Origin of the sequence: Verminephrobacter aporrectodeae subsp. tuberculatae (assembly GCF_026127385.1) — a bacterium.
Taxonomy (GTDB): Bacteria; Pseudomonadota; Gammaproteobacteria; order Burkholderiales; family Burkholderiaceae_C; genus Acidovorax; species Acidovorax aporrectodeae.
In genome coordinates, this window is the sequence record NZ_QZCX01000003.1 from 397400 (window position 1) to 455070 (window position 57671).

The 57671-nt window shown below is 63.4% G+C and carries 49 protein-coding genes (2 of these 49 running past the window's edge); 43 read left to right on the forward strand and 6 right to left on the reverse strand.

Going from position 1 to position 57671, the window contains the following annotated elements; genetic code table 11:
• Positions 1-323 carry the 3' portion of a 50S ribosomal protein L19 gene (gene rplS, locus D5041_RS16860; protein WP_010104741.1) on the forward strand. 61 nt of this gene lie to the left of the window's left edge, so 323 of the gene's 384 nt are visible here — the last part of the coding sequence; its start codon lies off the left edge, out of view; the stop codon is at positions 321-323.
• A gap of 65 nt (positions 324-388) precedes the next feature.
• Here the strand turns inward: rplS and D5041_RS16865 are convergent, their stop codons facing one another.
• Complete coding sequence (locus D5041_RS16865; protein WP_010104743.1) at positions 389-865, reverse strand: hypothetical protein; 477 nt, start codon at positions 863-865, stop codon at positions 389-391.
• Positions 866-1015: 150 nt separating this feature from the next.
• Positions 1016-3016, reverse strand: a complete 2001-nt coding sequence (gene acs / locus D5041_RS16870; protein ID WP_265285273.1) for an acetate--CoA ligase — start codon at positions 3014-3016, stop codon at positions 1016-1018.
• Between the two features lie 229 nt (positions 3017-3245).
• Between acs and D5041_RS16875 the strand changes: the two genes are divergently transcribed.
• From D5041_RS16875 to D5041_RS16885, 3 genes are all read left to right on the forward strand, one after another.
• Complete coding sequence (locus D5041_RS16875) at positions 3246-5918, forward strand: TrlF family AAA-like ATPase (protein ID WP_265285274.1); 2673 nt, start codon at positions 3246-3248, stop codon at positions 5916-5918.
• Positions 5919-5931: 13 nt separating this feature from the next.
• Positions 5932-7197 carry an RNA-binding domain-containing protein gene (locus D5041_RS16880; RefSeq protein WP_265256845.1) on the forward strand — a complete coding sequence of 422 codons (1266 nt, stop codon included), beginning with the start codon at positions 5932-5934 and terminating at the stop codon, positions 7195-7197.
• Between the two features lie 103 nt (positions 7198-7300).
• The gene (locus D5041_RS16885; protein WP_029554612.1) at positions 7301-7903 is read left to right on the forward strand and encodes a TIGR00645 family protein; all 603 of its coding nucleotides are present in this window, start codon (positions 7301-7303) and stop codon (positions 7901-7903) included.
• 3 nt (positions 7904-7906) lie between these two features.
• Here D5041_RS16885 and D5041_RS16890 read toward each other — a convergent pair whose 3' ends face one another.
• Complete coding sequence (locus tag D5041_RS16890; protein ID WP_265285275.1) at positions 7907-8914, reverse strand: P1 family peptidase; 1008 nt, start codon at positions 8912-8914, stop codon at positions 7907-7909.
• 78 nt (positions 8915-8992) lie between these two features.
• Positions 8993-9502 carry a cupredoxin domain-containing protein gene (locus D5041_RS16895; RefSeq protein WP_010108089.1) on the reverse strand — a complete coding sequence of 170 codons (510 nt, stop codon included), beginning with the start codon at positions 9500-9502 and terminating at the stop codon, positions 8993-8995.
• Between the two features lie 202 nt (positions 9503-9704).
• Between D5041_RS16895 and D5041_RS16900 the strand changes: the two genes are divergently transcribed.
• From D5041_RS16900 to D5041_RS17090, 39 genes are all read left to right on the forward strand, one after another.
• Positions 9705-10424, forward strand: coding sequence for a FadR/GntR family transcriptional regulator (locus D5041_RS16900; protein WP_010108087.1), 720 nt, complete (start codon positions 9705-9707; stop codon positions 10422-10424).
• 31 nt (positions 10425-10455) lie between these two features.
• Positions 10456-12060: an ABC transporter substrate-binding protein gene (locus tag D5041_RS16905; RefSeq protein WP_265285276.1), complete on the forward strand. Its 1605-nt coding sequence runs from the start codon at positions 10456-10458 to the stop codon at positions 12058-12060.
• Positions 12061-12115: 55 nt separating this feature from the next.
• A complete protein-coding gene (locus tag D5041_RS16910; RefSeq protein ID WP_265285277.1) occupies positions 12116-13105 on the forward strand; it encodes an ABC transporter permease in 990 nt (329 codons plus the stop codon).
• Between the two features lies 1 nt (position 13106).
• Complete coding sequence (locus D5041_RS16915) at positions 13107-13946, forward strand: ABC transporter permease (RefSeq protein ID WP_265285278.1); 840 nt, start codon at positions 13107-13109, stop codon at positions 13944-13946.
• Positions 13947-13951: 5 nt separating this feature from the next.
• Positions 13952-15598, forward strand: coding sequence for an ABC transporter ATP-binding protein (locus D5041_RS16920; protein ID WP_265285279.1), 1647 nt, complete (start codon positions 13952-13954; stop codon positions 15596-15598).
• The gene (locus tag D5041_RS16925) at positions 15595-15747 is read left to right on the forward strand and encodes a hypothetical protein (protein WP_265285280.1); all 153 of its coding nucleotides are present in this window, start codon (positions 15595-15597) and stop codon (positions 15745-15747) included. The genes D5041_RS16920 and D5041_RS16925 overlap by 4 nt, the downstream gene beginning before the upstream one ends.
• 354 nt (positions 15748-16101) lie before the next feature.
• Positions 16102-16374 (forward strand): Flp family type IVb pilin, encoded by a 273-nt coding sequence (locus tag D5041_RS16930; protein WP_010105524.1) that lies wholly within the window; start codon positions 16102-16104, stop codon positions 16372-16374.
• Between the two features lie 11 nt (positions 16375-16385).
• Entirely contained in the window at positions 16386-17831 is a 1446-nt protein-coding gene (locus D5041_RS16935) for a pilus assembly protein TadG-related protein (RefSeq protein WP_265285281.1), read from the forward strand.
• A complete protein-coding gene (locus D5041_RS16940; RefSeq protein ID WP_265285282.1) occupies positions 17828-18652 on the forward strand; it encodes a hypothetical protein in 825 nt (274 codons plus the stop codon). Before D5041_RS16935 ends, D5041_RS16940 begins: the two co-directional genes overlap by 4 nt.
• 27 nt (positions 18653-18679) lie before the next feature.
• A complete protein-coding gene (locus D5041_RS16945; RefSeq protein WP_265285283.1) occupies positions 18680-19498 on the forward strand; it encodes a hypothetical protein in 819 nt (272 codons plus the stop codon).
• Positions 19495-19788 carry a hypothetical protein gene (locus D5041_RS16950; protein ID WP_265285284.1) on the forward strand — a complete coding sequence of 98 codons (294 nt, stop codon included), beginning with the start codon at positions 19495-19497 and terminating at the stop codon, positions 19786-19788. The genes D5041_RS16945 and D5041_RS16950 overlap by 4 nt, the downstream gene beginning before the upstream one ends.
• Positions 19789-19838: 50 nt before the next feature.
• Positions 19839-20834, forward strand: coding sequence for a Flp pilus assembly protein CpaB (gene cpaB / locus D5041_RS16955; protein ID WP_265285285.1), 996 nt, complete (start codon positions 19839-19841; stop codon positions 20832-20834).
• Between the two features lie 29 nt (positions 20835-20863).
• Positions 20864-23017 (forward strand): secretin GspD/PilQ domain-containing protein, encoded by a 2154-nt coding sequence (locus tag D5041_RS16960; RefSeq protein ID WP_265285286.1) that lies wholly within the window; start codon positions 20864-20866, stop codon positions 23015-23017.
• A gap of 156 nt (positions 23018-23173) precedes the next feature.
• Complete coding sequence (locus tag D5041_RS16965; RefSeq protein WP_265285287.1) at positions 23174-24055, forward strand: hypothetical protein; 882 nt, start codon at positions 23174-23176, stop codon at positions 24053-24055.
• Between the two features lie 12 nt (positions 24056-24067).
• Entirely contained in the window at positions 24068-25168 is a 1101-nt protein-coding gene (locus D5041_RS16970; RefSeq protein WP_265285288.1) for a hypothetical protein, read from the forward strand.
• A 139-nt stretch (positions 25169-25307) separates the two neighbouring features.
• Positions 25308-26408, forward strand: a complete 1101-nt coding sequence (locus D5041_RS16975; RefSeq protein ID WP_265256859.1) for a hypothetical protein — start codon at positions 25308-25310, stop codon at positions 26406-26408.
• Between the two features lie 17 nt (positions 26409-26425).
• Positions 26426-26986 (forward strand): hypothetical protein, encoded by a 561-nt coding sequence (locus D5041_RS16980; protein ID WP_265285289.1) that lies wholly within the window; start codon positions 26426-26428, stop codon positions 26984-26986.
• 53 nt (positions 26987-27039) lie between these two features.
• Positions 27040-28779 (forward strand): TadA family conjugal transfer-associated ATPase, encoded by a 1740-nt coding sequence (locus tag D5041_RS16985; protein ID WP_265285290.1) that lies wholly within the window; start codon positions 27040-27042, stop codon positions 28777-28779.
• Positions 28776-29645: a type II secretion system F family protein gene (locus tag D5041_RS16990; RefSeq protein ID WP_010106643.1), complete on the forward strand. Its 870-nt coding sequence runs from the start codon at positions 28776-28778 to the stop codon at positions 29643-29645. The genes D5041_RS16985 and D5041_RS16990 overlap by 4 nt, the downstream gene beginning before the upstream one ends.
• A gap of 10 nt (positions 29646-29655) precedes the next feature.
• The gene (locus tag D5041_RS16995; protein ID WP_265285291.1) at positions 29656-30015 is read left to right on the forward strand and encodes a hypothetical protein; all 360 of its coding nucleotides are present in this window, start codon (positions 29656-29658) and stop codon (positions 30013-30015) included.
• Between the two features lie 4 nt (positions 30016-30019).
• Positions 30020-30958, forward strand: coding sequence for a type II secretion system F family protein (locus D5041_RS17000; RefSeq protein WP_265285292.1), 939 nt, complete (start codon positions 30020-30022; stop codon positions 30956-30958).
• On the forward strand, positions 30958-31500 hold the full coding sequence (locus D5041_RS17005; protein WP_265285293.1) for a DUF192 domain-containing protein: 543 nt from the start codon (positions 30958-30960) through the stop codon (positions 31498-31500). Before D5041_RS17000 ends, D5041_RS17005 begins: the two co-directional genes overlap by 1 nt.
• Positions 31501-31577: 77 nt before the next feature.
• Positions 31578-32690: a hypothetical protein gene (locus D5041_RS17010; protein ID WP_265285294.1), complete on the forward strand. Its 1113-nt coding sequence runs from the start codon at positions 31578-31580 to the stop codon at positions 32688-32690.
• A gap of 954 nt (positions 32691-33644) precedes the next feature.
• On the forward strand, positions 33645-38570 hold the full coding sequence (locus D5041_RS17015) for an RHS repeat-associated core domain-containing protein (protein ID WP_265285295.1): 4926 nt from the start codon (positions 33645-33647) through the stop codon (positions 38568-38570).
• Positions 38571-38665: 95 nt separating this feature from the next.
• Entirely contained in the window at positions 38666-39679 is a 1014-nt protein-coding gene (locus D5041_RS17020) for an IS701 family transposase (protein WP_265257526.1), read from the forward strand.
• A 91-nt stretch (positions 39680-39770) separates the two neighbouring features.
• Positions 39771-40193, forward strand: coding sequence for a hypothetical protein (locus tag D5041_RS17025; RefSeq protein ID WP_265285296.1), 423 nt, complete (start codon positions 39771-39773; stop codon positions 40191-40193).
• Positions 40145-40924, forward strand: coding sequence for a hypothetical protein (locus D5041_RS17030; RefSeq protein ID WP_265285297.1), 780 nt, complete (start codon positions 40145-40147; stop codon positions 40922-40924). Before D5041_RS17025 ends, D5041_RS17030 begins: the two co-directional genes overlap by 49 nt.
• Before the next feature lie 91 nt (positions 40925-41015).
• Positions 41016-45161 carry a phospholipase effector Tle1 domain-containing protein gene (locus D5041_RS17035; protein ID WP_265285298.1) on the forward strand — a complete coding sequence of 1382 codons (4146 nt, stop codon included), beginning with the start codon at positions 41016-41018 and terminating at the stop codon, positions 45159-45161.
• A 2-nt stretch (positions 45162-45163) separates the two neighbouring features.
• Positions 45164-45892 (forward strand): hypothetical protein, encoded by a 729-nt coding sequence (locus tag D5041_RS17040; protein ID WP_265280838.1) that lies wholly within the window; start codon positions 45164-45166, stop codon positions 45890-45892.
• Positions 45893-45895: 3 nt separating this feature from the next.
• A complete protein-coding gene (locus tag D5041_RS17045) occupies positions 45896-46366 on the forward strand; it encodes a hypothetical protein (protein ID WP_265285299.1) in 471 nt (156 codons plus the stop codon).
• Positions 46367-46437: 71 nt separating this feature from the next.
• Positions 46438-47223, forward strand: coding sequence for a DUF2145 domain-containing protein (locus D5041_RS17050; RefSeq protein ID WP_265285300.1), 786 nt, complete (start codon positions 46438-46440; stop codon positions 47221-47223).
• 357 nt (positions 47224-47580) lie between these two features.
• Entirely contained in the window at positions 47581-47886 is a 306-nt protein-coding gene (locus D5041_RS17055; RefSeq protein ID WP_010099652.1) for a DUF2818 family protein, read from the forward strand.
• A 24-nt stretch (positions 47887-47910) separates the two neighbouring features.
• Positions 47911-48378 carry a DUF1178 family protein gene (locus tag D5041_RS17060; RefSeq protein WP_265280842.1) on the forward strand — a complete coding sequence of 156 codons (468 nt, stop codon included), beginning with the start codon at positions 47911-47913 and terminating at the stop codon, positions 48376-48378.
• Positions 48379-48467: 89 nt separating this feature from the next.
• Positions 48468-49274 carry a DUF1444 domain-containing protein gene (locus D5041_RS17065; RefSeq protein ID WP_265285301.1) on the forward strand — a complete coding sequence of 269 codons (807 nt, stop codon included), beginning with the start codon at positions 48468-48470 and terminating at the stop codon, positions 49272-49274.
• 207 nt (positions 49275-49481) lie between these two features.
• Positions 49482-50252 (forward strand): ABC transporter ATP-binding protein, encoded by a 771-nt coding sequence (locus tag D5041_RS17070; protein WP_265280844.1) that lies wholly within the window; start codon positions 49482-49484, stop codon positions 50250-50252.
• Between the two features lie 80 nt (positions 50253-50332).
• Positions 50333-51067, forward strand: a complete 735-nt coding sequence (locus D5041_RS17075; RefSeq protein ID WP_265280845.1) for an ABC transporter ATP-binding protein — start codon at positions 50333-50335, stop codon at positions 51065-51067.
• 55 nt (positions 51068-51122) lie between these two features.
• On the forward strand, positions 51123-52316 hold the full coding sequence (locus D5041_RS17080) for an ABC transporter substrate-binding protein (protein WP_265285302.1): 1194 nt from the start codon (positions 51123-51125) through the stop codon (positions 52314-52316).
• A 41-nt stretch (positions 52317-52357) separates the two neighbouring features.
• Complete coding sequence (locus D5041_RS17085; RefSeq protein WP_010099658.1) at positions 52358-53242, forward strand: branched-chain amino acid ABC transporter permease; 885 nt, start codon at positions 52358-52360, stop codon at positions 53240-53242.
• A gap of 12 nt (positions 53243-53254) precedes the next feature.
• Positions 53255-54256, forward strand: coding sequence for a branched-chain amino acid ABC transporter permease (locus D5041_RS17090; RefSeq protein WP_010099659.1), 1002 nt, complete (start codon positions 53255-53257; stop codon positions 54254-54256).
• 1 nt (position 54257) lies between these two features.
• Here the strand turns inward: D5041_RS17090 and D5041_RS17095 are convergent, their stop codons facing one another.
• Both D5041_RS17095 and D5041_RS17100 read right to left on the reverse strand, forming a co-directional pair.
• Positions 54258-55355, reverse strand: a complete 1098-nt coding sequence (locus D5041_RS17095) for a lipocalin-like domain-containing protein (protein ID WP_265285303.1) — start codon at positions 55353-55355, stop codon at positions 54258-54260.
• A gap of 37 nt (positions 55356-55392) precedes the next feature.
• Positions 55393-57671, reverse strand: the 3' portion of a protein-coding gene (locus D5041_RS17100) for an FtsX-like permease family protein (protein WP_265285304.1). It continues 316 nt past the right edge of the window; the window shows 2279 of its 2595 coding nt (coding positions 317-2595); the start codon falls outside the window, past its right edge — the gene reads right to left on this strand; the stop codon is at positions 55393-55395.

The following is a 57671-nucleotide window of genomic DNA, read 5'->3' on the forward strand; positions in this document are numbered from 1 at the left end:
ACTTCTCCCCGGGCGACACGGTGATCGTAAGCGTGAACGTGGTCGAAGGTACGCGCAAGCGCGTGCAGGCTTACGAGGGGGTGGTCATCGCCAAACGCAACCGCGGCCTGAACAGTGGCTTCACCGTGCGCAAAATCTCCAGCGGCGAAGGCGTGGAGCGCACCTTTCAGACCTATAGCCCGCTGATCGCCGGAATCGAGGTCAAGCGCCGCGGCGACGTGCGCCGCGCCAAGCTGTACTACCTGCGCGCGCGCAGCGGCAAGTCGGCACGCATCAAGGAAAAGCTGCCCGCGCGCACCAAGGCCGTAGCCCCCGCCGCGTAACGGCCACCACGGAATGGCGCATGGGGCGCGCGCGCCGGCCAAGCCACTGCGCCGCCTCAGCCGCATCAACCGATAAAGGCGTCGCCCCCCGGATTGCGGCTGCGCAGCTGCTGCTCCAACTGCCCCACGTACGCGGCCGTGGTGTTGTCCGACTCCTCGGCCCGCGCTGCGAGGCGCGCTTCCAGCTGATCCAGCCGCGCCAGGAACGCTGCATGGGTCTGCTGGCTCTGGGCGTCCAGGAACGCGCGCAGTTCGGTGAAACGCGAGGCCTCGGCCTTGTCGGCCAGGTCGCGCTGGGCCTGCAACTCCTTGGTGTGGCGGCGCGTTTCCAGGAGGACGGAGCCATGCAGCGAAAGCACATAGGCCAGGAAGAAGGTGCCCAGCAGCGCTGTGAGTGCCAGCATCAAGAGCCCCAGCGGAGCTTCCACGGAGACCAGCCCCAGCGATATCTGCGAGGGGGTCGTCAGGGCGGGCCAGTTCAGGACCGCCAGCGCCACGATGCTCAGCACCGTCAAGAGCAGAACGAAGGAACGCAATTGCATGGGGAATCTCCGGTAGACGACGCCCGGCCAGGGCGGCCGATCACATCGATGCGACCGTTGTAATGTATGCGGTGGCGCTCCCCGCCACCCCGCCCGGGCGCAATTTCCGACCGCGTCCTGCTGCGGACCCTGGTCCTGCATGGGTCGGCATCAGTTGGTCTGCGACAACTGCTCCAGGATGGCGGGGTTTTCCAGCGTGCTGATGTCTTGCGTGATGGCCTCCCCCTTGGCAATGCTGCGCAGCAGGCGGCGCATGATCTTGCCGCTGCGCGTCTTGGGCAGGTTGTCGCCAAAGCGGATGTCCCGGGGCTTGGCGATCGGGCCGATTTCCTTGGCCACCCAGTTGCGCAGTTCGTTGGCGATCTGCCCGGCCTCCTCGCCCGTGGGGCGCGCGCGCTTGAGCACCACGAAGGCGCAGATGGCCTCCCCCGTCACGGCGTCGGGGCGGCCCACCACGGCGGCCTCGGCGACCAGGTCGGTCTTGGCGACCAACGCCGATTCGATCTCCATCGTTCCCATGCGGTGGCCCGAGACGTTGAGCACGTCGTCGATGCGGCCCGTGATGCGAAAGTAGCCGCGGTCGACGCTGCGCACCGCGCCGTCGCCGGCCAGGTAATAGCCCCTGAGTTCCTCGGGGAAGTAGCTCTTTCTGAAGCGCTCGGGGTCGTTCCAGATGGTGCGGATCATGCTCGGCCAGGGCCGCTTGATGACCAGGATGCCGCCCGCGCCGTGGGGCATGTCGCGGCCCGTCTCGTCGACGACGGCGGCAGCGATTCCGGGCAGCGGCAGCGTGCAACTGCCCGGAACGAGCGGGGTGGCCCCGGGCAGCGGCGCGATGACGTGGCCGCCGGTTTCGGTCTGCCAGAAGGTGTCCACGACGGGGCAACGCCCGCCCCCCACGTTCTGGTGGTACCACATCCAGGCCTCGGGGTTGATGGGCTCGCCCACGCTGCCCAGGATGCGCAGGCTCGACAGGTCGGAGCGCGCGGGGTGCACGGCCGCGTCGGCTTCGGCCGCCTTGATGAGCGAGCGGATGGCCGTGGGCGCGGTGTAGAAGATCGTGCACCGGTGGCGCTCTATCATCTGCCAGAAGCGGCCCGCGTTCGGGAACGTGGGGACGCCTTCAAAGATGATCTGCGTGGCGCCCGCGGCCAGCGGGCCGTAGGCCACATAGGTGTGGCCCGTGATCCAGCCGATGTCTGCGGTGCACCAGAAGACATCGTCCGCGCGCAGGTCGAAGGTCCAGTCCATGGTCATCTTGGCCCACAGCAGATAGCCGCCCGTGCTGTGCTGCACGCCCTTGGGCTTGCCGGTGGAGCCGCTGGTGTACAGGATGAACAGCGGGTGCTCGGCGCCCACGGCAAGCGCCGCGCAATCCGTGCTCTGGCCCGCGAGCGCCTCGGCAAAGCTCTTGTCGCGGCCGGCCCGCATGGCGCAGGCCGTGGCCGTGCGCTGATAGACGAACACGTTGCGCACGCCGTCGCAGCCGCCCATGGCCAGGGCTTCGTCGATGGTCGCCTTCAGCGGCAGTTCCTTGCCGCCGCGCATCTGGCAGTTGGCGGTAATCACGGCCACGGCGCCCGCATCGACGATGCGCTCGTGCACGGCCTTGGCGCTGAAGCCGCCAAACACCACGCTGTGCGTGGCGCCGATGCGGGCGCAGGCCTGCATCGCGACCACGCCCTCGATGGACATGGGCATGTAGATCAGCACCCGATCCCCCTTGGCGACGCCGTGCGCCTTGAGCGCATTCGCAAACTGACCCACGCGCGCGAACAGTTCCCTGTAGCTGACGCGGGTCAGCGCGCCGTCGTCGGCCTCGAAGACGATCGCGGTCTTGTTCTCGGTGGGCGTGCCGACGTGGCGGTCCAGGCAGTTCGCCGAGGCATTCAGTTCACCGTCGGCAAACCACTGGAAAAACGGCGCGTTGGACGCATCGAGCGTGCGCGTAAAGGGTCGGCTCCACTGCAGGTTGCTGCGCGCCTGGCGCGCCCAGAACCCCTCGAAATCCCCGTCCGCCTCGGCGCACAGCGCCGCGTATGCAGCCATGCCGGACACGCGCGCAGCCTGAACGATGGCGTCCGCCGGAGGGAATACGCGGTTCTCGACCAGCATGGACTCGATGGCGGACGCGGGCGCGGACGCAGTCATGGTTTTGTCTCCTTGATCGCATGATGAAACGGGCCGGTACTGTCGGACCCGGCGCTTACGGGCCACTGACGGGCCACGGACGGGCGTGGATTTGATCACACCACCAGGGGTGCTTACGCACTGGCCAGGGCACCGCAGCCGCCACGCTGCGTGGCCAGCAAGATCGCACCGCGGGGGGGTTGCGCCATCGATCGATTCCACGTGGCCCAAACACTCATAATGAGCGCACATGAACAGAGAACCCACTCCTGAATCCAGCTACACGATCGCGCGTTTCTGGCGCTGTGCCCTGCAGGTAAACCCGTTCGGCTACCAAACCCAATACCGCGGCATCGAACACGGGCTGGATGAAGCTGCTTACAATCAGCAGGTGCTCGACCAGTGCCGGGCACTTGAAATCACGGTAGTTGGCGTTGCGGACCACGGCAGCGTCGATGCAGTCGATGGTTTGCGCCGGTTCCTCGAACCACACGGCATCATCGTCTTTCCCGGTTTCGAGATTGCGTCCAGCGAGAAAGTACACATGGTCTGCCTGTTTCCCGAAGACACGACCACGGATCAATTGAATCGATACCTGGGCAAGCTGTCTCTCACAGATCCCGGGGATACGGTGCAGCCTTCCAACAAAACCTGTCTCGACCTTGCGCGGATAATTTTCGATTGTGGTGGTTTCTGGTATGCCGCGCACATGACCGGCGCCAACGGCCTGCTGCATCTGAACCAAGCTGGCGGGGGACTTTCCCACATATGGAAGGACGAGACGTTGGTCAAAGCTGGCCAGATTCCCGGACCCCTCGAGGATTTGCCACAAAACCACAAGCAAATCGTCCTCAACAAAGACCCGAACTACCGCCGCGCGCACCACATCGCGCTCCTGAATGCCAAGGATGTGGTCACGCCCGATGATTTGGCCAATCCACGCGCGAGCAGCTGGATCAAGATGACACGGCCGGGTTTCGAAAGCTTTCTTGCTGCATTCAAGGATCCTGATTCACGCATTCGACTCGGATTTCCGCCCGAGGCGCACTATTCACGCATGGAGAAGCTGCGCTTTCATGGCGGCTACCTTGACGGCATCGGTATCGAGCTGTCGGCACATCTGAATGCCGTGATCGGCGGGCGTGGGACCGGTAAATCGACGCTGATCGAATGCCTGCGCTACGTACTCGACGTGCCACCGCGTGCGCTCTCCGCCAAACGACAGCATGATGAAATCATCAAGGCAAACCTGGGAGCCGGTGGGCGCATCGCATTGGAGGTGATCTCGCGCACGCAGAACGGCAGACGCTATTCGGTATCTCGTCGCTATGGTGAGCCTTCCGTCGTCAAAGACGATGCGGGGCAGGTATCGACCTTGCAACCGCGCGATCTTCTACCGCGCATCGAGATCTACGGTCAAAATGAAATCCTCGAGCTGGCCCGCGACCCTGCCAGCCAGGCAGCCATCCTGAATCGCTTTCTACCGAGCGGCAGCACGCTGACTGACGAACTCGGCGTCATTGCCAGGCAATTGATCAACAACCGCAACAAGCTGTTGACCGCTGCGCGGCAGAAGGACGATTTGCAGACGCAGGTTGCACGGCTGCCCAAACTGACCGAACAGGTGCAGCAGTTCAAGTCACTGGGTCTTGAAGACAAACTGGCCCTGGTGCCTCAACTGGAGCGCGAGAAGCAACTCGCCGAGCGCGTCAGCGAAGAACTCACCCGCGTGGCCGAGGGATTGGTCATGCTCAACGACAACCTTCCCGATACCGCGTTTCTCAGCGACAAGGCGCTCGACGGGCTGCCACATGCCCAGATCATGGTCCGCATGCGTGCCGCGCTCGATGGGCTCGGCAAGGAGATCACGACCCGACTCGCGGGGCTCCGGGAATTGCATGCTGCAACGACGATGGCGACCGATGCACAGCAGGCCGAATTGAAAAGCAAACTCGACGCCGAATCAGCGGCCCTTGAAAGGGTCTTCACAAACCTGCCCACCTTCGCAGGCAGGCCGGGCCGCGACGTGGGCCGGGCCTATCAGGAACTGCTGCGGGAGATCGAAACCATCCGCCCCAGCGAAGCGCGTGCAGGCAACATGGATCGGTTATTGCACGAACTCCATGGCCAGCGACGCGATCTGCTGGACGCATTTTCGCAACTGCGGGACCAGCGCACCGACGAGTTGCGCCAGGCCACCAGAAAACTCAACCGCAAGCTCGATGGCAAGCTGAGGCTGGATCTGAAGGCCGGGGCACAGCGCAGGGCGCTGAAAGAACTCCTGCTGCGGGTGCCCGGTCTCGGGGAAAAGAAACTTGCCTGGATCGATGAATCCGGAGAGAACCTGACCGTGCCCGCACTGGTCAAGGCAATGCGCGACGGCGAAAGCGCCATCGAGGCGCTGACCTCGGACTGGGGGATTCAGCCCTCGGCGATCGAGGCCCTGGCCCGCCTCGACCGCAGCTTGGTGCTGGAAATCGAAGAAATCGACCTGCAAGATCAGATCCTGATCGAACTGAACATCGCGCACGAGGGTGCGTTGTTCAAGCCGTTGGATCAACTCTCCACGGGGCAGCAGTGCACGGCAATCCTGCACCTGCTGCTGTTGAAGAACGACGACCCGCTCATCATGGACCAGCCCGAGGACAATCTGGACAATGCCTTCATCGCCGAACGGATCGTGACCCAGTTGCGCGGAGCAAAGACCGAGCGGCAGTTCCTGTTCGCCACCCACAACGCAAACATCCCGGTGTTCGGCGATGCCGAGTGGATCGGTATCTTCTCGTCCGATGGATCCCGCGCACAAATGCCCGCCACGGCGCAGGGCTCCATCGACGTGCCGGATATTCGCGACCGCGTCGCCGAAATCCTGGAAGGTGGCCGGGAGGCGTTTTCCCGACGCAAGGAAAAGTACGGTTTTTAGAGAGAGAAGATAGATGCTCAAAACGGAGTTGCTGGAAATCATTGCAAATGGCGAAAACTCGGGCGTCGAGTTCAAACGCGATGACATCCGCGCCGACGCGCTCGCCAGAGAAATCGTCGCAATGGCCAACCTGCGCGGCGGCATGGTTCTGCTCGGCGTCGAGGACGACGGCACAATCTCCGGCATCCAGCGCGGGAACCTCGAGACTTGGGTGATGGATGCCATCCTGGGGCATGTGCATCCCATGCTGCTGCCGTTCTACGAAGTCGTTGCGCTTGATGGCGGTCAACGCGTCGCGGTGGTTTCGGTCACGACGGGAAGCAGCAAGCCGTACGTCCTTCGCCACAACGGCCGCGAAGAGATCTATATCCGCGTCGGAAGTACCGTGCGATTTGCCGACCGCAACCAGCAAGCGCGACTGTTTGCGACGGGAGGCCTGCTGCACAGCGAAACCATGCCCGTCTCCGGAGCGACTATTCATGCCTTGGACCGCGAACGCCTCCAAGACTATCTTCTGAGCTGCGCTGGCGACCGCGAACTGCCAGCGACGGAAGTTGCGTGGATCGATCGCATGCTGGGCTTGGGCTTCATGACCGACGTCCATGCGGCGGCGCCGGTTTGCACCATTGCCGGCCTGGTGTTGTTTGGCCGCACACCGCGCCGCTTCCTGCGTCAAGCGGGCATCCGGTGGATGGCGTTCAGCGGTATCGACAAGAGTTACCAAGCGCTTGACGACACGATTCTTGATGCGCCTCTGGTCGGCCGCTTTGCGCGCCAGGATGGTGGCGCGCGCGAATTGCTCGAACGCGGCCTGATCGAAGACCTGATGGACAGGCTGCAAGGCCAGCCTCTCGTCAGCACGGAGGGTGAAAACCTGGGCGACGGCCTGCGCCGGGAGCGTATCTGGCACTACCCGCCCGAGTCCTTGCGGGAGGCCGTTGTGAATGCGCTGGCGCACCGGGATTGGACCCGCACACCCGAAGTCGAGATCGTCGCCTACTCGAATCGGCTCGAGGTCACCAGCCCGGGAGCGCTACAGAATTCGATGACCGTCGAAAAAATGCTCGCGGGACAACGCTCGCCCCGCAACACAGCCATCGTCGACGTGCTGCGCGACCATGGCTATGTGGACGCGCGTGGCATGGGGGTGCGCCGCAAGATCGTTCCGCTCGTGCGGGCCGCCAGCGGGGCAGAGCCCGACTTCGAAGCGACCGAGGACTACCTGAAGCTGATTTTGCCGCGCTCTGATCCGGGCGGCCCGAACTCGCCCCTGAACTGAAGTCACCTGGCAAAACCGGTTCCGCAGCGCCCGCTGGCCAAGGCCACGCTTCCGCCTAAAATCGCGCCCGCCCGAAACCCTCTCCCTTTAGTTTGCACGCTCCATGTCGCCTCCCCGACCCACTCCCCCCGCACCGTTGCGCCCCCTGCCCACGCTGATCTTTGCCAGCCGGTGGCTGCAACTGCCGCTGTACCTGGGTCTGATCCTGGCGCAGACGGTGTACGTGTTCCATTTCTGGGTTGAACTGCTGCACCTGATCAAGGCCGCGCTGGGCGACACGGCGGCGCTTGGGCAACTGGTGTCGAGCATCGGCTACCGCAGCGACGCCGCGGTCACCGCGCTGAATGAAACCATCATCATGCTGGTGGTGCTCGCGCTGATCGACGTGGTCATGATCTCCAACCTGCTGATCATGGTGATCGTGGGCGGCTACGAAACCTTTGTCTCGCGCCTGCGCCTGGAGGACCACCCCGACCAGCCCGAGTGGCTCAGCCATGTGAACGCCTCGGTGCTCAAGGTCAAGCTCGCGACCGCGATCATCGGCATCAGTTCGATCCATCTGCTCAAGACCTTCATCAACGCGGCCAACTATGACCTGAAGGTGCTGATGTGGCAGACCATCATCCATGTGGTGTTCCTGCTCAGCGCGCTGGCGATTGCGCTGACCGACCGGCTGATGACCCCTTCCGAAGAGCGGCGGCGCTGAGTTTCAACCCAACGCCCCCGCAGCAGGCAAATACAGGCCCTGCGCAGTCGTGATCGACGCTGCCGCGCGCGCGGCCCGTGCGGTGGCGACGGCCGTGGCCTCCGCAGCCATGGTGGCCAGCAGCAGCATCCCCGGGTTTTTTCCCGCGCAGCCGGTGCCCAGGCAAAAGAGGGTGTCGCCGTCGGACATGGTGTGCACGGGGTTGATGCTGCGCGCCAGGCCGTCGTGCGCGGCCACGGCCAGGCGGTGCGCCTGCGCCTTGGTGATGACGGCGTCCGTGGCCACCACGCCGATGCTGGTATTCGTTCCCGCGAGCAGGGACTGGGGGGCGTCTCCGCGCAGCAGGGCGCGGCGCGTGTCGCACAGGCGCAGACCATCCTGCGTGCGGGCGCCGGCGATCACCTGGGCGCTGTCGGGGTCGATCACGTCGCCCAGTGCGTTGCAGGCAATCAGCGCGCCCACGGTCACACCATGGACGGTGACGGACGCCGTGCCAATGCCGCCTTTCATCGCGCGCTGCATGCCAAAGGCCTTGCCCAGCACGGCGCCCGCACCTGCGCCCACATTGCCTTCGGCCGGGTCCCGGGTGCATGCGGCCTGGCACGCGGCATAGCCTGCCGCCGCGTCGGGGCGTATGCGCATGTCGCCCAGCAGCAGGTCGAACAACACCGCCGCGGGCACCAGGGGCAGGCGGCCCACGGCCACGTCAAAGCCTATGCCGTGCTCTTCCAGCCAGCGCACGGCGCCGGTGGCGGCGTCCAGCCCCCAGGCGCTGCCGCCGGCCAGCACGACGGCGTGCACCTGGTCCACCAAGTTGGAAGGGTGGAGCAAATCCGTCTCGCGCGTTCCGGGGGCCGCGCCGCGCACGTCCACGCCGGCCACGGCGCCCTCGCGCGCAATGACCACGCTGCAGCCGGTGGGACGGCGGGTTTCGGTGCAGTGGCCGACCTCGATTCCGGCCACGCGGGTGATGCTGCCAGCGTCGCCGGCCAAGGAAACAGGGGAATGCATGGCCGCCGATTGTCGGGCAATCCGCGCGGGGGGCGGGGCAGGCGGCGCGCTGGAGGCACGCGCCGTAGCCACGGCGTGTCAGCGTTTGCGGGGCAGCACGGTGATGCTGCCGATCATTCCCGCCTGGGCGTGGCCCGGGACCAGGCAGGCGAAGGCAAAGCTGCCGGGGCGGTTGAAGGTCCAGACGATGTCCCCCTTGTGGCCCGCGCTCACATGGGCCATGTGGGGTTCGCCGTGTTCCATGGCGGCGTTTTTCTGCATCATCTCGGCGTGCTGCTCCAGCCCGTGCGCCGTTCCGATCACGATTTCATGCTGCACCTGGCCCTTGTTTTCGGCGCGCAGGCGCAGGGTCTCGCCCTCGCGCACTTCGATCCGGTCGGGGGTAAATCGCATGTCGTCGGTCATGCGGATACGGATGGTGCGCACCACGGCCCTGGCGTCGCCCGCAATGCCCCAGGCTTTCTGCACTTTCTTCAGCGCAGGGGCGTGCGCGCCGTGGTGCGCTGCGTCCCCATGCGCCGGGGCTGCGCTGGCGCTGGCGCCGAGCACCCAGACGGTGGCGGCGGCGATGAAATGCATGGTACGCATACGGTGTGGGCTCCTTTTGGGGGGGCCATTATGCCCACCAGGTACAGCAGCGCCACGGTGCCAGCTACAGCCCGTCCGCGCGTACGGCTGGCACCGAAATTGCACCTGCCAGCATCACAGGTAAACCCGAATGACAAGCCCTCATTTCTGCGTCAAATTGGTCTTGCCACTTGGCAGCCTGACACTGAAAGCCATATCTCTCATGCCGACCCTTGAGCCCATCAACGTCTCCCGCCTGTACCGGATGATTGCCAGCCAGATCAAGGAAAAGATCCGCAGTGGCAGCTACCGCACGGGCGAGCGCTTGCCTGCGGAACGCGAACTCGCCGAGATGCTGGCGGTCAGCCGGCCGTCGGTGCGCGAAGCATTGATCGCGCTCGAAATCGAGGGCTGGGTGGACGTGCGGGTGGGCAGTGGTGTGTACGTCACGGGCCCGCAATCGCGCCTTGCCTCGTCCGCAGGGCCCATGGCAGCACCGGCCTTGCTGGACATGGGCGCCGCCGACCTGCTGCAGGCCCGCCTGCTGGTGGAGCCCCATTGCGCCGAACTGGCTGCGCGCCACGCCACACCCGCCCAGATCGGGCAGATGCAGGAGGCCGCCCTGGCGCTGCCTGGATCCGAACAGCCTTTCAGGCACAACGACCGGCTGCACCTGCTGATTGCCGAGGCCAGCGGCAATGCCGCGCTCGCGTCCACCGTGCAGCACCTGTGGGCCCTGGGCGAGCGCAGTGCCATCTTCAACAAACTGAACCAGCATTTCGTCTATGGCCAGGTGTGGGAGCAGGCGCACAACGAACACCTGCCGCTGCTGCGTGCGCTCCAAAAGCACCAGCCCGCCGCGGCACGGCGCGCCATGCGCGACCATCTGCTGGGAATCAGCCGCCGCCTCGGCCTCGACGCCAGCGAGGACCGGGAAATGTGACCCCCCTGTTTTTACTTCCCAGGAGAGCCGAATGAAACCGCCCCTTCCCCGTTCCAGCCGCCGCCAGGCAAGCATCGCCCTGGCGCTCGCTGCCGCGCTGCTCGGCGCAGCCAGCGTCCGAGGCCAGAGCGTGCAAGGCCAGACGCAGGGGGGAACGCTGAGCGCCATCGTCCAACCCGAGCCCCCCACCCTGATGCTGGGCCTGAACCAGCAAGCGCCCACGATCTACGTGGCCGGCAAGATCTATCAGGGCCTGCTCACCTATGACGCCCAGCTCAGGCCGCAGCCCGCGTTGGCCAGGTCGTGGAAAGCCTCCAGCGACGGCCTGAGCTACACCTTCGAACTGCAGCGCGGCGTGAAGTGGCACGACGGCAAGCCCTTCAGTGCGGCCGACGTGGTGTTCAGCGTCGACAAGTTCCTGCGCACGGCCCACCCGCGCAGCCGCCTGGTGATCAACAGGTACCTCGATTCGATCACAGCCATCGGCGAGCACGGCGTCGAGTTCAAGCTCAAGGAGCCCTTCTCCCCGTTCATGAGCCTGTTCGTCGTCGACAACATGCCCATGATTCCGAAACACATTTACGAAGGCAGCGATTTCTACAGCAACCCGGCGAACCAGACGCCGATCGGCACCGGCCCGTTCAAGTTCAAGGAGTGGAAGAAGGGCTCGCACATCGTGCTCACGCGCAACCCCGATTACTGGAAAAAGGGCCTGCCCTGCCTCGACGAAATCGTGTTCCGTGTGATCCCCGACGCCGCGTCGCGCGCCGTCGCGTTTGAAAAAGGCGACGTGCAGTTGCTGCGTGGCGGCGACGTGGACAACGTCGACATCAAGCGCCTGAAGGCCCTGCCCAACGTCACGATGAGCACCCGGGGCTGGGAAATGTACGCGCCGCTGGCCTTCATCAGCATGAACCAGCGCCGCCCCCCGTTTGACAACCTGAAGGTGCGCCAGGCGGTGATGCACGCGATCAACCGCAAGTTCATCGTCGACAACATCTTCTTCGGCATGGGCAAGATTGCGACCGGTCCGATCGCCTCGACGACGCTGTACTACGACCAGAACGTTCCGCAGTACGCGTTTGACCTGAGGAAGGCGCGCGCGCTGATTCAGGAGTCGGGCGTGAACGTCGGCGCCACGCCGGTGCGGATCCTGTCCTTCCCCTACGGTTCGGCCTGGGATCGTCTGGCCGAGTACACCCGGCAGAGCCTCGAACAGATCGGCTTCAAGGTGCAGATCGAGCCGGCCGACGCCGGCGGCTGGGCCAAGCGCTTGGGGGATTTCGATTTTGATCTGACCTTCAACTTCACCTACCAGTACGGCGACCCGGCGCTCGGCGTGGCGCGCCATTTCCTGTCGACCAACGCCGTCAAGGGGTCGCCCTTCGTGAACAACCAGGGCTACCGGAACCCGAAGGTCGACGCGTTGTTCGCCAACGCAGCGGCGGCGCGCAGCCCGGAATTGCGCCAAAAGCTGTACTCCGAAGTGCAGAACATCCTGATGGCCGAGGTCGCCAACGGTGTGTTGTTCGAGATCGAAAACGCCACCTTCCATCAAAAGCACATCCGCAACCTCGTGCAGACCGGCATCGGCCTGAACGAGAGCTTTGACGACGTCTGCTTCGACAAGAAGTGACGCCGCCCCGGCCCGCCGCAGACCCTGTGGTCCCTGTAGACCGGAACGCCGTCCCGTGAAACTGATCTCCTTCCTCAGCGCCAGACTGGGCAAGGCCCTTTTCGTCATCCTGGGCGTGGTGGTCCTGAACTTTCTGTTGATCCGCCTGGCTCCCGGTGACCCGGCGAGCATCATGGCCGGCGAGGCCGCATCCTCGGACCCGGCCTACCTCGCGCAACTGCGCCAGCGCTTCGGACTGGACCAACCGCTGTGGCTGCAACTTGGGCTGTACGTCAGGGGCATCCTCCAGTTCGACCTGGGCTTTTCCTACCGCAACAACCTGCCGGTGCTTGACCTGATCCTCGAGCGCCTGCCCGCCACGCTGCTGCTCATGGCGCTGGCGTTCGTCTTCTCGCTGCTTGCGGGGGGCCTGCTCGGCGTGATCGCCGCGCGCAGCCGCTACACCGGAGAACACACCTGGCTGGACAGCCTGATCATGTCCGTATCGCTGCTCTTGTACGCCACCCCCTTGTTCTGGCTGTCGCTGCTGCTGATCATTCTGTTCTCCGTCACGCTGGACTGGCTGCCCGCGTTCGGCATGGAGAGCGTGGGCGCAGGATTCGTCGGCTGGGCGCGCGCCAAGGACATCGGCGCGCACCTGGTGCTGCCGGTGGTGTCGCTGGGCTGCTTTTTCATGGCCGTCTACGCGCGCCTGACACGCGCCTCCATGCTCGAGGTGATGGGTCTGGATTTCGTCAGGACGGCGCGCGCCAAGGGCGTCCCGCCGGGCCAGGTGATCCGCCGCCACGTCCTGCGCAACGCCATGTTGCCGGTGCTGACCTTCGCCGGAATCCAGCTCGGCCAGATGGCGGGCGGTGCACTGCTCACGGAAACCGTGTTTGGCTGGCCCGGCATTGGCCGGCTCATGTTCGACGCGCTGATGCAGCGCGACTACCAACTGCTGCTCGGCGTGTTTCTGGTGACCTCCACCATGGTCGTGCTGCTCAACCTGATCACCGACCTGCTGTACCGCTTGGTCGATCCGCGCATCGAATCGGAAAACTGAGATGAAGAAATTCATGCGCCGTTTTGCGACCCACAGGGGCGCGCTCGCGGGCCTGGTGATCCTGGGCCTGGTGGTCCTGATGGCCCTGTTCTGTTCCGTCTGGTACGAGGAATCGCCCTGGGCCATGGTCGCCGAGCCCCTGCTCGCGCCGCTGACCGACCGCACCTACCCGCTGGGCACCGACATGCTGGGTCGCGACCTCGGCGCCGGGCTCGCCCATGGCGCGCGCGTGTCGCTGCTGGTGGGGGGCGCGTCCACGCTCGCAGCCGTGGTGTTCGGTGTGCTGGTCGGTGCGCTGGCCGGCTTTTACGGCGGGCGCATCGACGACCTGCTGATGCGCTGCACCGAGTTCTTCCAGAGCATTCCGCAACTCGCCATGGCCGTGGTGCTGGTGGCCATCTTCACGCCGTCCCTCTACTCCATCGTGGGGGCCATCGCCAGCGTGTCGTGGCCGCCCGTGGCGCGGCTGGTGCGCAGCGAGTTCCTCTCGCTCAGGCAGCGCGAGTTCGTGCAGGCCGCGCGGGTGATCGGGCAAGAGCCGGCGCGCATCATCTGCACGCAGATCCTGCCCAACGCGATGCCGCCCATCATCGTCACCGCCTCGCTGATGATCGCGAGCGCCATCCTCACCGAATCCTCGCTCTCCTTTCTGGGACTGGGCGACCGCAACCTCATGAGCTGGGGCTTCATGATCGGCGCCGCCCGCACCATGCTGCGCGAAGCGCCGCTGATGAGCCTGTTGCCCGGAATGGCGATCCTGCTGACCGTGCTCGCCATCAACCTGATCGGAGAGGGCTTGAACGACGCGCTGAATCCGCAACTGCGCAAACCGGGGGAGTGACTCCCATGTCCGCCATCGCTTGCACGCCCCCGCTGCTGAGCGTCGAACGACTCACCGTGGCGCTACCCGCCGGCAGCGACCGCGCGCACGCCGTCAGGGACCTGTCGTTCGAGCTGCGCGCCGGAGAAATCCTGTGCATCGTGGGCGAATCCGGCAGCGGCAAATCGATCAGCGCCAACGCCATCATGGGCCTGCTGCCAAGCCAGCTCAGGCCACAAGCGGGCCGCATCCTGTTCCAGGGCCGTGACCTGCTGCAACTGCGCGAGCACGAACTGCTGGCGCTGCGCGGCAAGGACATGGCCATGGTGTTCCAGGAACCGATGTCGGCGCTCAACCCGCTGATGCGCGTCGGCGCGCAGATCGCCGAGGCACTCGCGGTGCACGGCGCCTGCCCGGACGCAGCGCGCCACCAGCGCGTGCTGGCGCTGCTGGAATTCGTTGGCCTGCCCGACCCGGAGAGCCTCCAGGACGCCTACCCCTTTCGCCTGTCCGGCGGCCAGCGCCAGCGCGTGATGATCGCCATGGCGCTGGCGCTCGAGCCAGCGATGCTGATCGCCGACGAGCCCACCACCGCGCTGGACGTGACCACGCAGGCGCAGATCCTGGCGCTGATCCAGCGCATCCAGACGCGCATGGGAATGGGCGTGATGTTCATCACGCACGACTTCGGCGTCGTCGCCGACATCGCCGACCGCGTGGCCGTGATGGAAAAGGGCATCCTCGTCGAGCAGGGCCCGGCCGATCAGTTGCTCAACCACCCGCAGCACCCCTACACCCGGCGCCTGATCGCCGCAGTACCGCAGCTGAGCGCTCAGGCCCACGCCAGCAGCACCGATCCGACGCACCCGGCGCTGCTGCAAGTGCAAAACCTGCGCAAGACCTACGTGACCGGAGGCGGCCTGTTCGTGCGCCGGCGTGTGCTGCACGCGGTCGATGGCGTGAGCTTCAGCGTGCAGCGCGGCCAGACCCTGGGAATCGTGGGCGAGTCCGGCTCGGGCAAGTCGACCATCGGCAAATGCCTGCTGCGCCTGCTCGACATCGACGGCGGCCAGCTCCTGTTCGACGGCATCGACATCGCGCCGCTATCGCAGACGCAGTTGCGGCCCCTGCGCCACAAGCTGCAAATGATCTTCCAGGACCCGTTCGCGTCGCTGAACCCGCGCCACACGGTGGGCCGCAGCATCAGCGACGGCCCGGTGGCCAACGGTGTGCCCCGCGCCGAGGCCGAGCGCAAGGCGCGCACGCTGCTGCGCCTGGTGGAACTCGACGCATCGGCCTTCGACCGCTACCCCCACGCCTTCTCGGGCGGCCAGCGCCAGCGCATCGGTATCGCCCGCGCGCTGGCGCTGGAGCCGCAACTGCTGGTGGCCGACGAAGCAGTATCGGCGCTGGACGTCTCGGTACAGGCCCAGGTGCTCGCGCTGCTGCAGGACATCCAGCAGCGCCTGAACCTGGCCATGATCTTCATCACCCACGACCTGCGGGTCGCAGCGCAGCTGTGCCACCGGATCGCCGTCATGCACCAGGGCCGCATCGTCGAGTGCGGCACACCGTCCGAGGTTTTCGAGCACCCGCGCAACGCATACACGCAGCGCCTCATCGCCGCGATTCCCGGCAGGCACTGGAGCCCGCCGACCACGCCCGATCCATGAGAGCACACCGCTCGCCCGCGCGCCGCGGGCGAGCGCAAACACACCTGGCGCTCGGCCCACGGGCGGCCCCATGCGCGGTGGCCGACGCGCAAGCGTTGATCGCCGGTAAACGCCACGCCTACGCCCTGTGCCACTCGCTGGGCGCCTGAACCGGCCTGCTTCGGGAAGGTCGCATAGGCGCTGGCGGCGCCTCGCGCCTCGCGCCTACTGCTCCGAGGTACTCCGCTTTGGCATTTGCAAGAACAGCAGATCACCGTCACCCAGCACGGGCCTGCTGCGCTCCGGCGAGGCCAGCGCCAAAACCCGTAGAAAAAATAAGGTTTAAAAATCATATTTCGTATTTAAAAATGGCAATACATTTGTAATGCAATTGCTATTCATTGGAAAATTTCTATCGAATATCCCATGGAAAGTCATATATATGTCGCGAAAGTTGCTCTATGATCCTTCCAAAAAAAAGGCACTTTTTTTCTTCATCCGCAACCGGCTCAGGAGGTTCTGACATGTTCCGCACTCTCTTCAACACCCGCCGCACCGCCAAAAAGCAACGTGGCCAAGGCATGACCGAATACATCGTCATCGTGGCGCTCATCGGGGTCGCTGCCATCGCGGTCTATCAAGCTTTTGGCGAGACCATCCGAGCGCAAATGTCGGGCATCGCCAACGAGGTCGCGGGCCAATCCGCTCAGACTGCGATCACTGCAGCCGACGCCGCGGCCAAGAAGGCCGATACCGAGCGGAAAGTAAAGGGTCTTGACGCTTACAAGAACAAGTAAGCAACTACCCCATGCACTGCGTCGTCCAACAAGGCGGGCGGGGGGCCGCCCGGCAGCGCGGGCAGGCGCTGATCTACGGCATGTTTGTCGTGATCGGCGCCCTGGCTGCACTGTTCTTCCTGTTCAACACCGGCCAGCTTTCCCAGGAAAAAACCAAGCTGGTGAACACGGTCGATGCAGTGGCCTACAGCGCCGGCGTGATGCACGCGCGGGCGTTGAATTTCAGCGCCTACGGCAACCGCGCGCTGGTCGCCAACGAGGTGCTCGTGGCCCAGATGGTCAGTCTGTCATCGTGGGCGCAGTACGCGGAGACCCGCGTGCAGAACCTGCCAGGCCAATTCCCCGAATGCCTTGATTCAAGCGGCTATTCGCTGTTCTGGACTGGCGGGGCCAAATACGGTGCCAAGTATGGGCTCATGTGCTATGCCGTCGTGCAGTATCTGGGCCAATACATAGAAGATGTAGCCAAGGAGGTGCCGGACCTGACGGAGAAAGTGGTGAAGGCGGCGGAACTCAACAAGAAGGCGATACAGCAAGCCCACAACCTGCTGCATGCCCCGCTCTATTTGCAGAGCCTGCGCGCCGAGGTGATGCAGGACGTCGCCCGGGCCAACTACGCCAATGACGGCAGCGTGGAGGTAGAGCCCCTGGGTCCGGGCATGGCCTCGGCGCTGACCGACGACTGGGGCAGTTTCACGCGCAAGTACAGCGGCCAGGACCGCAAGCGCATGGCCGAACTGGCCAGCTATGCCGCACATACCGACGAATTCACGCGCAAGCGCAAATGGGATTCCTTTGCAGTAGCCCCGGCTTGCTTTACTTCCCGCAGCAGAGTGAGCCGAGGTGGAGGCACCGATCTGGTCAACTATGACGAGTGGATTGCGCAAGACACCGAGTCTTGGTGGGAGGTGCGATACCGCTTTTTTCGTTGCAAATACTGGGAAAATCCCATCGCCTACGGCGAGCAGCAGGCGCATCCCGAGGGCCAGGACCAGGACGATTCAGAGGCATCCCTGGGCGGCGCCCGAGACAACCCGGAGGCATCGAGCATGGCATCGTCCTCGCACTGGACGGGCTACAGCGGCATACCCAACTACTACGATCTTGACCAGCAGCAACTGGACAAGAGTGACCCCGCGCTGCAGTTCAGCGTGCGCTTGGTCCGCGCACGCGGCGAGTTGCGCACCTCAGACGGCAGGAGCGCGATAAAGACCAGCAGCGGCAGCCGCATCAACGCCTACGAAAGCCGGGTGGCCAGCAACGTCATGGCTGCAGTGGCCACCTCCGAGGTGTACTTCGAGCGCCCGATCGATCAGCACGAAAACCTCTACGGCAAAACCCTGAATCGCCCCCGCGAACTCGCCAGCCTGTTCAACCCCTATTGGCAGGTGCGCCTGGTCCATTCCGAAACCGACGTGCAGGCGCAGCAACTGCGCCAGGGAGTGCTCATCCCATGAATAACGCAGCCTTCCGGAGTACGCCGCCGCAGCAGCAGGGCCAGGCGCTGGTCGAGTTCCTCACCATTGCCGCGGCCGTCCTCGGCCTGTTCCTGCTGATGCCGATGATCGGCAAGTACCAGGACATTGCCCATGCCACGCATATGGCAAGCCGCTACGCGGCGTTCGACGCCACGGTGCACAACGATGCAAAAAACGGCTTCAAGCCCGAGGCACAGTTGGCCGAGGAAGTGCGCCGGCGCTACTTCAGCACCCCCGACGCGCCCATCAGAACCGACGATGCAGCCGACGATTCCCAGGCCCATCAGAACCCGCTCTGGACCGACCCCCGGGGCAAGCCGCTGATCCGCAACTTCTCCGACGTCGCGGTCACTTTCGGCGAAGACGAGGCCCCCTCGCACAACCAGGCCTTCAAGGGCAGCAGCGACGGCAAGCCCTTCAGCCTGATGCCCCTGGCGAACCACGGAACGCTCGGCCTGCAGGCCCGGGGCATCTACCGCGTCAACGTCTCCGTGCCCCTGGCCAACCTGCCCGAAGGCATCGTCAGCTACACGCTTTTCGACAAAATCGATCTGCGCATCACGCGCCATACCAGCGTGCTGATCGATCCCTGGGCCGCGGAATCGGTGCAGCAAACCATGGACCGCTTTGGCAAGCTCGTCCCGCTGAACAGCCTGTTCTCCTCAATCGAAGCGGCGCTGGACATCGTCATCCCGCTCTTCGAGTTGGGGAAGGTATCGGCCCCCCAATTCGGGCGCCTGGAGCTCTGGCAGGACGTGGTGCCTGAAGATCGCCTCAAGGCCGACGAGCCCAAGAACTGAACCCGCACGACAGCAGGCTTCGAAAGCATGCAACACGCCCCGCCACCACCACGCCCGCCGGGAACACGAGCCGCTTCTGCGCGGCCAGGCAGACCCCTGCCCAAGCCCAAGCGCGCCGGCCTGTGCCTTGGCCTGTTGTTGCTGGCCCTGGGCGCACCCGCCGCAAGAGCGCAAGCCCCTTCTTGGCCCGAGGTCGCCCTGCCCGCGCAGGCCCAGAGCTACGGCGTCGGCCAGCAACTGGGAATGAACGGTCTGCCCATGCGCCTGACGGGCTTTGCCACCGAGGCAGCTCCGGAGCAAACCGCCGCGTGGTTTCGCCGCACGCTGGGTCAGCCCCTGGTGGAAAACCGCCTGGGTCGCAAACAGATCCTGGGCCGCGCCGAGGGCGGGTACTACCTGACCGTGCAGATCGAGCCTGGCAGCGACGGCCGGGGCAGCCGGGGCATGGTCGCGGTCACGCAGTTGCCCGGTGCCCCGCAGCCGCAGACCCGGGAGACGATCGCCCATTGGCGCCGCCTGCTGCCGGCAGGCACCCAAATCACCAGCCACCTGCAAGCGCAGGACAACGGCCGGTTCGCGACCCATCTCGTGGCGCTGAACCGGCACGGCGAGCAGCTCAATGCACAGCGGCTCGGCGCAGCCCTGCGCGAACAGGGCTACGCGCTTGAGCGCAGCATTAGCACCGACAGCGCCCAAACCGCCGCCGGCTTGCCCGAACAGGCGGCAGGCCTGACCCTGCTCTTCCGCGGCCCGGGCAAGGAGGCCATGGCCACGATCACGCGCGACGCGCAAGGCCAGACCAGCATCGTGCTGCTCACCAGTGTTCAGTTGGAGCTACTGCCATGAACCGTTGGCGTTTTTCCCCGCGCCGTGCGCACCCCAAGCCAGGGACAGCGCGCAACCGGCTTTCCCGGGCCGCAGGCAGCGCCCCCTCGAAGAAGACGCACCGCAGGCGACCCGGGGGTGCTGCATTGCAATGCGGCCGATCCTCGGTGGAGTACGGCGTGGTCTGCGCGGCCCTGGCCTTCGCGCTCGGCGTGGGCATGCTCGACGACAGCAGCGTGCTGCGCGAGTTGCTCAACGCCTTCCAACTCGCCTATCAAAAGTTCAGCTTCGCCATTTCGCTGCCTATCTGAGTCGCCCGTTTGACCCCTATCTTTCGTATCCCTTGTTCCATGCTTGCCCCATGAAACTCTCCCCGTTCCGACTCGCCGCCCTGCGGCCCAACAAGACCTGGCTACTCTTTGGGGTGGCGTTGCTGATCGGCCTGGTTGCCGCCTTGAGCGCCCGCAGCTACCTGAGCAGCTATATGGAGGCGATCGAGGCGCGCGCCAAAGGCAAGACCACCGTCCTGCTGGTGGCCAAGCAGGACCTCAAAAAAGGCGATGCCCTGTCCACCAAGACCGTGGCGGTGCGCAACGTTCCGGTGGACTACGCGCATTCCAACGCCATCACGCCCGAGCATTTCGATCGCATCGAGGGCCAGAGCGTCGAGCAAGACATCAAGGAGGGCGAAATCCTGCTCTGGAGCCTCATGCAGACCAAGAAGGCCCCGAGTTTCTCCTCGCGCGTCGGGATCGGGCGCCGCGCGATCACCGTGCACGTCGATGAGATCAACTCCATCTCCGGTCTGCTGGAGCCAGGCGACGCGATCGACCTGATACTCACGCTCGAGCAGGGTGGCAAAAAGACCACCTTCCCCCTGCTGCAAAACGTCCGGGTCATGGCCACCGGCCAACGCGTGGTGGACGACCCCAAGAGCGGCGAGCGGCGGCAGTATTCCACGGTCACGCTGGACACCACGCAGGCGCAGGCACAGAGCGTGGTCATTGCGCGCGAGGCCGGCAAGATCACGGCGCTGCTGCGCAATCCGCAGGACACGCAGGTCTTGGCGGAGGACAGTGCGGCGATGGCGGCGCTGCTGGGCCTCGCCGGCGACGTGCAGTCCCTGAGCAACTCCGCAGGTTCGATGGGCCGCACGGTGCCCGTGCTCTACGGCGGGCGCCGCAGCGACTTCAAGCCCGAGGAACTGATGCTGCGCCAGGCCGCGAACCAGGGCGGCGCCGACGAACCGGCCGCACTACCGCCCGGGCCGCCGGCCTCCAGCCCCAAGAAGCCAGACCAGCCCCCGGGCAAGCCCGGCGCATTGGTGATTCCCGCGCCACCCCGCGCCGCCCCATGACCCCAGGCCAAACGTTTCCCCACCCGCCCATGCCCCATCGCAGCATTCCGATCACCGCGACAGGCCACGCATTGCGCTGGAGCCTGGCCCTGGCCTGCGCAACGGCCCTGCCTGCGCCGGCCCAAACGCCCGCCCAGCCAGCATCCGACACCACGGACCTTGCCGCGCCGCCCGCGCTCTCGCGTGGCGGCTTCGCGCCGGCACTGCGGGCCAAAAAACAGACTCCGGCGGCAGTCTCCGGCCAACCCTACCGCCCCATCCAGAAACCGGACGACCAGGCCCAGGTGCCCGAGATCGAAATGTTCGTCGGCGAGTCGCGCGTCTTTCCCAGCCCCGGCGTCGCGCGCATTGCCGTGGGCAACGGCAAGGTGCTCACGGCCGCCGCGCTCGACGAACGCGAAGTCATCATCTTTGCCAACGAGGTCGGGACCTCCTCGCTGTTCGTGTGGAACGAGGAGGGCCGCTACCAGCGCGTCAAGATCAACGTCGTCCCCGGTGACACCAGCCGCTATGCGCGCGAGATCGCCGCGTTCCTGAGCACCATCCCCAACGCCAAGGCCTCCGTCATTGGCGACAAGGTCATCGTCGAAGGCGACAACCTGGGCGACGTCGACCTCAAGAAGATCGAAAGTCTCACAAAACACTATCCGCAAATCGTCAACTTCGCCAACCAGATCGGCTGGGAGCAGATGGTGCTGATGGACGTCAAGGTCGTCGAGTTTCCGGTGAATGAGCTGCGCGAAATCGGCCTGCGCTGGGGTTCCACGGGCGGCGCCAGCGTCGCCGGTCTCTGGGCGCCCGGCCGACGCGGCCACCAAGGGGGGCTGGTCATCGGTGTCCAGAAGCCGCCCATCACCTCCGCGGACGGCAGTGAGTTCACTCCGCTGTCCGGGGGCCTGAACGTCCTGAGTGCGATCAATATGGGCCTGAGCGCCAAGCTCGACCTGCTGGCCCAGGAGGGCAAGGCCAGCATCCTGGCGCAGCCGCAGCTGTCGGCGCGCAATGGAGCCAAATCCGAATTTCTCGCGGGCGGCGAATACCCCTACACCGTCCAAACCAATGAAGGGCCGCACATCCTCTTCAAGCCCTACGGAATCAAGCTCGACATCACGCCGCGCGTGGATCGCAATGGGGTCATCCGCGCCGAGATCACCAGCGAAGTCAGCCACATAGACTCCTCCATCTCAACCGTTTCCGGGCCGGCACTGAGCACACGGCGCACGAAAACCGAGTTCAACGTGCAAAACGGCGAAACCATGGTGTTGGCCGGGCTGATGTCGCGCAAGACCAGCGACAGCATCGACAAAGTTCCGTTTCTGGGCGACCTGCCGATACTCGGCGCGCTGTTCCGCTCCAAGCGCTTTCAAAACGACGAAACCGAGCTGGTGGTGTTCGTCACCCCGACGGTGATCAACAGCCAGTCGCCCGGTCTGATGCAGCGCGTCGAGCGCGCCACCGAGACCCTGCGCCAGCAGCGCCACGGCGCCGAACCCTTCCTGACCGCGCCCGGCGCCGCGCCCGCGCATCCGCCGCAGCTGGCGCCCGCCCCCGTGGCGAGTGCCGACGCCAGCATCGCCGCCGCCATGCCCGCCCCCGCCCCGATTCAGCACCCCGACCAACTGGCCGTGCTGCCGGAAGGGAAAAATCCCCTGGAGCCCTTGCCCTTGGTCAGCAACTGGCGCGTGGTGCACGACGGCCTGGTGCTGCACGCCCGGCCCGACGCCGACAGCGAGGTGCTGCTGCAACTGGGCCAGGGCAGCTTCGTGCGCGCAGCGCCGCACCAGCCCCCGACGGCCACCGCCGCCCCGGGCTGGCGCGCCGTTGCGGTCGGCGCATTGCAAGGCTGGGTGCGCGACGCAAGCTTGCAACCCGTTGCGCATCTGCTCAGCATCGCTGCACCGCCTGACGGCGCGCACGCCCGCCAGGCCCGGCAGGGCCAGGACATCGCCGCGCGCGAAACCGCCGGCGGGGACGCCCACCCCACACCCGGCAGCTACCGCGTCACCCTCGACGCACTCGCGCTGCGGGTCACGCCCGACGTCAACGCGCCCGTGCTGCAACGCCTGGCGCTGGGCAGCCAAGTCGAGGTCCTGCCCCAGGCCCCTCAGGCCCAGTTCTCTGCGGTACAGGTTGACGGGCGGCGCGGCTGGGTCGAGACCCAGTGGTTGTTCCCCGCTTTCTAAGCCGCAGCCAGCCATGATCGATCTGGAAATCACCCACCCTGACGGCCCGCTCAAGCCCGTGCGGGTGCTCGCTGTTCGCCAGCCGAGATGCAGGCTCATCGTGCGCCAGCGCAGCACACCAACGTCTGTTGCGCCACATGGCGCGGTAGTAGCGCCATGAGCAAGCTCCTCTGCTTCAAGGCAGCCATCGCATGGATGGTGGTTCTCATCGCCAGCGCATCTTGGGCGCAATGCGGCGTCACACAGGACTGCTCCCTGTTTCCCCCAGCCCCCACGTTAAACGTGTGCACAGCGAATCTCTGTTTTCGGAACGCAGAAGCCAGGAGAGAATATGAACAGAAAAATAACTGCACCATTTTCGATGGCGACCTTTGTGCCAGCAGAGTAGTCAATGCTGCTACGCAATGCTGTGTCATGGATTCCGTGACACAAATAAGCAAAATTCAGCAGAAGCAATACACAAAGTTGGATAAGAAATTCAACTGGGATATTTACTCAAAAGAGTGCACAAAGATGCAACAAAGCCAGGCCAAGCCCGATGAGCTATGGGCTCAATGCAAAGTCGGTCAAAAGCACTCTGCAAATGATGATTATCCGGTGGTGCATGTTGAGCAGAATGGTTCGGCTCGAACCTATTGCATTGATGGATGCAGTACGCCTCCGGAAATTGTAAAACTATCCGCTTTCTCTGGTATATTCATTTATGCTGACAGAAATAATCCAACTGGCGCAGGCCCTGGTGGTATCGGTAATTCATCCAGTTTTTTTGGTGCATGCTCATCTCATGACAAATGCTACCAGACATGTATCGCCAATGACCAGAGTGTCTGCGACAACAACATGCTCTCCGATATGCAGGTCGTTTGCAATGGGATTCCTGCCGATCACGAAACAACTTTTAAAGGGCTCTTGGGAGAAAATTCCGTTAATACACGACATGCTTGTCTTTTAGCCGCAGAAAAAATGCACACTGGACTGAGGAAATTTGGATCAAGCGCTTTCAATTTGCGTCGCCAGCAATATTGTCAATGCTGCTAGAAGGAGTGCATTGTGAAATTAAACGCAAAAATCGTCATCTTCTTTTTTACCGCCAGTATTGAGTCCTCAAGTGCTGGGCTGATCCTCAACAGCATAAACCACCAACAAACAACTCGCCCATACGCCCGGATCGATCTGAAGGATGGAAAATCCTACTGGATCTCTGCCGAGCAACTCAACGCAAACGGAACGGCAGCGACTTCCTTTCTACTTCAGGAGATGAACTGCATATCCCGAGGGAAAACAAAAAAAATCAAGACGCCGGACACTTATATGATTCTTGCGCCGCTGTCTGAATCCATCAGGCAAAACACTCTGGTGACTGGCGTGAATTTCCATGGGCAATGGAGCGTGATTCAGTTGAGTGCCAACCTGTCGAGTGTCAGGCAGGCACAGCCCTTGATCGACATGGGATTCGTCTGGGCCAGTGCTACTTCCCGGACCGGTTACTTCATCGCGGGCACCAGCGTGGACAAGCGCCCCACGCTCATCTACCTCAGTGCTGACCTAAAAAACAAGAAGACACTCAGCCAAGCAGATGACCACAACGGTGAAGTATCGAACGTCTTTGAAAGCAAAGGTCGTATTTTTGCGCTGTTCAACCGTTATCTCAGCAATCAAGACGCGAGTACACCTCCCGGAGCGGAACTGCGCGAGTATTCCGCCACCGGCGCTCCCGTTTCACGCACGCCACTCAACGGCATGGCGGCCACGGGAATGGCACTGAAAGATGGCGGCATCGCCATCAGCTACTGGATAGGCAAGCAACTATTTATTGAAAAACGTGGTGCCAATCTTTCCGCCCTTTGGTCCACCAAACTGCATCAACGCAGCGGAGTCGCTTCCAGAAAAGGATACCTGCTGGAAACCGGAAGCCATATTGCATGGGTTGGAGCAAACGATGACAAGCTACTGATACATCGCCTTGCACAAGACGGGAAATCAATTCAAACGTCCATCGACACAAAAACCAATATTGGCGCTCCAATTCCCGACATCTATTCAGTTCATTCGTCAGGAGATGATATTCATGTTCGTGGCGTAGCAAGACGATCCACAGACCCGTCCGGGCAAGTCACCGAGTTCTGCTTTACAGAGCAACCTGATTCTTGAAACCACTGGTACAGAGCATGAAAAAACGACACTTTCTCGGCATGGCCGCCTTGCTACCCCGATGGCCAGCATTTGCACAGAAAATTCCGCATCAGGTATGGAATCAGGTTCCGACTTTGTATTTCAATAGAACAAAATCATGAAGTCAAAATTTACAAGCACCCTCTTTATCCTCGCGGTAACCCTTGATGCTGCAAACGCAAAATTGGGCGTAGAAAGTATGACCCCCCAGCAAGCAGATCGACCCTATGCACAAATCATCCTGAAGGACGAAAAGGCTTTTTGGATATCTGCCGGGCAACTCAGTGCAGACAGCACGGTGGAGACTTTTCTTGTGATGCGGGGAATGGATTGCCGCTCCAAGGGAGAAACAAGAAAAATAAAAATGCCAGACAACTATATGGCACTGACGCCAGTGTCCGAATCCGTATGGCAAAACGCCTTGGTAATCGGAGCGAATTTTTTGGGTGAATGGAGCATGGTCCAGTTGCAGGCCAACCTGTCAGGCATCAGGAAGTCGCTGCCCTTGAGTGACGTGGGCGTCATCTGGGCAAGCGCATCGTCCAAGGCCGGGTACTTTATCGCAGGAGCCAGTATGAACAAGCAGCCCGTGCTCATGTATTTCAGTGCTGACCTCAAGACCCGGAAAATATTGAGCCAAGCCAATGATGGCAACGGCGAGGTATCGAGTGTCTTTGAAAGCCGAGGTCGTGTTTTTGCGCTATTCAACCGCCATGGTGACAGCAAGGACCAGAGCGCATCTTCCGGCGCGGAACTGCGCGAATATTCCGCGACCGGGACTCCTGTTTCGCGCACACCAATCAACGGCATAGCGGCCATAGGAACGGCGCTGAAAGATGGCGGTATTGCCATCAGCTACTGGGTAGGCGAGCAGCTATTCATGGAGAAGCGTGATGCAAACCTCTCTATCCTGTGGTCCACCAAACTGCACCAAAGCAATGGAATTGCTTCCATCAAAGGATACTTGCTGGAAGCCGGAAGCCATATTGCATGGGTTGGAGCAAACGACAACAAGCTACTGATACATCGTCTTGCACAAGACGGGAAGTCAATTCAGACGTCCATCGACACAAAAACCAATATTGGTATTCCAATTCCCGATATCTATTCAGCTTATTCGTCAGGGAGCAATATTTATGTTCGTGGCACGGCAGCGCGGTCCAAAAATCCGCCAGAGACAATCACCGAGTTCTGCTTTACAGAGCAACCTGATTCTTGAGATCACTGGTACAGAGCATGAAGAAACGACACTTTCTCGGCATGGCCGCCTTGCTGCCACGATGGCCAGCAATTGCACAGGAAATTCCGCATCAGGTATGGAATCAGGTCCAGGCTTTGCGCGGAATACCCACGCAATCCGGAATGACAAATCCCTCGTTGTATGTGTTCTTCGATCCAAACTGTCCCTACTGCGCCCAATTGTGGTCAATACCGATTGACGGCAAGCCATTTCATGATCTTCCGTCCGTCTGGATACCCGTTGCGTATCTTTCGAAAAGCAGTCTCGACAAGAGTGCAGCATGCCTGCGTGGTGGCCGAAAGGAAGATTTGCAACTCAATTTTTCCAATTACAACCGGCAGCAGCGCCTGGGCGGAATACCCGGTGTGCAAGCCACCCGGGCGGAGCGTTCCGCTCTGAATTCTGCAGAAGCGCTGTGGATCACTCTGGGTGGCGGAACCCCGATGCTTCTCTACCGCACGCGGCAAGGTGACGCCAAGGTGTTTATGGGCCTGACTTCTGAAAGCGATATGACCGCATTGGTTCACAAAATGGCCCTGCCCAATAGATCCATGTAACCCGACGTCCCACAGGTCCTTGCCAACGGAAATGCAACGAATGACAGCCTCCCATGATCGATCTGGAAATCACCCACCCTGACGGCCAGCAGCAGCGCATGCAGGTGCCGGATACATGCTCCATCGGCAAGAGCGTGCACTGCGAGTTGCGGCTGGACAACTGGCGCGTCGGCAAAGAGCATGCGCATCTGTTCCAAACACCGGCGGGCGTGTTGCTCGACGATGGCGGCAGCTTTGGCGGCGTGCTCGTCAATGGCCAGCGCATCGACGCGCAGTACGGGCCATTGCAGGCCAGCGACACCATCGGCATCGGCCCCTTTCGACTGCGCGTGCTCGGCCATGCACCGGCACCGGCGCCCGCACGGCACGACAGCGCCGAATCCAGGGCCCCTTCGCCCGGCGCCGACGCCGCACCGTCACCATCGCCCGCGATCGAACGGGACCCGTCCCTGCGCGCGCTTGAATTCGAATGGCGCAAGCGCCTGCACGCCAAGCTCATCGAGACCATGGACCTGCGCCGCCATGACGTCTCGGGCATGTCCGACGAGCACCTGCGCACCGAGGCCGGCGAGCTCATCGCCAGGATCATGCAGGACATGGACGCCGACATTCCGGCTCCGCTCGACCGCGACTCGCTGCGCAAGCAAATCCTCGACGAGGCCGTGGGCCTGGGGCCGCTGGAGGAACTGCTCAGCGACGACACGGTGACCGAAGTCATGGTGAATCGCTTCGACGAGATCTACATCGAATGCGCAGGCCGCCTGCAAAAGCATTCGCTGACCTTCACCAGCGACCACGCCGTGATGGGCGTGATCGAGCGCATCGTCGCCCCGCTGGGCCGGCGCATCGACGAATCCTCGCCCATGGTCGACGCGCGGCTCAAGGACGGCTCGCGCGTCAACGCCATCATTCCCCCGCTGGCGCTCAAGGGCTCCACGCTGACCATCCGCAAGTTCGCCAAGCGCAAGCTCAGCGCCGACGACCTGGTGCAGTTTGGCGCGCTCAGCCCGGCCATGGCCGACTTCCTGCGCATCTGCGTGGAGGCGCGCAAGAACATCATCGTCTCCGGCGGCACGGGCTCGGGCAAGACCACCTTGCTGAACATCCTGTCGAACTTCATCCCGCCCGGCGAGCGCGTCATCACCGTCGAGGACGCCGCCGAGCTCAAGCTCAACCACGAGCACCTGATCAGCCTGGAATCGCGCCCGGCGAACGTCGAAGGCAAGGGCGGGATCAGCATCCGCGAATTGGTGCGCAACACCCTGCGCATGCGGCCCGACCGCATCGTCGTCGGCGAATGCCGGGGCGCCGAGGCGCTGGACATGCTCCAGGCCATGAACACCGGCCACGAAGGCTCGCTGACCACGCTGCACGCGAACAGCCCGCGCGACGGACTGGCCCGGCTGGAGACCATGGTGCTCATGGCCGGAATGGAACTGCCGCTGGCGGCGATCCGCGAGCAGATCGCCAGCGCGGTGGACATCATCGTGCAGCAAACGCGCTTCTCCTGCGGCACGCGCATGGTCACGTACATCACCGAGATCAGCGGCATGGAAAGCGGCAAGATCCAGCTGCAGGACTTGTTCACCTTCGTGAACCGGGGCTACGCAATCCAGGCCAACGGCCTGAGCAAGGTGCAAGGGCAATTCAGCGGCTGCGACACGGTGCCGCATTTCTACGACGAACTGCGTGCCAGCGGCGCGGTGCTCGACCTGGACATCTTCCGCGGCGTTCCCGGGACCAGCACCGCCGGCGCCGGCGGCAACGCGCCGGGGGAAAGAGAGAGAGCATGAGCAGCCTCGCGCCGGACACCCTCTTTTTCGTGATCATCTCCGTGGTCGCCCTGTCGACCACGCTGCTGACCTGGCTGCTGATCGACATCGGCAGCTCCTCGCTGCGGCGCTACCGCGCCAGCTTTACCGAGCGCGCGGGCTTTCAGGCGGCAGAGTTCTTCCTGTTCATCGATCCGCGCAAGCTGTTCGTCGCCAACCTGGCGGTGATGGCGCTCGGCGGCGTGCTGGTGTGGCTCATCAGCGGCAGCGAACTGCTCGCGCTGCCGACCTTCTTCGTGCTCGGGCTGCTGCCGCGTTTCCTCTACCAGCAAATGCGCAAGCGCAGACTGCGCCGGTTCGAGGAACAACTGCCCGACGCGCTGATGATGCTCAGCGGCGGCCTGCGCGCGGGCGTGGGCCTGAGCAGCGCGATCGCGCAGCTGGTGGCCGAATCGAGCCCGCCGCTGAGCCAGGAATTCGCGCTCATGCTGCGCGAGCAGCGCCTGGGCGTGACGCTGGAGCAGGCACTGAACAACCTGAGCCGGCGCATGCCCACGCAGACCACGGTCCTCATCACCTCGGCCATGCGCATCGCCAACGAAACCGGAGGCAGCCTGGCCGAAACCCTGGAACGCACCTCGGTGACGATCCGCAGCCGGCTGCAAATGGAGGCAAAGATCGGCTCGCTGACGGCGCAGGGCAAGCTGCAAGCCTGGGTGGTCGGAGCCCTGCCCCTGGTGCTCATGCTCATCCTCAACAAGATGGAGCCGCAAGCCATGTCCATGCTCTGGCACACCCGCATGGGCTGGGCCACGCTGGCCGTGATCGCGGTCTTCGAGTTCATGGGCGTGTACATCATCCGCAAGATCGTCGCCATCGACGTTTAGGTTGAGCCCCATGGAACCGAACACCCTGATCCTCGCCCTGATCGCCGTGTCCGCCGGACTCAGTGCCGGCCTCGTGGCCTGGTTGCTCAGCCGCTCGATGGCCAGCGTCCCGTCCGAGGACCGCCGCTACAAGGACTCGCCGCCCCTGGCCTTTCGCCTGCTCTGGTGGCCCATCCAATGGATCAGCTACCTGCTGGCACCGCAGCTCGGCGACGGCAAGGCCGTGCAGGCCCTGCGGCTCAAGCTGCGCCAGGCGGGGCTGGACTACACCATGAGCCCCGCGCAGTTCATCGCCAGCCGCGTCATCAGCGCGCTGGTGGCGCTCATGGGCGTGTACATCATCCGCAAGATCGTCGCCATCGACGTTTAGTCCCATGGAACCGAACACCCTGATCCTCGCCCTGATCGCCGTGTCCGCGGGACTCAGTGCCGGCCTCGTGGCCTGGTTGCTCAGCCGCTCGATGGCCAGCGTCCCGTCCGAGGACCGCCGCTACAAGGACTCGCCGCCTCTGGCCTTTCGCCTGCTCTGGTGGCCCATCCAATGGATCAGCTACCTGCTGGCGCCACAGCTCGGTGACGGCAAGGCCGTGCAGGCCCTGCGGCTCAAGCTGCGCCAGGCAGGGTTGGACTACACCATGAGCCCCGCGCAGTTCATCGCCAGCCGCGTCATCAGCGCGCTGGTGGCGCTGCTGGTGGTCTGGTGGATCGTCTCCAGCTTCGACGGAGTGCCCATCGGCGCGAGCGCGAACACCGAGCCCCGGCACATTCCCCGCGGCGTCTACGCGCAGGCCATGGCCATCGGCGCGTTGCTCGGCTGGCTATACCCCGCGATCTGGATCCGGGACCGCATCGCACTGCGCCGACGCGAACTGCTGCGCATGATGCCCTTCTTCCTGGACATCATCACGCTGTGCGTCGAGGCCGGGCTGAACATGCAGGGCGCGATCACGCAGGCCGTGGCCAAGGGCCCACCAAGCCTGGTGCGCGAAGAGTTCCAGCGCGTGCTGCGCGACCTGCGCGCAGGCAAGGGGCGGGCCGAAGCGCTGCGCGACATGGGCGAGCGCCTGAACGAGCCCAGCGTGACGAACTTCATCATGGCCGTGATCCAGGCCGAGCGCATGGGCATGAGCCTCGGGCCGGTGCTGCGCGCGCAAGCCGACCAGCGGCGCTCGGAGCGCTTTCTGCGCGCCGAGAAGCTGGCGATGGAAGCCCCCGTGAAGATGCTCTTTCCGCTGATCGCATTTATCTTCCCCTGCACCTTCATCGTGCTGCTGTTCCCGATCGCGATGAAATTCATGAACACGGGGCTGTGATGACGGGCCAGCCGCACGCACTGCAGATTCGCCAAGCCCGGGGCTTCTGGGAGCGCTTCATCGGTTTGATGGGCCGCAGCGACCCGCGCGGCACGGCGGCTGGCGACAGCAGCGCATTGCTGATTGCGCGCTGCACCAGCGTGCACAGCTGCTTCATGCGCTACGCGCTGGACGTCGTCTACCTCGACACCCAGGGCCGCATCACGCGCCAGGTACCGGCACTGGCCCCCTGGCGCTGCAGCTGGGGCGGACCGGGCGCCGCCCATGTGCTGGAGATGCCCGCAGGCGCAATAGCCAGCCAGGGCCTGGAGCCCGGCATGCAGTTGCGGCCCTGGCCGGTGGATGCAGGCACGGGGCATGGCGTCTGCAGCGCCCGGTTTGTCAGGCCGGGTCGTGAGGGCCATGAGGGTCATGAAACAGCCCGCACACCACCGGACCCCCTGCCACTACCCACCACGGCATACGGCCGTTGCAAGAAGGATCAAGACGACGCCAGTTTCCCATCCACTACCAGCAGTTCCCGCGCAAGCACCACCGGGTGACGCCAGCGTGTTTCCCCATCCCTTTGTTTTTTGATTCGCTCCCCATGCCCCATCGACCCTTATCCCCGGAGCGCCCCATGGCGGCGCCCCGCACCCGTTTCCTGTTCTGGCTGCTGGCCTGCGGCCTGGCCCTCACTGCCTGCAATGGGGGCGGTGACGCCGTGGACCCCGTGGACGTTGGTCATGATGCAATAAACGGTGACATCTTCATTACTCCCGCTGGTGTGCTGTGCCTCCAGCGCGAGATGGGCGGCAACTGCGTCCAACCCACGTCGTCGTCCACCAGTGAATTGGCGCTGCACAAGGCCATAACCGACCCTGAGCCCGACGCACCGATGATCAACTTCGACATCTCGGGCTACATCGTCGGTGGTCTCCTCACCGACACCGCCTTAACCACCCCCTCCTACGGCTTGGCGCGGCGCCATGTCCAGGCCGGACGCAACTGCAACTGCTTCATTGTGGATGGCAGGCGTTACGGGCATGTCAAACACCAGCGCGACACAGAGTTCTACTACACACGCGAACAGGGTGGCGCCGCCGGCTTTAACTTTACGTTCAGCGAGGATATGGGTCAGAACCCGGCTTGGTACTTTTCCTTCGGCGAGGGCGAAGGCACCATTAGAAAGAAAGGTGCTGGCTGGTTTGCCCAGCTCGGATTGCTCACCGACCAGACCGATGCGCCCAGGACCCGGAAAGTGACCTATGTGGGTCTCTACTATTCATTGTCAGGTACGGCAAAGGACCTCAACGAGAACGGCACAGACACTCTGAACATAGTCCTCACCTACGAGGCCGAATTGGATCTGCACACGGGCTCACTGAGCGGGGTCAGCATTGACTACACCGACCCCAAGGCGCAGAGGCACACGCGCCTGAAACTGCCCGATCTGACGTTCAAGCATTCGCGGCTGCATGGCCTTTCAAAGACACAACGCATCGACATCGAGATCGATGGCCCCGGGGAGGATTTGCGCCCGGGGGCACCGCACCCGGATACCCCGCGCACCCAACACGATTTCACCATCGAGGGGCTGGAAGGCGAGATCTTGGGCAAGCAAGCCGCGCTCATCCATCTTGTAGGTGGGGGACCCAAGGGGGTCTTTCAGGTCATGCTGGTTCGCAAGGAATTGTTTGAGCTTATGGACGACCCTGTCATCAACTTCCCCTTGATCCCTGCCAAGCCCTGAACCCCAGCCCATGCGGGCCGCCAGCCTAAGCCAATTCACCATGCGCCAACACAGCACACCACGATCCGCTGCACCACGCCAGCGCGGCAGCGCCATGATCGAGTTCACCGTGGTCGGCCCCATCATTACGCTGCTGGGGCTGGCCATGCTGCAATACGGCCTGGTGTTCTTCTCCAAAAACCAGATTAACCACGCGAGCTTTATGGCCGCGCGCGCGGGCAGCATGGCCCACGCCAAACTCCCGGACATCCGCGAAAGCTATTTGCGCGCGCTGGTGCCGCTGTACGGCGGGGGCAGCAACAGCGCGGAACTGGCGCAGGCCAAGGCCAAGGCGGCGGCCGACCTGCAGGGCAATCTGCGCATCGACCTGCTCAACCCCACACGCGCGAGCTTTGACGACTGGAGCGATCCCCGGCTGGAGCAAAAGTACAACGCGCGCGCAATACCCAACGCGGGCCTGGCATACCGTGACAGAACCGTCGGCAGCCAATCGGGCCAGAGCGTGCAGGACGCGAACCTGCTCAAGATCAAGGTGACGCACGGCTACGAGCTCAAGATTCCGTTGGTCAGCACCATCTACAAGCACTACCTGAAGTGGTTTGACAACGGCGGCGACAGCTTCCACAGCCAACTCATCGAACAGGGCCGGCTGCCGGTCGTCACGCACGTCACGCTGCATATGCAAAGCGACGCCGTCGAGGGCGAGAGCACGATTTCCAACAATCCGGGCGGCCCAGGCAGTCCGGGTGGCAAATCCCCGGCACCCGACTGCATCACCATGGGTTGCACGGTGCTCGACCCGGGCGGAGGCGACTCGGACGCAGGCGGTGGTATCGGCGACGGTGCTGACCCGGGCCCAGGTGGCGGCACCGGTGGCGCTGACAACCCGGGTGCCGGCGGGGGAGACACGGACTGTGTCGGTGCGAATTGCCCATCCTGTGGAGCCACCAAATTATGCACCCGAAACAACTGCTGCAAGCAGCCTGTCTTGTATGGGCGGTATTGCTCGGCCAAAGCGTATCGGCCGGTCCGCTCGACGGTCTGCCCGGAGGCAAGACGCCGGGGACCTGCGACCCGAAACGCCAAAGCTGCATGCCCGGCACAGAAAAGCCCGATACCGCCGGACCGGGCGGCGGGGTCTGCAGCCCCACGCCAGGCGGTGCGACCTGCGGCAGCCCGGGCCCCGCGAGCCAGGGCAACACCAGCGGCACGAACCAGGGCGCGGGCAACCCGATCCACGTCATCAGCGGCAACAAATACCAGCGCGAGGAAGACATGCCCGCGCTGCCCGGCCTGCTCGGTCTGGAAATCGTGCGCCACTACAACAGCCAGTACGGCCGCAGCAACGTGCCCCCGGGAATCCTGGGGCGCGGCTGGAAGCTCAGCTACGAAACCGATCTGTACGACATCGGGAACACCGTGCAAATCGTGCAGGCCGACGGCACACGCATCATCTTCAAGAAAACCGCGCAAGACCCCAGCCAGTGCGCGAGCGAGCAGCCGGACAACGGCGTGGTGAGCATCCGCAACGCGGGCAGAGCACCGCGGACCCAGCAATACCTGTGGCGCTGGACCGACGGACGCGAACTGCTCTTCAACCACCGGGGCCGGCTCATGCGCATCAGCCTGCCCAGTGGCGAAAGCGTGCAACTGCAATACGGCGCCCAAGGCCGCTTGCAGCAAGTCACCGACCCGCAAGGGCGCAAACTGCGGCTGAACTACCGGGAGGACCGCCTGGAACACTACGTGAAATCGTCCCAGGCAAGCGCCAAACCGCCGCCGCGCTACGACGGCGTGCAAAGCATGGACAGCCCCACGGGCCGCTTCGAATACCGCTATGGCAGCGCCTTGCCGCAGGGCAGTGAACAAACCAAAGCCCAGGAATTCCGAGAGCAGCAGGAACTGGCGAGCGCGAACCTGGTGCAGGTGCGCCACCCCGCAGAACAGGGCAAGGGAATCACCCGGCACTACCACTACGAAGACGCGCGCTTCCCGACCCTGCTCACGGGCATTAGCGTCAGCGGCCAAGGCAGCGACGGCCGGCCGATGAACGAACGCATCGCCAGCTATGGCTACGACGCCAACGCGCTGGCGATCAGCAGCGTGCGCGGCGCACCCGACAGCGACACCGAGAAGGTCACGCTCGACACCCGCACGCCCAGACAAACCGTGCTGACGAATAGCCAGGGACAAAAAACCACCTACCGGCACGGAATCATTGCCATGCAATGGCGCCTGCTGGAGGTGCGCGGCGCAGGCTGCGCCAGCTGCGGACCGAGCAACGAGCGCTACCAATACGACGCCATGGGCCGGATGACCGAAGTGACCCAACTGGACCCGCAAGGCCAACCGGTCAGCGGCAAGCGCACCGAGCTCGACGTCTACGGCCGCCCGGTAAAAATCAGCACCGTGACCTACACGAAGGGGCGCGCGCAGCCCGCGCAATGGCAGCTGCGCTACGGCTATGCAAGCGCGCAATACGCACCGGAACTGATCGCACGGCCCAGCGTGGTGCCCGGAAGGGAACAGCAAACGCGCATCCGCTACAACGCCGCAGGCCAGCCAACCGAGGTGACCGAAAGCGGATTCAGCCCGCTCGACACCCAGGGGCGACCCATTGCCAACGCGGAGCAGGCCACGCCCATCAGCCGCACGACGCACTACCGCTACGCCATGATCGGCGGCAAGAGCGTGCTGGTAGAAATAGACGGCCCCCTGAAAACCCCGCAGGACAGCGACGTCACGCGCCTGGAATGGGACCGGGGTGGCAGCTTCATCACCCGCATCGAGCAGCCCGGCGGACGGCGCAGCCAGATCGAACACGACCCGCGCACGGGCCTGATCACCCAGGTGAGCAACGAACAAAACGGACAAACCCGGTTTCGCTACAACAGCGCCACCCAACTCATCAGCACCCGCAGCACGGGCCCAGGCAGAAGCCGGCCCCAGGAACAAAGCTACCGCTACGATGCGCTGGGCCAGCTCAGCGAAACCGGACAAGGCAGCCTGGACGCCAGCAGCAAGGCCGAAGAAGCCTACCGCCCCCAGACCCGCCTGAGCGTGGACGCGCAGGGGCGTTTGCAATGGCAGGCGAACGCCCACGGCGTGATCGTGCACAACCGCTACGACAGCGAAAGCCGGCTGCTCGAAACCGGCCGCTACAGCGCGGGCATGGCGCAACAACAGCACTACCGCTACGACGCACAAGGCCAACTGTTGACCACCTGGGACAACACCGGAGCGGTGCTGCACATTGGCTACGACGCCCGGGGACAGATACAGGACCTGACCGACGGCGCAGGCCGCAGCCGACTACTGCCCCAACCCGGCACAGCGGGCGCACAGCCCATGCGCGACGATTTTGGCCGCACCGTGCGCACCAGCAACCCCGACGCAGGAGCCAGCATCCGGGAATACGACGCAGCAGACCGCCTGATAGCCAACCGCGACGCCGCCGGCAACCAGGCGCACTACGCGTACGACCCAGCAGGACGCATCCTGCGCCAAGACATCAGCGACACAGCCGACCCGAAAAAAACCACCACGACCACCTGGCACTACACAGGCAACCAACTCACTGCCCTCGAACACCCCACGCAAAGCGAGCACTACCAGCACGACCCACAGGGCCTGCGAACCGAGCGGCGCACCATCCGGCACCAGGCCGACGGCAGCACCCGAAACAGCCTGACGCGCTACACCTACGACGAACAAGGCAACGTGCTCAGCACCAGCCTGCCCGACGGCAGCCGCCTGATCTATCAGCGCGACCCGCAGGGCCAAATCGTCGCCCTGCAGCGCAGCCGCATCCAGACCCGCTGGCTGCAATGGCTCAGCCCGCCGCAAACCATCGTGCAAGACCTCAAACGCGATCTGGTGGGATTGAGCCAACTGCGCACAGGCAACGGAATCGAAGCGCACTACCAGCGCAGCCAAGAAGGCGTACTGGCGCGCGTCGTGTACCGCCGGACGCAGCCAACGCGAACGGCGCGGCGCGCGGCAGCGGCAGAACTGCTGGGCCAGACCAGCCAACTGCTGCTGGGAGTCCGCAGCGCACACGCCCAGGCACAGGCCAAGCCCGGGAACCCAGAATCCGACAACACCCTGCCCGGCGCACTGGGCTTGGCAGCGGACCCGCAGGCGCTAATGGACCAACGCTACCTGTGGGATACGCGCGGCAACCTGCTGCACCGCGAGGACCGCGCGGGAGAATCCGCGCGCAGCAGCTACGCCTACGACGCACGCAACCGCCTGGTCGCCGGAGTGCAGGCACAAGGAGAGAGGGCACAAGTCAACCGCTACCACTACGACCCCAACGAGCGGCGCGTGCTGAGCCAGCAGGGCGTAGAAACACAGGACGAACTGCAAAAAGCCACGCAGCAAACCCGTTACCCCGCGCAAAGCCACCGCTGGAGCGAAGAACAAGCGCAAGGGACGACCGCCGTGCTCGCACGCTACGACGCCAACGGCCAGCCCACACAGATCGGGCAACGCGAATACCAATGGGACGCACTGGGCAAACTGACAGAAGTGCGCGAAAAAGGCACAAGCCTGGCCCGCTACCACTACAACCACCGGGGCGAGCGCATCAGCAAAACTACAGCCAGCGGCAACACAGCCTACCTGTACGAGGACCGCCAACTCAGCGCCGAACTCGACGCACAGGACCGGATCACGCGCCAATACATCTACTTGGCCAATAGACCCATAGCCATCATCGACACCCCCGCAGGCCGCCCACTGGCCGACGTCCCCCGCGGCGTGCTGGCCGACCTGAAAATCATCGTGCAAAGCTGGTTTGACCAAGCAGAAAAAATCGCATGGCTGCACGCGAACCACCTCGGGGCCATTGAAGCGGCGACCGACGCACAAGGGCAATTGGTATGGCAGGCCAGCTACGCGCCCTTTGGGCAAGCAAGCATCCGCACAGTGCGGCTGGATGCACAAGCAGCGCAAACGGACTTCACGCTCAACCTGCGCCTGCCAGGCCAATACGCCGACAGCGAAACCGGGCTGTACTACAACGGCCAGCGCTACTACGACCCCGAACGCGGTCAATACCTGACCCCCGACCCCCTGGGCACGCCCGATGGACCCAATCCCTATAGCTATGTGCGCTACAACCCGCTTAAATACATTGATCCAGATGGGTTGGTGCTGTTTGCGTTTGATGGGACGGGGAATAGTACAAATGTGTCTGAGCTCAGCAAGTCAGGGGATACTATGACAAATGTGGTTTCTTTCCAAAGATACTACGAAAAATCAAATGGAAGAAAACACTATATCAGTGGAGTCGGAACGACAGACATGAGCGATCCCACGCGTCCCATCGAGCCAAAAACATGTCTTGTTCCTTTAGTTATTCCTACCACCCAAGACAAGGGGTTAAATTGTACAGGGCCAGAGAGAATTGAGCGCATGATTGAATATTTCAATACAGAAGCCAAAAACACGAAAGAAGATGAGACCATGCAGGTAGATATCATCGGATTTAGTCGGGGCGCTGCACAGGCACGTGATTTTGCTAACAGGATTGCGGAAAAAACGGATTCTAAAGGTTGGTATCGTTATAAAAACAAGAAGACGAAAGAGGAAGTCTGCAGAAAGGTCAACTTCCGTTTTATGGGTTTGTGGGATACGGTGTTGAGTACCAATTTTTCATCACATCAAAACTATCAATTAGCCATCCCTGCACAATTTTCCTATGTCGCCCACGCGGTGGCATTGAATGAGCATCGTGGTGATCCCAATTCACCATACCGACCGATGGCGAATGGGAAAAGTTCATGGGGTGAATTTCCATTGGAGTCCATCATGGGCACCGAGATACCAAAAGATAAAACCCGAATTGAACAGGGATTTATTGGCTCACACTCATAGGACTTACGCAAACCAAAATAAATAATCGAGAAAATAGTTTTTTGTAATGTTTTGTGATGTATAATTGCATGGTTTCAACTCCACACTTCATGAACATGAAGCCAACACGCCGTGATTACTGTCAATTTCTCATTTCGTCGCAGACGAATTACACGCAAACTTGGTTTGCCGATCATCATCAGCATTTTTCGCATGACGCCATCAATCGCTATTTGCAGAATGACGATGTAACGCCGGGTGATGTCTGGAAGCAGGCCAAAGGTGTGATTGAAACTTCTCCCGATGGCTTTCTCGTGTTTGACGACAGCGTTTCGGACAAGAACCATTCGCACAAGATGGAGTTGGTGCGCTTGCAATATAGCGGTAACGAGCATCGCCTGATCAAGGGAATCGGTATCGTCAATTGTTTGTACGTGGACCCACAAACCAAGCGCTACTGGATCATAGATTGGCGCGTCTATGAGCCGGACATTGATGCCAAGTCCAAGCTCACCCATATGAAGGAAATGTTCGACGACGCGCTGAACATCAAAAAACTGCCGTTCCGTGTGGTGCTGATGGATTCTTGGTACGCCACCAAGGATCTGATGCTGCACGTGCACCGCGAGGGTAAGATATTTTACTGCCCACTCAAGAGCAACCGCAAGGTGGACGACAGCGGTGGAAAGCAACCCTATCAGGCCGTGAGCAAATTGCAGTGGAATCAACAGGAAGCAGCACATGGCAAACTGATCAAGATTCATGGTTTTCCAGGTGCAACGAAGGTCAAGTTATTTCGGGTTGCGATTACAACGAATCGCACGGAATGGATTGTGACCAATGATCTTGATCAGGCATCGACCGACAATGCAAAAGCGATATGTGGCATACGTTGGAAGATTGAGCAGTATCATCGCGAAGTGAAACAGACGCTCGGAATTGAGAAGTGCCAATGCAGATCGGCCAAGGCACAACGCAATCATATTGGCTGTGTGATATTGGCATGGAATTATATGTCTACACTGGCTAAAAAGTTGAAAACGAATATTTACAATCTCAAAAAGGGGATGCTATCGGCTTATATGAGACAGGAGTTGGCCCAACCAAGCGTGCTCATGGCCTTCGTCTGAACTGACTACAAAAGTCCGAGTTGCGCGCTAGCTGGATTTGGTCTGCGTAAGTCCTAACTCAGACATTGGTGGTGGTTACAAGGATAACTCCTTGTCCAAAGTAGCATTGGCATGGATGGTTGAGCAAGCCAGAAGCGCTGGAGTCGAGATGAGCAAAAAATCGATCGATATGCCACCCAATCCCGTATTGCATGACAAAAGTACCAATATAGCCTTGGGTGAAGCCACTGGCCGCCTTGAGGATCGGGATGTACGCTATACCGATGGTCGCAAGGTGAAGCAGCTTAAGATGACTGGTACAGGACTGACTTATGCAGAAATAAAAAAGCACAACCTTATAAGCTACACACCCCGCGATTTGGTTCCTCGTATAGATATGGATCCGTCTCTCCCTTTGCCTCCGGAAACAAAGTATCTGTATACAACCGATGAGACAGGTACTGTAAATATGGGAAGCTACCGGGATTGGTTGTCAAAAAATGGGTACAAGCTTGGAAATCTGGTGATCAAATAATTATGAAGAATACCAATATCTTGAGCAGACGCGCCACGCTAATATATTGTCGACGTCAATTGCCGTCGATTCTGTTGTTGATTTTTTTTGTGAGTGGAGTCTATATTTTTCTGAATCCGGAAGCACGCCCATGGAACGTGTCCAATTTGACGCCTGAAGAAAAAATGCTGATCCATAAATATCGAGGGATTCGTGGAGGGGTCTTGTACATCAGTGCGGTAGGTGAAGATAAAAATAATGTCACGATGCTTGATCAAAATGGTTGGGTGTGGCACTCTGAATTTTCTATGGGTGAAGGCGGTGATAGCTATTCCGCCTATCCCGATGCCATGTCCATTCCCAGAACATTGCACGTGACATGGAGAACTGATGATGCAGAACCCCGGAAAAATCGCAATGGGGTGCGTGAGGTTACCTCTGGTTTTGAAGGTGGAACCATCCTTGGAGACTACACCGTCCAAGTTGCATCAAGGATTCCCGATGATGTCTTGGACTTTATCCGTAAAAATGGCAGTTCGTTGTTGCGTCTCAAGATCCGCTTGGCGGATCATGGTGTATTGGTTGGCTGGGATGTGGAAGAGTGGTACAACGCGATAGGTGGACGAACTTATCGCTATGTAATGCCCGGCGGGGATTTCAGGGAACCGCAGAGAGATAATGGCGAAGTCGTTGAGCGTGGTTGGATGATCATGCCCGATGGAAAGAAGGTTGAGATGGATTGGACTAGATAAGCCATGAAAAATATCCCTCACCAGCCCAGCGTACTCCCCCACCATTTGCCAGCGGCCAGCCTGCCTGGACACCCGCACGCCCAGACAAACCGTGCTGACGAATAGCCAGGGACAAAAAACCACCTACCGGCACGGAATCATTGCCATGCAATGGCGTTTGCTGGAGGTGCGCGGCGCAGGCTGCGCCAGCTGCGGACCGAGCAACGAGCGCTACCAATACGACGCCATGGGCCGGATAACCGAAGTGACCCAACTGGACCCGCAAGGCCAACCGGTCAGCGGCAAGCGCACCGAGCTCGACACCTACGGCCGCCCGGTAAAAATCAGCACCGTGGCCTACGCGAAGGGGCGCGCGCAGCCCGCGCAATGGCAGCTGCGCTACGGCTACGCAAGCGCGCAATACGCGCCCGAACTGATCGCACGGCCCAGCGTGGTGCCCGGAAGGGAACAGCAAACGCGCATCCGCTACAACGCCGCAGGCCAGCCGACCGAGGTGACCGAAAGCGGATTCAGCCCGCTCGACACCCAGGGGCGACCCATTGCCAACGCGGAGCAGGCCACGCCGATCAACCGCACGACGCACTACCGCTACGCCATGGTCGGCGGCAAGAGCGTGCTGGTAGAAATAGACGGCCCCCCGAAAACCCCGCAGGACAGCGACGTCACGCGCCTGGAATGGGACCGGGGTGGCAGCTTCATCACCCGCATCGAGCAGCCCGGCGGACGGCGCAGCCAGATCGAACACGACCCGCGCACGGGCCTGATCACCCAGGTGAGCAACGAACAAAACGGGCAAACCCGATTCCGCTACAACAGCGCCACCCAACTCATCAGCACCCGCAGCACGGGCCCGGGCAGAAGCCGACCCCAGGAACAAAGCTACCGCTACGACGCACTGGGCCAGCTCAGCGAAACCGGGCAAGGCAGCCTGGACGCCAGCAGCAAGGCCGAAGAAGCCTACCGCCCCCAGACCCGCCTGAGCGTGGACGCGCAGGGGCGTTTGCAATGGCAGGCCAACGCCCACGGCGTGATCGTGCACAACCGCTACGACAGCGAAAGCCGGCTGCTCGAGACCGGCCGCTACAGCGCGGGCATGGCGCAACAACAGCACTACCGCTACGACGCACAAGGACAACTGCTGGCGACCTGGGACAACACCGGAGCAGCGCTGCACATTGGCTACGACGCCCAGGGACAGGTACAGGACCTGACCGACGGCGCAGGCCGCAGCCGGCTGTTGCCGCCCCAACCCGGCATAGCCGGCGGACAGGGCGCACAGCCCATGCGCGACGATTTTGGCCGCACCGTGCGCACCAGCAACCCCGACGCAGGAGCCAGCATTTGGGAATACGACGCAGCAGACCGCCTGATAGCCAACCGCGACGCCGCCGGCAACCAGGCGCACTACGCGTACGACCCAGCAGGACGCATCCTGCGCCAAGACATCAGCAACGCGGCCGACCCGAAGAAAACCACCACAACCACCTGGCACTACACAGGCAGCCAGCTCACTGCGCTCGAACACCCCACGCAAAGCGAGCACTACCAGCACGACGCGCAGGGCCTGCGAACCGAGCGGCGCACCATCCGGCACCAGGCCGACGGCAGCACCCGAAACAGCCTGACGCGCTACACCTACGACGAACAAGGCAAGGTGCTCAGCACCAGCCTGCCCGACGGCAGCCGCCTGATCTATCAGCGCGACCCGCAGGGCCAGATCGTCGCCCTGCAGCGCAGCCGCATCCAGACCCGCTGGCTGCAATGGCTCAGCCCGCCGCAAACCATCGTGCAAGACCTCAAACGCGATCTGGTGGGATTGAGCCAGCTACGCACGGGCAACGGAATCGAAGCGCACTACCAGCGCAGCCAAGAAGGCGTACTGGCGCGCGTCGTGTACCGCCGGACGCAGCCAATGCAAACGGCGCGGCGCGCGGCCGCGGCAGAACTGCTGGGCCAGACCAGCCAACTGCTGCTGGGAGTCCGCAGCGCACACGCCCAGTCCGCGCCGACCAAGCCCACGGACCACGAGACCGACACCGAAGCCCTGCCCGGCGCGCTGGGATTGGCAGCGGACCCGCAGGCGCTCATGGACCAACGCTACCTGTGGGATACGCGCGGCAACCTGCTGCACCGCGAGGACCGCGCGGGAGAATCCGCGCGCAGCAGCTACGCCTACGACGCACGCAACCGCCTGGTCGCCGGAGTGCAAGCACAAGGGCAGAGGGCACAAGTCAACCGCTACCACTACGACCCCGACGAGCGGCGCGTGCTGAGCCAGCAGGGCGTAGAAACGCAGGACGAACTGGAAAAAGCCACGCAGCAAACCCGCTACCCCGCACAAAGCCACCGCTGGAGCGAAGAACAGCCGCAAGGGGCGACCGCCGTGCTCGCGCGCTACGACGCCAACGGCCAGCCCACACAAATTGGGCAACGCGAATACCAATGGGACGCGCTGGGCAAACTGACCGAGGTGCGCGAACAAGGCACAAGCCTGGCCCGCTACCACTACAACCACCGGGGCGAGCGCATCAGCAAAACTACAGCCAGCAGCAACACAGCCTACCTGTACGAGGACCGCCAACTCAGCGCCGAACTCGACGCACAGGGTCGGATCACGCGCCAATACATCTACCTGGCCAACAGACCCATAGCCATCATCGACACCCCCGCAGGCCGCCCACTGGCCGACGCCCCCCGCGGCGTGCTGGCCGACCTGAAAATCATCGTGCAAGGCTGGTTTGACCAAGCAGAAAAAATCGCATGGCTGCACGCCAACCACCTCGGGGCCATTGAAGCCGCAACCGACGCGCAAGGGCAACTGGCATGGCAGGCCAGCTACGCGCCCTTTGGGCAGGCAAATATCCGCACGGTGCGGATGGATGCACAAGCAGCGCAAACGGACTTCAGGCTCAACCTGCGCCTGCCAGGCCAATACGCCGACAGCGAAACCGGGCTGTACTACAACGGCCAACGCTACTACGACCCCGAACGCGGTCAGTACCTGACCCCCGACCCCCTGGGCACGCCCGATGGACCCAATCCCTATAGCTATGTGCGCTACAACCCGCTCAAATACATTGATCCGGATGGGTTGGTGCTGTTTGCGTTTGATGGGACGGGGAATAGTACGAATGTGTCTGAGCTTGACAAGTCAGGGGATAGCATGACCAATGTGGTTCTTTTTCAAGATTACTACGAAAAATCAAATGGAGAAATCCGCTATATCAGTGGAGTCGGAACGATCGACATGAGCGATCCCACGCGTCCCATCGAGCCAAAAACATGTTTTGTTCCTTTAGTTCTGTCTACCACCCAAGACAAAGGGTTAAATTGTACAGGGCCAGAGAGAATTGAGCGCATGATTGAATATTTCAATACAGAAGCCAAAAACACGAAAGAAGATGAGACCATGCAGGTAGATATCATCGGATTTAGTCGGGGCGCTGCACAGGCACGTGATTTTGCTAACAGGATTGCGGCAAAAACGGATTCGAAAGGTTGGTATCGTTATAAAAACAAGAAGACGAAAGAGGAAGTCTGCAGAAAGGTCAACTTCCGTTTTATGGGTTTGTGGGATACGGTGTTGAGTACCAATTTTTCGTCACATCAAAACTACCGATTAACCATCCCTGCACAATTTTCCTATGTCGCCCACGCGGTGGCCTTGAATGAGCACCGTGATGGGAAAAGGGACTGGGGTGCATTCCCATTGGAATCCATCATGGGTACGGCAATGCCAAAAGACAAAACCCGAATTGAACAGGGATTTATCGGTTCACACTCGGACATTGGTGGTGGTTTCAAGGAAAATTCCTTGTCCAAAGTGGCATTGGCATGGATGGTTGAGCAGGCGAGAAGCGCCGGAGTCGAGATGAGCAAAAAATCGATCGATATGCCACCCAATCCCGTATTGCATGACAAAAGTAAAAATATAGCCTTGGGTGAAGCCATTGGCCGCCTTGAGGATCGGGATGTGCGCTACACCGATGGCCACAAGGTGAAACAGCTTAATATGAAAAATACAGGACTGACTTATGCTGAAATCAAAAAGCACAACTTTATAAGTTATACACCTCGCGATCTGCTTCCTCGTATAGACTTGGAGCCATCTGTCCCTTTGCTTCCAGAAATAAAATATCTGTATACAGCCGATGAGACGGGCACTGTAAATATGGAGAGCTACTGGAATTGGTTGTCAAAAAATGGTTATAATCTTGGAAATCTGGTGATAAAATAATTATGAAAAAGACCAATATCTTTAGAAAACTCACTGCACTGCTATATTATCGACGTCAATTGCTGTTGATCCTGTTGCTGGCTTTTTTTGTGGGTGGTTGCTATATTCTTTTGAATTCGGAAGCACGCCCATGGAACGTATCCAACTTGACGCCTGAAGAAAAAATGCTAACCCATAAATATCGAGGAATTCGTGGGGGAGCATTGTATATCAGTGCGGTAGGTGAAGATAAGAACAACGTCACGATGCTTGATCAAAATGACAGGGTGTGGCGTGCTGCATTATCTCTTGGTGAAGGAGGTGGTCGCCATTCAACCTATCCCGACGCCATGTCCATTCCCAGAACATTGCATGTGACATGGAGAACGGATGATGCAGAACCCCGGAAAAATCGCAATGGATTGCGTGAGACTACTGCTGGCTATGAGGGCGGAAGCATTCTTGGAGACTACACCGTCCAGGTTGCCTCGCGGATTCCCGATGAGGTTTTGGACTTTATCCGTAAAAATGGCAGTTCATTGTTGCGTCTCAAGATCCGCTTGGCGGATCATGCCGTGCTGGTTGGCTGGGATGTGGAAGAGTGGTACAACGCCATAGGCGGACGAACTTATCGTTATGTAATGCCCGGCGGGGATTTCAGGGAACCGCAGAGAGAGAATGGAGAAGTCATTGAGCGTGGTTGGATGATCACCCCCGATGGGAAGAAAGTTGAAATGAATTGGACCAAATAAACCATGGAAAATACCTCCCAAATTCTGCATGGCCCCCTCACCCGCCATGCGCTCGCAGCCTGCCTGCTATGCGCCGTGGCGACCCTGCCCGCGCGGGCGCAGAGCGAGGTGTCTGCCGCGCTGTCCATGCTGCCCCTGGCCTCGGTCGTTGGTACGGCCGAGATGGCGTCCAGCGCGGCGGGTGCGGTGGGGGCCTTGCCGGTGGCCCTGTCGGTGAACGGTGCGCAGCTCACGGTCAAGGCGGTGCAGGCCTCGGCCACCGGCACGGTGTATCTGCTCGAGCGCGTGTCCGATGCGGCCCAGGTCAGCGTGCAGGTCGTGGGCCGGGGGGTGGGCGCGTCGGCCCATGCCGTGGGCACGGTGCTCCATTGCAGCGTGATCGCCACGGGCGTGGTGCTGTCGGCGACGGGGGAGGCCATTGCCTTCGTGCCCGACGCCATCGCCCGTGCGCTGTTGTACAACGAACGTTTGTGAGGAGCGAGGCCATGCTGGCAGTGCAGACGATTCGCGCGCGCGTCCGGTCCGGCGCACTGCGCAGTTGGGGCATGACCCTTCTCCTGGCCGCCGCGCTGGCCACCCAGGCGCATGCGGGCCGTTCCTGCGAGGCGCGCAAGCCCACGCTGCAGGTCATCGAGCGCGGCATGAAGCTGGCCCAGCAGACCGCCGCCGCGCTGGACGCCGAGAACACCCGGTCCGGCGCGCAGGTCGTGCTGCTTGGCCGTGCGGGGCAGGATTTGGGCAAGTACGGTCTGCGCTACTCGCACTTTGGCTGGGCCTACAGGACGCCCGAGGGCAGCTGGCGCGTGGCGCACAAGCTCAACGAATGCGGCACGGCCGAGGGCTATCTGTACCGCCAGGGGCTGGGCGAGTTCTTTCTGGACGACCTGTGGCGCTACGTGGCCGTGTACGCCGTTCCCACGGCCGAGGTGCAGCAGCGCCTGCTGTCCGTGCTGCTGCACGACGAGCGCATCCGGGCGCTGCAGCACCTGCCCTACAGCACGGTCAGCTACGTGTGGGGGGTCAAGTACCAGCAGTCCAACCAGTGGGCGCTGGAGACGCTGGCCATGGCGATGGACCCCGCCGCGGTGCACACGCGCGCGCAGGCGCAGGCTTGGTTGCAGCGCAAGGGCTACGCGCCCAGTGTGCTCAAGATCGGCGCGCTCACGCGCCTGGGCGGGCGCCTTGGCTCGGCGAACATCGCGTTCGACGATCACCCGGGGGAGAAGCGGTTCTCCGACCGCATCGAGACGGTCACGGTGGATTCGGTGCTGGATTGGCTGCAGCGCGCGCAGTTGGCGGCGCAGCCGGTGGGGCTGGCGGTGGAGGATTGAGCGCTTGGCACAAGCGCGATCCGCCGGGCCAGCATGGGCTGAGCCGCGCGGACCGTAATCGCCGCCTGATCAAACACCCTGAGCGTGCGGCAGCACCGGACGCATCCGCACGAACGGCAAGAAGCCATAATCCACGATGACTTGGCCCATGGCTTCCCATCCCCCCGTGCAGCAGTTCCGGTTTGCCGATGGCAGATTGGGAACATGGCCAAGGCACGGTCCGTGAGACGATGACCAGCAGTACGGTCGGGACGCGAGCCCCTTCGCCGCCCGTGACGGCAGCGCAGACTGGGCCATCGACCAGCCGCTGGACCGCTTCGGTATTCCGCCCCATTGATTGCACTCCCCCCCATGTCTGTGTCTCTGACCGGTTCCGTCTGGCTCATCATCGTGGCCGCCTGCATCGCCGCCAACCTGCCCTTCGTCAACCAGCGCTGGTTGCTCGTGGGGTCCGTTGCCACGCCCGAAAAGCCGCTGGCCGCGCGGCTCGCCGAACTCGTGCTGCTGTACTTTGCGGTCGGTGGTCTGGCGCGCCTTTTGGAGCGCCGCGCCGGGCAAATTGCACCGCAGGGCTGGGAGTTCTACGCCGTCACCGGGGCGCTGTTTCTCACCTTCGCGTTCCCCGGCTTCGTCTACCGCTACCTGCTGCGCCGCCATGGCTGAGCCCGCACCTGTACGATGCACGCCATGAAGGTGCTTGACCTCCAATGCCGGCAGGGCCATGTCTTTGAGGGCTGGTTCGCGTCCGAAGACGATTTCCAGAGCCAGAAGCAGCGCGGACTCGTGCAATGCCCCCTGTGCGCCGACGGGCACGTTGAAAAGCGCCTGAGCGCGCCGCGGCTGAACCTCGGGGCACAGGAGCCGGTGGCATCCGCGCCGCCTCCGCCGCTGGCGCCGGCCCGCGACGCCGGCGTCGGCGTACTGCCACCGGCTCTGCAGGCCACTTGGCTGGAACTGGCACGCAAGATCGTGGCAAATACCGAGGACGTGGGGCCGCGCTTCGCGCAGGAAGCCCGGCGCATGCACCATGGCGAAGTGCAGGAACGCGCGATCCGCGGCCAGGCCACGCCCGACGAGGCGCTACAGTTGCGCGAGGAAGGAATCGCCGTCATGCCCCTGCCCCTGCCGGCGGCGGTCAAGGAAACGCTTCAATAATCCCGGCTTCCGCGCCTTGCACGACTCTCCCCATTTCCGATGACGTCGCCAGGCAACGTATCCCATCATCCATCCGCACGAGAAATTCCATGCTCAACGCCCTATTCAATCGCTTCAAAAAAATGACCGAAACAGATCCGCTAACGCGGATGCTGCAGCGCGAGAAACTGATACCGCGCATCAAGCATGTGGATTTTCTCAAGGAACTGAAAGAGTACGGCGTTCCCGAACGGCAGCACCCGGCCAGCACACCGCTGTGCGGAGAATTGCTGGTGATCTACGCATTCGACTTGCCGGAACAATTCATCATGGCCACACCGGACCAGTTGGCACAGGCCGGTATTGCCGTGTCCGAGATGCCTGCGCTGGCTTTGCAAAATCTGGCACGGCGGATGCCGCCGACGACGCAGCATGTTGACCAGCACGGCTGCGTGGCGATACGCACGGGCGGTGAACTGGAGGCCACGCTGCTGTTGTCCGATTCCTTTTGGGAGCCTATGCAAGCCAGCTTGGGCGACGCCATCGTGGCCGCCGTGCCACGGCGCGACAGCCTGCTGCTGTGCGATAGCAGGGACGCCCGGGCGCTCGGGCAGTTGGACAGCGAAGCGCAAAGAATTTTCACCGGGACACAGGATGCCCACGCGCTCTCCGTGCAGAAAATGCTGCGCCGCAATGGTCACTGGGAATTGTTCGGGATGCATTCCCGGACTGCACCACCAGAGCAGACGATGCAATCGGAATTGATGATTTTCAAAGATGCCAGTGACCAGTATGTGACCATGAAATACGACGCAACAAGCGATGCACTCAATGGAACGCCGGAGGATGTCGTCGAGGACATGAAGAAATCCGGGTTGGCGCTTATTTCCCGGGAAAAATTGGACCCGGATGCGTAGCAGGAACAGGGATTTCATTGGGCGCTGTGGCCTCCTCACCTGGCTCCGGCGCGCGCAAGGCGAATGGGGCGGCGCGGCCCCAAAGTAATGAATAGGCATTAGCCCCAGTATCTGTAGCAGGCCAGGGGAGCATACGATGCCGCATGATCGATCCCCCACGCAATGGCCGCAAGGCTTTCGGCACCCAGCGCAAACGGCCCCGGCACAATGAGCGACGTCATTCTTGAAACCTTCGACCTGACCAAGGAGTTCAAGGGCTTCAGCGCCGTGAGCGGTGTGAACCTGGCGGTCCGCCGGGGCACGATCCATGCGCTGATCGGCCCCAACGGGGCCGGCAAGACCACCTGCTTCAACCTGCTGACCAAGTTCCTGGAGCCGAGTTCGGGGGTCATCCGCTTCAATGGGCAGGACATCACGCACGAGCGGCCGGCGCAGATCGCGCGCCGCGGCGTAATCCGCTCGTTCCAGATTTCCGCTGTCTTCCCGCACCTGAGCCTGTTGGAGAACGTGCGCCTGGGCCTGCAGCGCAGGCTCGGCACGTCTTTTCACTTCTGGCGCAGCGAGCGCAGCCTGCGCCAGCTGGACGCGCGCGCGATGCAGTTGTTGGCCGAGGTGGGGCTGGAGGAACTGGCCGATGAACCGACCGTGAACCTGCCGTATGGCCGCAAGCGCGCGCTCGAGATCGCCACCACGCTGGCCATGGAACCCGCGCTGATGCTGCTCGACGAGCCCACGCAGGGCATGGGCCATGAGGACGTGGACCGCGTCACGCAACTCATCCGGAAGGTGTCCGCGGGGCGCACCATTTTGATGGTCGAGCACAACATGCAGGTGATCGCGCGCATCGCCGACCGCATCACCGTGCTGCAACGTGGCGCCGTGCTCGCCGAGGGGACTTACGCCGAGGTGTCCAGCGACCCGCAGGTCATGCAGGCCTATATGGGAACGACTGATGGCCAGCTGCAGGGAGCGCATTGAGATGCCCCTGCCCCCGTCCCTGCCGCTTCACTTGCGGACCCACCCGCTTCCTGCATCGCAGGTGGCGCGCAGCACACGGGATGATTGACGTGGCCGCCACCGCCGCAGCGCCCCCCGCGCTCGAAATCCACGGCCTGCATGCCTGGTACGGCGAGTCGCACGTGCTGCACGGCGTGGACATCACCGTGCAGCCCGGTGAGGTGGTCACGCTGCTGGGCCGCAACGGCGCGGGCCGCAGCACCACGCTGCGCGCGATCATGGGGCTGACTGGCGCGCGCCGGGGCGCGATCCGGATCGGCGGCGTGGAGACGGTGGCCATGCCCACGCACCGCATCGCGCATCTGGGCGTGGGCTACTGCCCGGAGGAGCGCGGCATCTTTTCCAGCCTGTCGTGCGAGGAGAACCTGCTCCTGCCCCCGGTGCTCAGGACGGACCGCCCGGGAATGCCGCTGCCGGAGATCTACGCCATGTTCCCGCACCTCGCGCAGCGCCGCAGCAGCCAGGGAACGCGCCTCTCGGGCGGCGAGCAGCAGATGCTCGCCGTGGCGCGCATTCTGCGCACGGGCGCCGGGCTGCTGCTGCTCGACGAGATCTCCGAGGGCCTCGCGCCGGTCATCGTCCAGGCCCTGGCGCGCATGATTACCGTGCTGCGCGCCAAGGGCTACACGGTGGTCATGGTCGAGCAGAACTTCCGCTTTGCCGCGCCGCTGGCCGACCGCTTCTACGTGATGGAGCACGGCCGCATCGTGGAGAATTTCGCCGCCTGCGCGCTCGAAGAGAAGATGCCCGTGCTCACCGAGCTGCTGGGCGTTTGACGCCCGCGCGCACGCCCTCCCCCATTCCTTTCACCAGACCCACAGGAGAGATTTCATGAAGAACCAACGCAGGGCGCTGACCGCGGTGCTGCTGGGAATTGCGGCCCTCACACAGGCGCAGGCGCAGGAAAAGGTCCGGATCGGCTTCATCACCGACATGTCCGGCCTGTACGCCGACCTGGAAGGCAAGAACGGTGCGCTCGCGATACAGATGGCGATCGACGACTTTGGCGGCAAGGTGCTGGGAATGCCCATCGAGCTGATCGCTGCCGACCACCAGAACAAGGCCGACATCGCCGCGTCCAAGGCGCGCGAGTGGATCGACACCCAGGGCCTGACCATGCTGTTCGGTGGAACCAACTCCGGCACGGCCCTGGCGTCCGCCAAGGTGGCGGCGGAAAAGAAGCGCGTGTACATCAACAATGGCGCTGCCACCTCGGCGCTGACGAATGAGCAGTGCACGCCCTACACCGTGCACTACGCCTACGACACCGTGGCGCTGGCCAAGGGAACGGGTTCGGCGATCGTCGATGCGGGCGGCAAGAGCTGGTACTTTCTGACGGCCGACTACGCCTTCGGCCATGCCCTGGAAGCCGACACCAGCACGGTCATCAAAGCCAAGGGCGGCAGCGTGGTCGGCGCGGTGCGCCATCCGCTCAACGCGTCGGATTTTTCGTCCTTCCTGCTGCAGGCGCAAAACTCCAAGGCGCAGATTCTCGGTCTGGCGAACGCCGGGGGAGACACCGTGAACGCCATCAAGGCAGCGAAGGAATTTGGCATCGGCAAAAGCATGAAGCTCGCCGGCCTGCTGATCTTCATCAGCGACGTGCACAGCCTGGGCCTGCGCAACACCGAGGGCCTGCAGTTCACCACCAGCTGGTACTGGGACCTGAACGATGAAACGCGCAAGTTCTCCGCACGCTTCTTCGAGAAGGCCCGGCGCATGCCGACCTCCGTCCAGGCCGCCGACTACTCCGCGACCATGAACTACCTGCGGGCCGTGGATGCCGCCAAAACCGTGGACGCGGACAAGGTCATGGCCGCATGGCGCAGCATGAAGATGAACGACTTCTTCGGCACGGGCCAGCTGCGCGCCGACGGCCGCTACGTGCACGACATGTATCTGATGGAGGTGAAAAAGCCTTCGGAATCGGTCAAGCCCTGGGACTACTACAAGCTGCTCAAAAAGCTGCCGGGTGAATCCGTTTTCACCACCCGGGCGGAGAGCAAATGCGCGCTCTGGAAGTAGGCCGAGGGCTCTGATTCCCTCCCCCTGCCCTCCCAGCGCCCATGGAAATCTTTGCCGTCTCGCTGCCGGGCCTGCTGAGCCAGTTGCTTCTGGGGCTGGTCAACGGCTCGTTCTATGCCATTCTCAGCCTCGGGCTGGCGGTGATCTTCGGCCTGCTGAACGTCATCAACTTCGCGCATGGCGCGCTGTTCATGATGGGCGCCCTGCTGACTTGGATGGCGCTGAGCTATCTGGGCATCGGCTACTGGTGGATGCTGCTGCTCGCGCCGCTGCTCGTGGGCCTGTTCGGGGTGCTGATCGAGCGCCTGCTGCTGCGCTGGATCTACCGGCTCGACCATCTGTACGGTCTGCTGCTCACGCTGGGTCTGACGCTGCTCATCGAGGGGGTGTTCCGCTCGGTCTACGGCGTCTCGGGCCTGGGCTACGACCCGCCCGAACTGCTCGAGGGCGCGACCAACCTCGGCTTCATGCTCCTGCCCAACTACCGCGCCTGGGTGGTATTGGCCTCGCTGCTCGTGTGCCTGGGCACCTGGTACGTGATCGAGAAGACCAAGCTCGGCGCGTACCTGCGCGCGGGAACGGAGAACCCGCGCCTGGTCGAGGCTTTTGGCGTGAACGTCCCGGTGATGGTGACGCTGACCTACGCCTTTGGCGCCGCGCTGGCCGCGTTCGCCGGCGTGCTTGCGGCGCCGGTCTACCCGGTCACCCCGCTCATGGGCCAGAGCCTCATCATCGTGGTCTTCGCGGTGGTGGTGATCGGCGGCATGGGATCGATCATGGGCTCCATCCTCACCGGTCTCGGGCTGGGCGTCGTCGAGGGCCTGACCAAGGTGTTCTACCCCGAGGCCTCGTCCACCGTGGTGTTCGTCATCATGGTGCTCGTTCTGCTGATCCGCCCCGCCGGCCTGTTCGGCAAAGAAAAGTAAGAGGCCCCGCGCATGCCTTTCAGGAACCTTGCCGCCATCGGCTACGGCCTGCTGCTGATGGGGCTGCTCGCCGCGCCCTTCCTGGGCGCGTACCCGATCTTCGTGATGAAGCTCATGTGCTTTGCGCTGTTTGCCTCGGCGTTCAACCTGCTGCTCGGCTACACCGGTCTGCTGTCCTTTGGCCACGCGGCGTTTCTGGGCGGCGGCGCCTACCTGTCCGGGCACGCGCTCAAGGTCTGGGGACTGACACCCGAGTTGGGCCTGCTGCTCGGCATGGCGGGCGGCGCCCTGCTCGGGCTGCTGTTTGGCTGGCTGGCGATCCGCCGCCAGGGGATCTACTTCTCGATGATCACCCTGGCGCTCGCGCAAATGCTGTTCTTTGCCTGCCTGCAGGCGCCCTTCACGGGGGGCGAGGACGGCCTGCAGGGCGTTGCGCGCGGCAGGCTGTTTGGCCTGATCGACCTGCAAAACGACCTGCGCATGTACTACCTGACGCTGGCGATCGTGGTGCTCGCCTTCCTGCTCATCGTGCGCACCATCCACTCGCCGTTTGGCCAGGTGCTCAAGGGAATCAAGGAGAACGAGCCGCGCGCCATCTCGCTGGGCTACGACACGCAGCACTTCAAGCTGCTGGCCTTTGTGCTGTCGGCCGCGCTCGCGGGCCTGGCGGGCGCGCTCAAGACGCTGGTGCTCGGCTTTGCCACGCTCTCCGACGTGCACTGGACGGCCTCGGGCCAGGTCATCCTGATGACGCTGGTCGGCGGCCTGGGCACCCTGTCGGGCCCGCTCGTCGGCTCCGCCGTGGTGGTGCTGCTGGAAAACAAGATCGGCGAATTCGGCCAGCTGCTCGCCACGCTGACCGGCGTGCCATGGTTCGGGACGCTGGGCGAATCGGTGACCATGGTCACGGGCCTGATCTTCGTGGTCTGCGTGCTCGCGTTCCGCCGGGGGGTCATGGGCGAGATCATTGCCTGGACGCTCCGGCGCCGCGCGCGGGGTCCGCGCAGCGCCTGAATCACAGGCGCAGCGCAGCCGCGTACCCGGTCATCTCCAGATAGCCCCGGCCCACGGACCGCCCCGCGCCATTCAGCAGGTCCGAGAGACCCTCCCAGTAGATCGTCGTGCCCGATCCGCTGCCGCCGAGTTCCTGGTTGTCGAACCGTGCGCGCACCTGAAAGCTCCCCACGGGCGTTTGCAGCCGCCACTGCACCGGGTAGCGCGCGCCGCTCTGCGGGCTGTTCCAGAAGCGCTGCGGCGCGAATTCCACGCTGCCCGCGTCGAACACCTGCACCGCCTGCTGCGGGGCGCGCAAGGAGCCACCGGACCACAGGCTGGACCCGTCCGCACGGCGCAGCCGGAACGCCGTGAGCGCGCTGCCGTCGTCGAGGTTCATGCCGACCCAGTCCCAGCCCACGGCGTCCGGGGGCAGCAGCGTCTCGCTCCACTCGTGGTCCAGCCAGGCGCGGCCCGTCGCGGGGACGACGGCCAGGCGCCGGCCCTGGACCCACAGGCTGCCGTCCACGCTCAGCTGGGGCTGGCTGTAGTAGTAGCTCGCGTGCTGCACGTCCGGCCCCTTGCGCGACAGGCCCTGCCGGCCCTGGAGCAGCAGGGGCTGGGTGCTGTCGAAGCGCAGATCCAGGCCGAACTGGCCGTCCATGATGCGCGCCGCGTAGCGGCTGGCCGGGGGGCCGGGCTGTGGAACGTCGCTTCGCTCCAGTGTCCAGTCGTGCAGCCGGATGCGCGTGTCGGACACGTTCGCCTGCGCCACGCCAAAGCCCGCGCGCGCGATGCGCTGCGCGTGCAGCAGGCGCTGGCCCGGCACGTCGCTGAGCGCCGCATGGGCAAACAGCAGCTGCTTGGCCGCGAACGCGGATTGCAGGCTCTGCGCGGCGTCCACGCGCGAGCGGAAGAACGTGACCTGAAATCCCCAGAGCTGGCCCGCCGCCTGCACGTGGCCGGTGATGTACCACCACTCGGTGCGCAGTTCGGGATGGCTGCCATGGTCGCGCGGAAAGGCCAGCGTGCGCACGGGCAGTGCGTGCGCGGCGCCCAGGCCCCACAGACCCAGCGGGACGGCGAGCGGCGCGGCAAGCCAGGCGCGGCGCGTGCTCATTGCGCCCGATCCTGCGGCCAGCGTACCGGGGCGGCGTTCACCAGTCCTCCTTCACGGCCAGCACCGCGTCACGTCCCGCTGCGGCGCGCCCGGCGATCCAGGCCGCCGCCGTTCCCGAAAGGATCAGCGCCAGGCACAGCGCGAGCAGACGCCAGCCCGGCAGGTCGAGGTCCATGGTCCAGTGGAAGCTCTGGGGGTTGACCACGTGCACCAGCACCACCGCGACCGCCAATCCCAGCAGCAGCCCGGCGGCAGCGCCTACGCCGCTCCAGACGGCGCCCTCGGCGGCGACCACGGCCAGGATCTGGCGCCGGGTCAGTCCCAGGTGCGCGAGCAGGCCGAACTCCCTGCGCCGCGCCAGCACCTGCGCACCAAAGCTCGCGGCGACGCCGAAGAGCCCGATGCCGATGGCCACCGCTTGCAGCCAGTAGGTGACGGCGAAGCTGCGGTCAAAGATGCGCAGCGAGCGTTCGCGGATCGCGCCGGAGAACATGAATTCCACCAGCGCCTGGTCGCCAGCGCCGGGGTCATGGCCCGCTGCCGCGAGCGCGCGAATGGACGCCTGCAGCGCCGCCACGTCCACCCCCTCGCGCGGCCATAGCGCCAGATCGCTGGTGCGCGCGTCGCCGGTGAGCCGCAGCCAGACGGCGCGCTCGAGCAGCACCGCGCCCGACTGGTGAACGTAGTCGCGCCACACGCCGGCGATGAAAAAAATCTCCGCCCGCCCGTCCACCGCGCCGAAAGCCCGGGAAAGCGCAGGCCAGTCCATTCCCGGGCGCAGACCGTACAGGTCCACCACCGCCTCGCTGACGTAGACGCCCGTGCGCCCCGCGGGGACGGGCAGCGCCGCGCCCACCAGGGGCAGGTTCTGCTGCGGGTTGGCGCCCAGCGGACGGCTGAGCAGCGTCAGCGCCGGGAGCGCGGGGTCCAGTTGAAGCGGGCTCGCACGCTGCGCCTGCACGCGCGCCAGGCCGGGCAACTGCGCCACGGCCTCGGCAAGGCCCGCGGGCAGCAGGGCGGCGTCGCCGCCGGCGGCGTTCAGCGCCGAGCGCAGATACAGGGGCCCTGGCAGCACGGCGTCGAGCCACTGCGCGAGCGAGCCGCGAAAGCTCGAGACCATCACCGTCAGCGCCACCGCCAGGCTCAGGCTCGCGACCACGCCGCCCACGGCAATCGCGGCGCTGCCGCGCGCATGCCGGGCACGCGCCAACGCCAGCAAGGGCAGGACATGGCCGAGCGCGAGCGGCCGCAGGCGCTGCAACAGCCAGGCCATGCCCCAGGGCAGCAGCGCAATGCCGCCGAGCAGCAGCAGCGCGATCGCCGCGTAGGCCGGCAATGGAAGGCCCCACACCGGCGGGGCGCTGCTCAGCAGCGCGCCGGATGCGAGCAAAAGCATGCCGACCCACCCCCTGTCCGCCGGGCCGGCCGCGCCACCCAGGCCCTTGAACGTTTGCGCCGGCACCAGCGTCTGCGCGGCGCGCGCGGGCCACCAGCCGCCCGCCAGGGCCGCCGCCACGCCGAGCGCGCCGTAGCCCAGGGCGGCCGGCGCGCTCCATTGCAGCGCGGGCTGCACGCCGGCAAAGTAGCCACCGCCCAGGTCGCCGCCGAGCAGCCGCAGCGCCGCGGCGGCCAGCGCGCTGCCCAGCGCGATTCCCGCCAGGCTGCCCACCAGCCCCAGCGCCGCCGACTCGGCCAGCACCAGCGCCAGGCGCTGGCGCGGCGTGGCGCCGAGAACGGCGAGCAGCGCAAACTGCGGCGCGCGCTGCGCCACGCTCAGCGCGCGCACCGAGAACACCAGAAACGCCCCCGTGAACAGCGCCACCAGCGCCAGCACCGTGAGGTTCACGCGGTACGCGCGCGACAGGTTGCCGACGCGCTGCACCGCGTCCCCCGGCTCGGCGAACACCGCATTCGCGGGCCAGTCGGGCCGCGCGCGCAGCGCCTGCTGCCACGCGCCGCGCACGGTGCCAGGTTGCAGTTGCAGGTCGATGCGGCTGAGCTGCCCGGCGCGGCCAAACAGGTCCTGCGCCGCGCCGATGTCCATCACCGCCAGCGGCGCAGCACCCGCCGCCACGCTGCCCGCGACCCGCACGGGCAGCTGGCGCGAACCAACCCACAGCGTGATCTGCGGCAGGGGGCCCAGGTCCGCGCCGGCAAGGCCCAGCGCCTGCTGCGCTGCGGCGTTCAGGAACACCGTGGCCGGGGCGAGAAAGGCCAGCCGATCAGCGCCCGGCCAGGGGCGCGGCATGAGCGCGGGCGCCATGGCGGGCAGCAACAGGGCGTCGGCGCCCAGCACGCGCAGCGGCGTGCGCGCGG

Bases quoted from the DNA above. Each gene is read 5' to 3' on its own strand.
- D5041_RS17000 (WP_265285292.1), top strand. From the start codon at position 30,020: ATGGAACCGAACACCCTGATCCTCGCCCTGATCGCCGTGTCCGCGGGA.
- D5041_RS17080 (WP_265285302.1), top strand. From the start codon at position 51,123: ATGAAGAACCAACGCAGGGCGCTGACCGCGGTGCTGCTGGGAATTGCG.
- D5041_RS17090 (WP_010099659.1), top strand. From the start codon at position 53,255: ATGCCTTTCAGGAACCTTGCCGCCATCGGCTACGGCCTGCTGCTGATG.
- D5041_RS17095 (WP_265285303.1), bottom strand. From the start codon at position 55,355: ATGAGCACGCGCCGCGCCTGGCTTGCCGCGCCGCTCGCCGTCCCGCTG.
- D5041_RS16950 (WP_265285284.1), top strand. From the start codon at position 19,495: ATGAACCGTTGGCGTTTTTCCCCGCGCCGTGCGCACCCCAAGCCAGGG.
- D5041_RS16905 (WP_265285276.1), top strand. From the start codon at position 10,456: ATGAAACCGCCCCTTCCCCGTTCCAGCCGCCGCCAGGCAAGCATCGCC.
- D5041_RS16895 (WP_010108089.1), bottom strand. From the start codon at position 9,502: ATGCGTACCATGCATTTCATCGCCGCCGCCACCGTCTGGGTGCTCGGC.
- acs (WP_265285273.1), bottom strand. From the start codon at position 3,016: ATGACTGCGTCCGCGCCCGCGTCCGCCATCGAGTCCATGCTGGTCGAG.
- D5041_RS17045 (WP_265285299.1), top strand. From the start codon at position 45,896: ATGGAAAATACCTCCCAAATTCTGCATGGCCCCCTCACCCGCCATGCG.
- D5041_RS16875 (WP_265285274.1), top strand. From the start codon at position 3,246: ATGAACAGAGAACCCACTCCTGAATCCAGCTACACGATCGCGCGTTTC.
- D5041_RS17060 (WP_265280842.1), top strand. From the start codon at position 47,911: ATGAAGGTGCTTGACCTCCAATGCCGGCAGGGCCATGTCTTTGAGGGC.
- D5041_RS16865 (WP_010104743.1), bottom strand. From the start codon at position 865: ATGCAATTGCGTTCCTTCGTTCTGCTCTTGACGGTGCTGAGCATCGTG.
- D5041_RS16985 (WP_265285290.1), top strand. From the start codon at position 27,040: ATGATCGATCTGGAAATCACCCACCCTGACGGCCAGCAGCAGCGCATG.
- D5041_RS17020 (WP_265257526.1), top strand. From the start codon at position 38,666: ATGAAGCCAACACGCCGTGATTACTGTCAATTTCTCATTTCGTCGCAG.
- D5041_RS16885 (WP_029554612.1), top strand. From the start codon at position 7,301: ATGTCGCCTCCCCGACCCACTCCCCCCGCACCGTTGCGCCCCCTGCCC.
- D5041_RS16890 (WP_265285275.1), bottom strand. From the start codon at position 8,914: ATGCATTCCCCTGTTTCCTTGGCCGGCGACGCTGGCAGCATCACCCGC.
- D5041_RS16940 (WP_265285282.1), top strand. From the start codon at position 17,828: ATGAATAACGCAGCCTTCCGGAGTACGCCGCCGCAGCAGCAGGGCCAG.
- D5041_RS16935 (WP_265285281.1), top strand. From the start codon at position 16,386: ATGCACTGCGTCGTCCAACAAGGCGGGCGGGGGGCCGCCCGGCAGCGC.
- D5041_RS16945 (WP_265285283.1), top strand. From the start codon at position 18,680: ATGCAACACGCCCCGCCACCACCACGCCCGCCGGGAACACGAGCCGCT.
- D5041_RS16995 (WP_265285291.1), top strand. From the start codon at position 29,656: ATGGAACCGAACACCCTGATCCTCGCCCTGATCGCCGTGTCCGCCGGA.
- D5041_RS17010 (WP_265285294.1), top strand. From the start codon at position 31,578: ATGGCGGCGCCCCGCACCCGTTTCCTGTTCTGGCTGCTGGCCTGCGGC.
- D5041_RS16915 (WP_265285278.1), top strand. From the start codon at position 13,107: ATGAAGAAATTCATGCGCCGTTTTGCGACCCACAGGGGCGCGCTCGCG.
- D5041_RS16925 (WP_265285280.1), top strand. From the start codon at position 15,595: ATGAGAGCACACCGCTCGCCCGCGCGCCGCGGGCGAGCGCAAACACAC.
- D5041_RS16920 (WP_265285279.1), top strand. From the start codon at position 13,952: ATGTCCGCCATCGCTTGCACGCCCCCGCTGCTGAGCGTCGAACGACTC.
- D5041_RS16880 (WP_265256845.1), top strand. From the start codon at position 5,932: ATGCTCAAAACGGAGTTGCTGGAAATCATTGCAAATGGCGAAAACTCG.
- D5041_RS16965 (WP_265285287.1), top strand. From the start codon at position 23,174: ATGAGCAAGCTCCTCTGCTTCAAGGCAGCCATCGCATGGATGGTGGTT.
- D5041_RS16975 (WP_265256859.1), top strand. From the start codon at position 25,308: ATGAAGTCAAAATTTACAAGCACCCTCTTTATCCTCGCGGTAACCCTT.
- D5041_RS17050 (WP_265285300.1), top strand. From the start codon at position 46,438: ATGACCCTTCTCCTGGCCGCCGCGCTGGCCACCCAGGCGCATGCGGGC.
- D5041_RS16990 (WP_010106643.1), top strand. From the start codon at position 28,776: ATGAGCAGCCTCGCGCCGGACACCCTCTTTTTCGTGATCATCTCCGTG.
- cpaB (WP_265285285.1), top strand. From the start codon at position 19,839: ATGAAACTCTCCCCGTTCCGACTCGCCGCCCTGCGGCCCAACAAGACC.
- D5041_RS17075 (WP_265280845.1), top strand. From the start codon at position 50,333: ATGATTGACGTGGCCGCCACCGCCGCAGCGCCCCCCGCGCTCGAAATC.
- D5041_RS17085 (WP_010099658.1), top strand. From the start codon at position 52,358: ATGGAAATCTTTGCCGTCTCGCTGCCGGGCCTGCTGAGCCAGTTGCTT.
- D5041_RS17040 (WP_265280838.1), top strand. From the start codon at position 45,164: ATGAAAAAGACCAATATCTTTAGAAAACTCACTGCACTGCTATATTAT.
- D5041_RS16980 (WP_265285289.1), top strand. From the start codon at position 26,426: ATGAAGAAACGACACTTTCTCGGCATGGCCGCCTTGCTGCCACGATGG.
- D5041_RS17065 (WP_265285301.1), top strand. From the start codon at position 48,468: ATGCTCAACGCCCTATTCAATCGCTTCAAAAAAATGACCGAAACAGAT.
- D5041_RS17015 (WP_265285295.1), top strand. From the start codon at position 33,645: ATGCACCCGAAACAACTGCTGCAAGCAGCCTGTCTTGTATGGGCGGTA.
- D5041_RS16960 (WP_265285286.1), top strand. From the start codon at position 20,864: ATGCCCCATCGCAGCATTCCGATCACCGCGACAGGCCACGCATTGCGC.
- D5041_RS16930 (WP_010105524.1), top strand. From the start codon at position 16,102: ATGTTCCGCACTCTCTTCAACACCCGCCGCACCGCCAAAAAGCAACGT.
- D5041_RS16900 (WP_010108087.1), top strand. From the start codon at position 9,705: ATGCCGACCCTTGAGCCCATCAACGTCTCCCGCCTGTACCGGATGATT.
- D5041_RS17005 (WP_265285293.1), top strand. From the start codon at position 30,958: ATGACGGGCCAGCCGCACGCACTGCAGATTCGCCAAGCCCGGGGCTTC.
- D5041_RS17070 (WP_265280844.1), top strand. From the start codon at position 49,482: ATGAGCGACGTCATTCTTGAAACCTTCGACCTGACCAAGGAGTTCAAG.